The following is a 55,506-nucleotide window of genomic DNA, read 5'->3' as shown; positions in this document are numbered from 1 at the left end:
AACGCCACACCCGCCGGTATGCAGAGCCTGCCGACCAACCTGCACAACCAGGACGTCGTACCGTTCGGCACCCAGGCGGCCCTGCGCTCCTACGACATGGCGGAACTGCTCGCCCTGCTGACCGGTTCGCTCGCCCTCGGCCTGCGCCAGGCGGCCCACGTCGGCGCCCGCCGCCCCACCGCACCCCGCTGCGCGGACCTCCTCGACGCTCTCACCGAGGTGATCCCCCCGGTCGAACCGGACCGTCCGCTGGACGCGGACGTCCGCGCCGCGGCACGCCTGCTCGCCGCGCACGAGGTGCCGTGAACGGACGTGCCGGGGCCGGGGCGACGGGCGGGGGTGTGTACTCCGGGAGCCGGATGACGAACCGTGCACCGTGACCCGGGCGGCCGGATGCGGTGACCGTGCCCCCGTGGCGCTCGACGACCTCCCGCAGCAGCGCGAGTCCCAGCCCGTACCGCCCGCCGTCGCCGCTGCCGCGGTGGAACCGCTGGAACAGCTGCTCCACCGCGGCCGGGTCGAACCCGGGCCCGGTGTCCGAGACGGCCAGTACGACCAGGCCGCCGGAGCGCGACACGGTCAGCTCGATCCGGCCCCCGGCCGGGGTGTGGCGGATCGCGTTCGACAGCAGCTCGCCGACGGCGCGACGCAGCGCCGTCCGGATGCCGTCGACGAAGAGGGGCCGCGCGGGGCCGTCCACGACGACGGTGAGGCAATGGCTCCGCGCCCGGTCCCGCTCCTCGGCCACCACGGACCGGGCCAGCGCGACCAGGTCGACCGGACCGCGCTCCGACCCCCGCGTGGGCCCCGCCGCGAGACTCGCGGACAGCAGCAGGTCGTCGAGCACCTCACCGAGCCGCCCGGTCGACGCGACCATCCGTGCCAGCCCGTCGCGATGCGGCACCGGCAGATCCTGCGCGGCCGCCTGCCGGGCGAGGACCTGCGCCCGTGTGTGCACCTGGGTGACAGGCGTACGAAGTTCGTGACTGGCGTCCGTGACGAACCGACGCTGCCGGGTGAGGGCCTCCGCCAGAGGGGCCACGGCCCGGCGTCCCAGGAACACACCGGTGACGGCAGCCGCGAGCAGACCCACCACTTCGGCCACCCCCAGCGCGAACCACAGATGGCTCCGGTCGGCCAGCTGGAATCGCATGTCCAGCACCGCCTGCACCACGTCCCCGTCGGCGCGGAGCTGCGTGCGCACCAGATAGACCGTGTGGTCGCGCCGCACCGTTCGTTCCACGGCCTCGTGCGTGGCGCGCACCCGGTTGACATCGGCGCGCAGCGGGAAGCCGCCCGGGGCGTTGGACAGGGGAGCCACGCCGGGTGCGTACAGCCAGGTGCACACCGGAGGCCTGGCCGGATCGCCGTACTCCGCTCCGTACCGGAGCTCACGCCACACCTGATCGTTCTGCGCGTCCACCATCACCGTGTGCGCGACCCCGCCGACGACCGTGATCAGCAGCGTGATGATCACCCCGGTCAGCACGGCGATCCGCAGCCGCGCCCGCCGCACCGCCGCCCACTCGGCCGGCACCGACCGGTTCACAGCGCCCCCAGCCGGTAGCCGAGACCGCGCACCGTGCGCACGACCTGCCGGCCGAGCTTGCGGCGCAGGTAGTAGACGTACGTGTCGACAATGGACGAAGCGGGCGCCTCCTGGAACACCAGCCGGCGCAGGTCCGCCCGCGAGTGCACCGCCTCGGGGCGCGAGGCGAGCGCCCACAGCAGAGCGAACTCCCGCGCGGCGAGGGCGACCTGCTCGCCACTGGCCAGCTCCACCTCGCGGCGGCCGACGTGCAGGTGACCCGAGCCGATCCGGAGCACGTCGGTGGCATCGAGCGCCCGACGGCACAACGCCCGTAAGCGCGCGCTGAGTTCGTCGAGCTCGAACGGTTTGACGAGATAGTCGTCCGCCCCGGCGTCCAGCCCGTCGACGCGGTCGTGCACCGTGCCCATCGCGGTCAGCAGCAACACCGGTGTGCGCACGGCACGGGACCGTAACCGGCTCAGGAGGTCGAGGCCGTCGAGCGCCGGCAGGCGGCGGTCGAGGACAAGTACGTCGTACTGCCGGGAGAGACCGAGATGCAGCCCCCGCTGCCCGTCGGCCGCCACATCGACCGCGTACCCCTCGTCCCCCAGTACGGCGGAGAGCATGTCGGTCAACTCCCGGTCGTCCTCGACCAGCAGCAGCTTCCAAGGACCCCGCGAGTGCCTCTGCACCACAGCCCAACTCCCCTCGCCCTGCCCCGCCAACCCCAGTCAACGCCCTTGCGGGGGACGGGGTTCCCGGGGCGGATGCGGGTGGTGCTCAGGCTGCGCCGGCGCCGGTCACCCCGCGTCACCGTGGTGGAGACGCGCGGCGCGTGTGACCAGGTAGCGCTGTTCAGGGGTGCTGGTGGTGCGGGCGGCGGCGGCGCGATAGTGCTCGACGGCGGCCGGGATGTCGCCGGCGCGCTCCAGGAGGTGGGCTCGTACGGCGTGCAGCCGGTGGTGATCGGTCAGAGGGCCACCGTCGGCGTCGAGCGCGTCGAGAAGGGCGAGGCCGACGGCGGGTCCCCGGCTCATCGCGACGGCGACGGCCCGGTTGAGGGTGACCACGGGGTTGGCCGCCCCCGCCACCTGGTCGAGCAACCCGTACAGTGCGGCGATCTGCGGCCAGTCCGTGTCCTCGGCGCGCGCCGCGTCGTCATGCAGCGCCGCGATGGCCGCCTGGATCCGGTACTCCCCCGGGCGACCGCCGCCCAGTGTGCTCGCGAGCAGCGCGGCCCCCTCACCGATCAGCCGCCGGTCCCAGCGGGTGCGGTCCTGCTCCGCCAGCGGGACCAGCTCGCCGTCGGGGCCGGTGCGGGCGGGGCGGCGGGCCTCGGTGAGCAGCATGAGCGCCAGCAGCGAGGTCGCCTCACCTTCCCCGGGCAGGGCACGGTGCACGCCCCGGGTGAGCCGGATCGCCTCGGCTGCCAGGTCCGCCCGGTGCAGCACCGGGCCCCGGGTGGCCGCGTACCCCTCGTTGAACATCAGGTACAGCACCCGCAGCACCGAGCCGAGCCGCGCATCCCAGCCCTCCGTGCCCGGTTCGGGCACGTCGAAGAAGGCGCCCGAGGCCTTGAGCCGCTGCTTGGCACGGCTGATGCGCTGGGCCATGGTCGCCTCGGGTACGAGATACGCACCGGCGATCTCGGCGGTGGTCAGTCCGCCGACCGCCCTCAGGCACAGGGCGATGGCCGATGCCGGGGTGAGCGCGGGGTGGCAGCACATGAACAGCAGCGTCAACGAGTCGTCCTGCCCGGTGGCAGCCCCGGCGGCCGGTTCCCGTGCGACCGCCTCCTCCCGGCGCCGGCGCGCGAGTTCGCTCCGTACCTGGTCCGTGTACCGGCGCGTCGCGACCTGGATCAGCCAGCCGAGCGGGTTGTCGGGCACCCCGTCGGCCGACCACGAGCCGGCCGCGCCGAGAAGGGCCTCCTGCACGGCGTCCTCGCACGCCGCGAAGTCCCCGCGTCGCCGCACCAGCACGCCGAGGGCCTGTGGCGCGAGCGTGCGCAACAGGTCTTCGACGTGCTCGGATGTGCCACTCACAGCTCGCCGTGCTCGTCGGCCATGACCTGCCGCACCTCGACCGGCTGCTGGGTGGGCACTCCGCCGGGGCCGGGGACGGCGGAGATCCGGGCGGCGATCTCCAGAGCCCGTTCCTCCGACTCCACATCGAAGACGTTGAGGCCGGCGAGGACCTCCTTGGACTCGGCGAACGGCCCGTCGGTCACCACCGCCGGGGCGATTCCGTCCGCGCGGACCGTGCGGGCCAGCCGGGGATCGGCCAGCGCCATGAACTGGACCATCTCGCCGCTCTCGGTCAACTCCTCGGTCAGCAGGGCGTAGTAGTCGAAGTGCGCCGCGATGTCACCCGGCTGCCAGGTGTCCATCGGCTCCTCGAAGACTCCACCGTCGTGGTTGACCAGCAGCGCGAACTTCGGCATTGCGTACTCCTGTTGTCAGTTGTCGCGGACCCTCACGGCGTCACCCTTCCGGTGCGCCCTCACCCCACTGTCGTAGCCGGCCCCGGGTTCTCTACATCCCCGGCGCGGAATCTTCAGTGGAGCGGGCCGGTCCCCTTGGCGCCGTAGCGGGCGGCGGCCTGTCCGGTGGTCAGGGCCCAGTACCGGTCGCCGAAGGACCAGTGCCACCATTCCGTCGGGTAGTTCACCAGCCCGGCGCGGGTGAGTGCCGAGCCGAGGATCTCCCGGTTCGCGCGGGCGTCCTCACTGATGTTGAGCGCATCGGTGTAACAGGCGCCCTCGCTCTCCTCCGGGTCCGCGTTCATGCGTGTGCCGAGGTCGAGTTCCCGTCCATCGGCATCGGCCAGGGTGAGATCGACGGCCGCACCGGCACTGTGCGGGGCGATCTCGGGAGGGGAGACGTAGCGGCTCGCCGCCGCGTGGATCCGCTCGGCGCTCCACCCGGGGTGGTCGGCGCGGAGCCGGTCGGCGTACTCCTCGAAGTACCGGCGCTGGAGCGTGGGCGGCCGGTACCCCTCCACGAACAGCAGCCGCAGTCCTCGCGGCAGCGTCGCCTGCGCTTCGAGCAGCCGGCCGGCCACCCCCTCGCGCAGGTGGGCGAAGGCGTCGGCAGGGTCCTGCTTCCGCCGGTCGACGAGCAGCGAGCCCTCGGCGCGCACATCCACGAGAGGCTCGCCGCACTCCCGTACGGGTATCGCGGCGACCTTGGCATCCGACATCAGAACGATCTCAGTCATGCGTGTGATCCTCTCGCACACCTCGCACGAGGAAACTCCCGGATCAGCGGGTTTGGTGGCGTACCCGCTCCGTCGGGTCAGCACGAGCGGGGCGCGGATCGGGCCGGGACGGTGACCGAGCGCCCCCGATGGGGAATGCTGGGGCCATGAGCGAAGAGACCGAGGCGCTGGCGAAAGCCCTCATCGCACTCCGCGCGGCCGAGGGCATCTCCGAGGGAGATCTGGCGCGTCGTACGGGGTTGAGCCGGGCGACCATCAGGCTCCACGAGAGCGAGCGCGGACAACTGCCCCTTCCCTTCGCCGCCCGCCGCTTCGAGGAAGTCCTCGGCTGGGCACCGGGCAGCATCCCGACCGCGTCGCGCGAGACGAGGGATCTCGAACTTCCGCCTTACCCCGGTGCCGTCGAGGGGCGCGCCGAGAGGCCCTGATCAGGTCACCGACCGAGTCCGGCCCGGCGAAGGCCGCCGCCGTGGTCACCGCGTTCCGCGGCGTTGAATCCCGGCCCCACACCCTGCATGGTGGTCCTTGCCGTCGAGGATGGGGATGGGGGAGGGCATGTGGAGGAGTCCCGGTGGGAGCAGCGTCGTGTCTCGGTCAGCGGCAGGACCCTACGGTGGCCACGCGCCCTGCTCGCCTTCGCCCTGGTGGATCTGGTCTGGGAAATCATCAAGTCGAACCTCGACGCCGACGTTCGTGACGGCTGGCCGTGGCGGTTGACCGTACTCGACGCCTCGACGTGCGCGGCCGTGGTAGCCCTCCTCACCGGCATCGTCCTGACCCGTACCCAGCTCTCGCAGACCATGCGGCCGATCCTGAGCTGGTCGGCAGTGGCTGGGAACAGCGACCGGCTCGACGACTCCCGGCGCACCGTGTACCTGATCAATGCGGGAGGCGGCAGGTCCGTGGTCCACTCCGTCGCCTACCGGATCCGGGCATCCGCACGGTGCCCCGAGCCCGGCGTTGTTCCTCCGGGCTGGATGCCCTGGCAGACCGCCGTCGACTCGCTGGCGTCGCTGGGCCTCGACTGGAACGAGGACGTCTTCCTCCTGCACCTCGGCAAGGGGGCGGCGATCCCGATGACCAACACCGGCACAGACGGAATGGAACTGCTGGCCCTCGGCCACAAGGCGCTGGAACGGCTTGCGGCCCTGGACGTGAGAATCCAGGTGGAAGACGTGTTGGGGGACGTCTACGAGCGACAACTGCAGTGTGTACGTCCGGCGGGTACGTCATCCCGGCCGAGCCGCCGCTGACCCCCTCCCAGGCCGGGCCGGCCGGCGGCTGCCTGCGACGCCACGCACAGGCAGCCGTCGTCGTCAGTAGTGGCTGTTCATCGCGGCCCGCACCTCGGCAAGGGTGGTGTCCGCCACGGCTCTGGCCCGCTCGTTCCCCTCCCGCAGTGTCCGGCGCAGGTGTGCGCGGTCGCGGGCGTACTCGGTGCGGCGTGCCCGGATCGGGGCCAGATACTCGTTGACCGCCTCTGTGACGGTCCGTTTGAGCGCCGCGGCTCCCGCGGAGCCGATGTCGTCCGCCAGTTGCTGGGGGGTGCGGTCCTGGCAGAGAGCGGCCAGGAGGAGGAGCGAGGAGACCTCGGGGCGGCCTGCCGGGTCGAAGGTGATGTGGCGCTCGGAGTCGGTCCTGGCTCCCTTGATCAGCCGTGCCGTCTCGTCGGCGTCAGCGGCCAAACTGATGGCGTTGCCGCGGCTCTTGCTCATCTTCGTGCCGTCCGTGCCCAGGAGCAGCGGTGCGGGTGACAGCAGGGCCTCGGGCTCCGGGAACACCGCGCCACCGGCGCCGTAGCGGTCGTTGAAGCGGCGGGCGATGGTGCGGGTGAGTTGCAGATGGGGGAGCTGGTCCTGTCCGACCGGGACCAGGTTGGCCCGGCAGAAGAGGATGTCGGCGGCCTGGTGCACCGGGTAGGTGAACATCAGACCGCTGACGGAGGACTGCCGTGAGTGGGCGATCTCGTCCTTCACCGTGGGATTGCGGTTCAGTTCCGCGACGGAGACGAGGCTCAGGAAAGGCAGCAGAAGCTGGTTGAGAGCGGGGACGGCGCTGTGCGTGAAGATCGTGCTGCGCGCGGGGTCCACTCCGATGGCGAGGTAGTCCAGGACCAGTTCCTCGACATGCCCGCTCAGGTTGTCCGCCACATCGCGGTCGGTCAGGACCTGGTAGTCCGCGATGATCACGAACAGCTCCACCCCGAGGTTCTGCAGGCGAACCCGGTTGTGCAGGGTGCCGAAGTAGTGCCCCAGATGGAGGCGTCCGGTGGGACGGTCCCCGGTCAGTACGCGGTACCGCCCGGGATCTTCGAGGATCAGCTTCTCCAGCGCCGCGCTGCGCGCCTGCGCGGCGGTCGTTCCGAGTGCATCGGTTGACGGTTCGACGGCAGGGGCGTCGGGGCTCGGGCTCGTCGGCTGAAGGATGGTGTTCATGAGGTCTCCTGGTGGTCGTATCGCCGTTCGGACGACACGCCCCCCTCGATCCAGGGAACACAAAAGGGCCGTCCATCCGAACGGCCCGGTCATGCGTGAGAGGTAGCCGCTCCTACGAGGAGCGCCACCAGCCAAGACACGACGAGAGATGCATAGCGGCATTGTAGCCGACCGGGCTGTCAGCCGGCCGGACTTTCCGGCAGCGGCCATGCGGCCCCGCGGATGGTGAGCCGGCCTTCCGGCACCCGCCTCCGCAGTGAGCCCCGTCCTCCCGGGGGTGAGTGCGGTCGGCGATGGGCGTGGGCAGGGGGCGATGATGCCGGCGACCGCGTTCGGTCCGGACGCGGGATCCGCGGGGCGCGAAGGGTGTCGCAGTCGTGCTACTGGGCGGTAATCTTCGGCTCCGTCCGCGACTTGGGGGAGTGGTATGGGCACCGTCACGACGTTCGATCCGGTCACCGAGCACGAGAGGACCCGTGCCGCGCTGGCCGCCGCTGCTTCACGTCTGGTCGCGCTGCTGCGCGCCGTGCCCGACCAGGACGCAAGGTCGGGTGTCCCCGAGTGGACGGTCGGCGACGTCGGTGCGCACCTGGCGGCTGTGTACCTCGCGTACACCGCCCTCGTCTCGCCCGACGACGCGGTGGAGTGGGACGACGTCCTGCCGTCCGGCGAGGGCACCTTCGTCGAGCGGATCACCGCGATGAACAGCCGCTCCGTGACCCTGTTCGGGGGTGAGGAACGCGCGAAGGTGCCCGACTTCGTCGCCGAGCGGAGCGATACGTTCCTGCGCGTTACCGAGGGCCTTCCCCCGGACAGCCCCGTCTCCGCGCCCTGGTACGGCGAGGTGCCGTTCACCTTGGCGACGGTGACCGGTCTGCTGCTCAGCGAGACCCTCGTCCATGGTCTGGATGTCGCACGCGGTGCCCGCACCCCGTGGTCGATCGGCGACGACGAGGCCCGCCTCGTCCTCGGGCAGTCGATGCCGACGATGATGGCGGCGGCCCTGGACCCGGTGAAGTCGCGGGGCGTACACATCGCGTTCGACCTCGCGGTCAGGGGCGGGCCCCGCCTCGCGGTCGTCGTCGACGACGGAACGGTGACGGTGACCCGCGACGCCCCACCGCGCGCCTACGACTGCCGGATAGTCGCGGCGCCGGCCACCTTCCTTCTGGTCTCCTTCCGGCGTACGCCGATCTGGAAGGCGGTCGCGAGCGGCCGGATGCGGGCCGGCGGCAGCAAGCCGTGGCTGGCCATGCGGCTCGGCCAACTCGTCGCCGGGCCCTGATCCGGACCGCGCGGCGTACCGTTCGGACCAGGCGCCGATCGACCCGGCGAACGGTTCGACTCACTCCGCCGCTCCCGGCATCATGTACATCTCCGAGCGAGAGAGGGGGGGCGATCCGACGATGGCCCATACGGCCGATGGGCATGCGGATCGGGACGAGCCCGGCGTATCGAGTGGCGCGGTGTGGCTCAAAGGGCAGCTGCTGGACATCGCTTCCGCGCTGCGTCCGGACCGCGGCCCGGTCGTGGCCCGGGAGTGGACCGATTCCGTGCGGCTCAGCGGTCCCGCACCGGTCGGCTACCGCTCGCTGTTCCTCATAGGCATGAGCGGGGACGGCAGTCACGCGCCGTCGAGGTTCGGCGAGACCTTGACCGCCTTCGCCGGGGCCGGCTGGGAGGTGTGCACCGACGCCGCGGATCACTACGGGGAAAGCTGGGCGACGGCTCGCCGCGAGGACTTCGAGGCAAGGGTGTACGAAGGCAGCGGATCCGCGATCCTGACTCTGACCGGCTGGACGCCGGTCGTGTACCTCGAACAACAGCTGGGCCAGCCGCCCTTCACCCGCAGCACAGCCGACGGGGTGCTGTGCCACGACTGCCACGGCTGGGGTGTCTGTCTGATGTGTGAAGGCAGGCCCTACAGCCGCTACGAGCGGTGCTGGTGCGCGGGCAACAACGCCGGTCCCGGCAGGTGTGTGGAGTGCGCGGGGCGTGGACTGCAGACCGTCGCCACCGTGCCGTGGTACCGGCCTCAGCAGAGGCTGGACGGCGAGGACGTCCTCCCGCGCCCGAGTGCCGAAGCGGCACACGATTCCACCCTCGGCGCGTTTGCCGACGTCGCCCGACGCGCCTGCACCTGCGGGGAGGTGTGCTGCTTCTGGCGTAACGCCGTATCCAGGGAGGACGGCCATCTCCTCTCCCGGTTCGCCGGAGCCTGCCAGGGATGCGGCGAACCGCGCGCCTACGCGTTCACGCTGCCCCTGCCGTGACCACGACCCCGCCCCGGTCGTTACAGGCCAAGCTCCTCACACAGCTGCACGTACGTGTCGAGGTATTCCGGGTTGGTCCGGAACCGGTCGAGGCCGATCACCTCGAACTCCTCCCTGTCGGAGGCCGAACGCACGCCAAGGGCGGCCAGCGCCTGATTGATTGACGCATCATCAGGTGCCAGTCGTTCTTCACCGTCGAACGCGGCAGCCCACTGGTCGCCGATCCCGCCGAAGTAGTTCGTCTCGATGATCGCGAACCGCGGCCTGTCGGTCCCGGTGATCTCGCGCACGAGGTCACGCAACACCGCCTCCGTCGGAAACACGAGGGAGATGTCCTCCGGCAGATCGAGCAGCGCACGGTTTCCGCGCTTCGCTGCCCAGTACGCGGAAAAGTTGTGGTTGATGGGGAACACACTGATGCCGTCATGGACGAGTGCTGCCCGCAGGTCCACCGAGAGGGCTCGCTGCGTATCGACCGGGCCGACGACAACGAGTGCACAGACTTCATGAGACATGGCCGCATGCTATCGGGGGTACCGGTCGCTGCCCCCGGTGACTGTCGAGTGGCCCGTCAGACGGGCAGCAGCCCGGGGAACTGCCCATGTCCCATGTCCGGTGCGGTGACCGCCAGCCAGCCGTGACCGCGTACGACCGTCTCCAGGACGCCCACCAGGTCCAGGTCGACCGACAGATCTCCGCAGGCCTCACGGACGCCACCGGTGACGGCATCGGGGTCCTCGTCGTCCTCCTCCTCTTCCAGGCCGCCCTCGGCCGCGTACTGCTGCATCATCAGGCCGTCCTCGGCCGCGAACCAGATGTCGGCGCCGCCGGCGTCGTCCACGAAGAAGAGCTGGGCCCGGCCGCACGCGGCGCTGACCCGCTCCACCGTCTCGATCATGTCGTTCCAGTCGTCGTACCCGACGAGCTGCTGGAACTGGCCGAACACCAGCCGCCAGCCGTCCAGTTCCGGCGTCACGAAGGCCCGGCTGATGCCACGCTCCGGATCCTCCGGGCTCGGGCTCCGTATCTCCTCGCACATCGCGGCCGCTACACCCGCCTCGACTGTCACCGGGCGCGGATCGTGCAGGCCCAGCGCTGCGAAGACGCCCTCGTAGGTCGCCCCGGGCACGGCCAGCCACCAGGCGCTGAGCTGTGTGTCCGGCACGTTGCGGACATTGCCCGGGAGCTTCACTCCCATCAGCCGGTCCACCAGGACGCGGTCGCGGTCGTCGAGCGCGTCCAGCCCGCCGCCCTCGATCAGGAGACCGAGGGCCCCACGCCGTACCGCCCGGGGAGTGGCCGGGTCCTGGCGCAGTTCCCGCAACCTCGGCGCGAAGGTGTCCCACATGGCCCGGACGTACTCACCGGGTACGCCGTAGAAGCTGCCGCCCCGGGCAACCAGGTCCACCAGCGCCAGCAGCCCGGCGTCGGAGTCGACGCGCAGCCTGAGCAGCCCCGCGAAGCCGGAGCCCGACAGCGAGCGGTCGGGGTCGAGAGCCAGTGCCGCGTACCGTCCGGCACAACGCTCATCGAAGACACGCAACAGCCGGACCGCGAGCCAGCTGTCCAACTCTCCGCCACGTGCTGCCGCGAGAACGGCGTCGAAAGCCGGCGGACCGATACGGCACAGCACACTTCCGTACGCCTCGATACGCTGCGACGTGTGGTGGGCGCGCGCCCCTTCAAGCAACCGCGGCAGCGCACGCTCACCGTGTGCCGCCAACCTCTCGACCGCCGCGGCCACGCGCTCCGAGTCGCCGCTGTCCAACTCCTGGACGAGCTCTGCGATCCCATGTTCCATTGCCATGGACGGATCCTAACGACCTCGTGCACCGGCAGTGGTCGGACGGAAGTCGCTGCGGTGCGAACCGGGCTCCGCCTCAGTGGAGTCAGCCGTCGAAGGGTGAAGGGGGGACCTCGGGCGCGACGGCTGCGGTGGCCAGGGCAGCCGTGCCCGGGTCGATCAGGCCGCCGAGATCGCGGAGTCGGAGCGTGGCGGAGCCTATTTCACAGCCGTAGGCGAAGAGATAGTAGGGCGGGAAGTCGACGACGAGTTCGCCGCCGTACTGGAAGCCCATCTTCATGGTGTCTTGATAGCTCATGGGCGTGGCCGTGCTCTTGGGCGTCTGACCGCCGGCGAGGAGGGTTTTCGCGTCCGTGGTGCAGGACGTGCTCGTGCCCATGATCTTGGGGGCTATCAACCTGGCCAGCCTGGTGGCACCCTCGGTCCGCCGGGCTTCGGGAAGGAGGATCCGGTTCTTGTCCAGGATTGTCCAGGTGCCCGTGTCGATGTTGATCCAGTCGTCGACCAGCCCGCCGTGGGAGCCACCGACATACTCCTGACCGGTGAACTGGATCACGGCCAGTCGGCCCACCTGGTTGATCCTGGGCAGCTCGGAGAGGGTGAACGTCGCGCCCTGAGCCATGTCGGTCGTGGTCTCGTCTACAGCGGCGAGGAAATGCTTCACGTCGTCGTCGATGCGGCTCCTGAGCCGTGAGTTGAGCGCGTCGACCGACTTGTTCGCCGACCAGAAGACCGGCAGGGTCGCGTCGACCTCGTACCGCACACCTCCTTTTCCGGTCCCGCTGCGTGTGACGCGGGTGAGGCAGCTGCGCCAGCTCGCGGTGGAGAATGCGAGCCGGACCTTCGGCGACGGGGCGGTGACCTTGTCCGGTGCGGCGGCGCACCGGGAGGACGGCTTGTCGTCGGACGGGCTGGGGCTCGGTACGGCGGTGGACCGCTCCGGAGCGGCAGTGGACGCGCCGGTGCGCGGGGTGGCCGATTCCGGAGCCGTGGCATCCCGCTGTCTCGCCAGATAGCCACCCAGTCCCGCCAGAATCACGGCGACGACCAGTACCAGCGTCATCCTGCGGTTTGTGCTCATGCCGGTCGGCTTCACCCGCTTCCCGCCTACTTCGCCGTAGCGGATGCGCTGACCTGGTCCAGCCAGACCTTGCACGGCGTGCCGCATATCTGTGCCGTCGCGTCCGCGCTGTCTGTGACGCTGAAAGTGCCCTGGTAGTCCGTGTCGAGCGCTTGGTCGTAGGCCTTGGCGATTCCCCTGGTGTGGAACGGCCGGGATCCGTTGGTCACCGTCTGTGTGGTGCGCCTGCCGTCGATCACCTCGTCGAGAACGAGGTCGTAGGTGATGTCCCATGTGACGGTCTGGAAGCTGAAGCCGAAGTTCACGATCTCCCCCTTCTTGACGGAGACCGAGTGGCCGTCGAAGTAGCGGCTTCCGAACCCCTTGTCACTGGGATCGACGTTCCGGGGAACGGGAACCGCTTCGTCGAGGTTGAACCCGATCCGGATGTTGGTGTCCTCACCCTGGGACGGGTAGACGAGCAGGGTCCCGCCCGGTGCGGGGACGGCCTTGCTGCGGACCTTGATATGGATGCCCGTGATGTCGACGGTGTGATGGCGGTTGCCCTCGAGCGTCACCCGTGTGGTGGTCCCGTAGGTGTCCACCCCGTCGGACCGCTTCGACATGATCGCGGCCACCTGGTCGGCGGGGAGTGTCTGTCCGGCGCTCAGCGGCCTTCCCGGAAAGAACCACGCCCCGTTGTGGTCAAGAGTGGTGTCATCGGTCTGCACCGTGACACTCAGCGGCGGTCCACTGGCGAGCGCGTCCCTGACGTCGGGGTCACCGGCGAGGTAGTACACCACGCCGAAAGCGACGGCAGAGGCGCAAGTGATCACACCGGTCCATTTCGCCCGGTGGTAGTGGTTCGTGACCTGCACGGTGTCCACGTCCCCCGCAGCCACGGTGTTGACGCTTCCTCTGCCGGAGCGGACCTGCTGACGCACCTCCGGGCGGTTCTCACCCACCGACCGCTACTCCCTCTGCTCCGGCGGGAGCGCGACGCTTCCCCCGGCCACGATGTTCCGGCTGCGACGGCCCGACTTCACGCGCTGATCGAACGGCGCCGCCGCACGGCGTCTGGCGGCCGGCAGCGGCGCGCCCGGCCCGTCGACGCCGATGTCCTCTCGGGCCACGATGTTCTCGCTGTCCCTGCCTGCGGTGACATGCTGTCTGCCGGCCGACGCCGGGCCGTTTCCGGGATGGGACGTGCCGCCCCTGCTGCGGACCCACTCGAATGTGCTGGCCGCCAAGCCGCTGAGGAACACGGCGACCACCATGGCCACTGCCCAGCGGTCACTGTCGGCACGAGGGGTCCAGGAGAACCTGAGTGTCATCACCATCGTCGTGCTGCCCGAGAAGACGAGGACCGGGACCGCTACCCGCCATGCCACCGACCGCCAAGACCTTGCATCGAGGTCACTCATGACGTGAAGATGCCCATCCCGCAGGTAAGTTGAACGCATAGCAAGATGAGTGCGGTGCTTACCCCGGGCGGACATCCGGGGTGCGCCGTCGCCCGACGGGCAGGCATGGGAGGGCGTCCGTGGCAGCGTGCCACAGCAATGCTGCGTACGCTGCCGGCATCGAGGTGTTTTCGAGGGAGAGCTGCGGATGACTGAGAAGGCGTCTGTGCCCGGTCCGCGCCGGGACCTGCCGATGCCCCACAACCGGCTCGTCCTGGGCCGGCACCACACCCTGCCGCGCCAGGGTTTCCCGCAGCCCCTGCCGCTCGGGACCGTGAACGGGGAACATCGCCGTGCGCACCGAGTGCGGCCGCACATCGCGGAAGACGGCGCATGACGGGGGCAGCACCGCGGACGGTGGGAACGCGGAACACGCGCCTGATCGTGGTCCGCGGCAACAGCGCCTCGGGCAAGTCCTCCGTCGCGGCCGGTCTGCGGGAGCGCTTCGGGCGCAACCTCGCCGTCGTCGGCCAGGACAACCTCCGACGCATCGTGCTGCGCGAACGCGACCGGCCCGGCGGAGCCAATATCGGCCTGATCGACCTCACCGCCCGTTACGCCCTGGACAACGGCTTCCACGTCGTCGTCGAAGGCATCCTGTACGCCGACCGCTACGGACCCATGCTCCGGGACCTGGTCCGCGCCCACCGTGGTGTCTCGCGCTGCTACTACCTCGATGTGCCGTACGACGAGACGGTACGCCGGCACGCGACGAAGCCGGATACCGAGTACCTCCGGCATGTCACCCCCGGCCATCTCACCGACTGGTTCCGGGAGAAGGACCTGCTGCCCGACGCCCTGGAGACCGTCATCGACGCGGACAGCACCCTGGACGGCACGGTCGACCGCATCCTCCGCGAGAGTGGCCTGGACCGTATTCAGCCGATCGACCGCTGACGGGCTTACCCGGATGTCGCACAACGGGGGTGAGTATCGGCCACGCAGCCGGATTCGGTGGCGTAGGACGCGAGACGGTCGGCGAACGCGGCCACGAGGTCGCGGAGTTCGGCGGGGCGCTCGATGACGAACGGCCGGTCGAGCGAGGCGAGTACGGGAGGCAGCCAGTCGAGCCGCTCCGCCCGCAGCTCGACGCGCAGCCAGCGCGGGGTCCGGGCGTCCTCATCGGCCGTGGGTGCCTGCGCCTCCAGCCTTGCGACGCTTGCCGGAAGGACGGCGCGGATCTGCCCGACCGTCCCGTGGATGCGCAGGGCCACCTCATGCCGGTATTCGGCCGAGGCGAAGCCCGACAACACGTGCTCTGCGGGATCGAAATCCACGGGCGCTTCGAACGTGTCGGGCAGGGCTCGCACGTATGCGATGCGATCGAGCCGGAAGGTCCGGCTCTCGCCGACCCGGGCGTCCTCGCCCGTGACGTACCACCGGCCCCCGTGGGCGACGATCCCGTACGCGTGCAGGGTGCGTTCGCTGTGCCGCCCCTCGCGGTCGGCATAGCGGATCGAGACCGCCCGGCGGTGGCGCACCGCGTCGGCGACGGTGAGCAGGACCTCGGCGTCCGGAGTGTCGAACTGGCCGGGCTGATCCGTGAAGGCGAGGTCCTCCAGGAGTGCGTCGAGCCGGCGGGCGATGTGCTTGGGCAGGATGCGCCGGATCTTCGCCGATGCCGTCTCGCTCGCCGTGCGCTCCGTCGCCGTCAGACCTGCCCGGCGGCCGGCCACCAGGCCGAGCAGCACGGCCAGCGCCTCGTCGTTGCCGAGCATGAGAGGGGGCAAGCGGTACCCGGGCGCCAGCCGGTAGCCGCCGTAGCGGCCCCGCACCGATTCCACGGGCACATCGAGGTCGATCAGCTGCCGCACGTACCGGCGCACGGTGCGCCCTTCGACGCCGAGCCGCCCGGCGAGCTCGGCCACTGTCCGGGTGCCGCCCGACTGCAACAGCTCCAGGAGCGTCAGCACACGGCTGGTGGGAGGGGACATTCCCGCAGCCTAACGCGCATACAGGACCGATTCTGTCCAGTATTTCCCCTAGCCTGCGCCAGGTACCCCTCCGGAACAACCCAGGAGATTTCCATGGAACTCGTCTCGATCCGTATCATCACCGGCGATGTGGCGCGCCTCGTCGGCTTCTACGAGCGAGTCACGGGGGCGCGGGCGACGTGGGCGAACGAGGACTTCGCCGAGCTCAGGACGGCGCGTGCCACCCTGGCGATCGGCAGCACCCGTACCGTCCCGCTGTTCGCCCCCGGCTCTGCCCGCCCGGCGGACAATCGCAGCGTGATCATCGAATTCCTCGTCGATGACGTGGATGCCGTGTACAGGAATCTGACCGGCTTCGTCACCGACTTCGTCAACGAACCCACCACGATGCCCTGGGGCAACAAGGCCCTGCTGTTCCGCGACCCCGACGGAAACCTCGTGAACTTCTTCACCCCCGTCACCCCGGCGGCCATCGAGAAGTTCGCACGCTGACACGTCAACAGCCGTGCACGCAGGTCCCCTTGTGCCGCACCGTCCAGGTGTAGTGGGGTGGCCGCCATGAAGACGAGAAGCATGGCGGCCCTGACCGCGATCCTGGTCGTGGCCCCCTTGATCGCGGTGACGCCCGGTCCGCAGGCGGCCGCTCGCACCCGCCCCGGCGACTCGGCGCGATCCGCCGAATCGACGCTGGTCGGCGGCATCGACCTCGACACGGTCACCATCCCCGAACTGCAGGCCCGTATGTCCCGCGGGGCGCTGTCCTCGGTCCGGCTGACCCTCGCCTACCTGCGCCGCATCAGGGCCGTCGACCCTCGGATCAACGCGGTCCTGCGCACCAGCCCGACAGCTCTGGGGCAGGCGGCGGCCAGTGACCTCAGGCGCCGTCTCGGCAGGTCCCGGGGCCCGCTGGACGGCATCCCGGTCCTCCTCAAGGACAACGTGAACACCCGCGACATGCCGACCACCGCCGGTTCGCTGGCACTCGCCGGGAAGCCACCGAAGAACGACGCGGAGCTGGTCACGAAGCTCCGGGCGGGCGGCGCGGTGATCCTCGGCAAGGCCAATCTCTCCGAGTGGGCCAACTTCCGTGCGGCGAAGCCGACATCCGGCTGGTCGGCGGTGGGCGGCCAGACGCACAACCCGTACGTCCTGGACCGCAATCCCTGCGGCTCGTCCGCCGGGTCGGCCGCCGCGCTCGCCGCCTCGCTGGCGCAGGTGGCGATCGGCACCGAGACGGACGGCTCCATCGTCTGCCCCGCAGGGATGAACGCCGTCGTGGGCCTCAAGCCGAGCCTCGGCGTGATCAGCCAGTCGGGCATCGTCCCGATCTCCGCCGAGCAGGACACCGCGGGCCCCATGGCCCGTAACGTGATCGACACCGCGCTCACCCTGTCGGTCCTCAGCGGCGATGACACCGCGCACGTCGGTGCCCCGGACCTGGCGGAAGCCGCGGCCCGGCCCGGCGCACTGCGCGGCAAACGCATCGGCCTGTGGCGGCTTCCGGTGCTCGGCACCGAGGTCGACGCCCTCATGACGCGCACGGCCGAACGGCTGCGAGCCGCGGGGGCCGAGATCGTCGAGGTGGACCTCCCGTACCAGGAACGCCTGGCCGAACTCGAATTCCCGGCCCTGCTCAGCGAGTTCCACCGGGACATCGACGCCTACCTCGCCACCCGGAACGGCCCGCGCGACCTGGCCGAGCTGATCGAGTTCAACCGGACCCACCCGCAGGAGCAGACCTGCTTCGCCGGGCAGGAACTCTTCGAACAGGCCCTCGCCGCACCGTCCACCACCGATCCGGAGTACGTGGCGATGCGCACGGAGCTGACGGATCTGTCCCGCCGCTCCATCGACGAGGTCATGGCCGCGCACGGCCTGGATGCCATCGCCTCCCCGGCGAACCCGCCCGCGTGGACCACCGACTGCGGCCGCGGCGACAACGACGTGATCCCGTCGTCCACCCCCGCCGCCGTCGCCGGGTACCCCTCGCTGTCGGTGCCCGCCGGATTCGTGGGCGAGCTGCCGGTGGGGCTGCTCCTGATGGCCGGCGACGGCCGGGACACCGACCTGTTGTCCCTCGGCGCGGCGGTGGAGCACCGGCTGGACGGCAGGCACGCGCCCCGGTACCTGCCCACGGTGCCGACACCGCGGTAGCAGTCCGGGGTGGGACCGGATACAGCATGATGGCCCCGTGGAATTCGAGTCGCACCGGGGCGAGTTGGTGGCGTTCTGCTACCGGATGACGGGATCGGTGCACGACGCCGAGGATCTGGTGCAGGAGACGCTGCTGCGCGCCTGGAAGGCCCGGGACCGCTACGACCCCGCACGCGCGGCGGTACGGACCTGGCTGTACCGGATCGCCGCCAATGTGTGCCTCACCGCGCTGGAGGGCCGCGGGCGCCGTCCGCTGCCCTCCGGCCTGGGCGCACCGAGCGGCGACCCCGAGGCGCCCCTGACTCCGGCCCTGGACGTGCCCTGGCTGCACCCGTTTCCCGAGGCGCGGTTCGACGTGGAGGCCAGGGCCGACCTGAGACTGGCGTGGGTGGCCGCGGTGCAGGTGCTCCCGGCGCGGCAGCGGGCGGTACTGGTGCTGCGCGACGTCCTGCAGTTCACCGCAGCCGAGGTAGGCGAGCAGCTGGGAACCACGGTCGCGGCGGTCAACAGCGCGTTGCAGCGGGCGCGCGCCGCCCTTGCCGACATGGGCGACGCCGGTGAGGTCGGCGAGCCCGACGATCCCGAGGCGCGCGCGGTCATCGAGCGGTACATGCGGGCGTTCGAGGCGGCGGACGTGCCCGCGCTGGTGCGGCTGCTGGCCGACGACGCGGTGCTGGAGATGCCCCCGGTGCCGTTGTGGTACCGGGGCAGCCGGGACTACGGCAGGTTCCTGGAGCGGGTGTTCCGGATGCGCGGCAGTGGCTGGGGCATGCGGGAGCTCACCGCCAACGGGCAGCCCGCCCTCGCCGCCTACGCACCGGGACCCGGCGGCGGGCACCGGCTGCACACCTTGCAGGTCTTCACCGTCACCGAGGGTCGCATCGCGCGCAACGTCGTGTTCGCCGATCCGCGCGTCTTCGAGGCCTTCGAGCTGCCGGGAGAGATTTTCCTGAACGAGTGCGGCCGGGAGCGATGAGCCGGGGCGGTGCGGCCGGTACGTACCGGTGAGCACCGAACCGAAGGAGTCTCGTCATGAGCGTCATCGTCATCGAGTTCATCACCCTGGACGGCATCGTGTCCGACCCGGACGGGTCCGCCGGCACGCCGCTGGGCGGCTGGGCGTTCCGGTACGGCCCCGAGGCCGTCGCAGGGGACAAGTTCCGGCTCGGGACCACGCTGGACGAGGGGGTGCTGCTCCTCGGGCGCGCCACCTGGCAGCTGTTCTCGCGGATCTGGCCGGGGCGCGACGACCCGTTCTCGGCCCGGATGAACGCCGTCCCGAAGCTCGTCGCCTCCCGCACACTGAGCGCCGACGACACATCCGCATGGGGGAACTCCCGGCTGCTCGAAGGCGACCTGGCCGACGCCGTCGAGCGCGAGCGGCGGGACGTGGTCGTCACCGGCAGTCTGAGCGTCGTGGACCGGCTGATGGCCGCGGACCTGGTCGACGAGTACCGGCTGCTGACCTTCCCCACCGTCCTCGGCACCGGACGCCGGCTCTTCCCCGTCGACGGCCGCCACGCCGAGCTGGAATGCCTGGCCGCCGAGCGGGTCGGCGCCGCCGTCCTCACCCGCCACCGCAGGGCCGCCCGATGACGGCCCCCGTCGCGCGCGGGACGCGCCGGGGCAACGGGTCCGTCAGGCCGAGGACAGCTGCTCCGCTATCTCCTTGACCCACGCGGCGCTCTTCGCCGGGTCGTTGAGGGAGTCGGCCCACTCCTCCGGGGTCTGGCGGTGGTGGGAGGGGCCGGCTTTCAGAGCGACGAGGAGGGCCCTGGCCGAGTCCCGCATGGCGGCCGATGTCCCGCCGCTCCCGTCGATCTCCGTGCCCGCCGCCAGCCCGTAGATCTTGCGCGCCATGGCCTGGCGTTCCCCGTTCTCCACCTTCTTCCAGAACTTCAGGGCCTCCTTCAGCGCATCCGGCCGGGAAGCGGGCGCGGCCGGGGTCTCGTCCGCCGACCAGCGTTCCGGGTGGCGGGCCCCCTCGTAACGCTTCATGCCCGCGCGGCCGGCCTTGTAGGCGGTCACGCCGAGGATCAGGCCTGCTGCCCCGGCGGCCAGGCCCCAGCCGACCGGATTGCTCGCCAGTCCGGCTCCTCCCGCCGTGGCGGCCACCGCCGTCACGATGCCGCCCGCGGCCTTGGTGGACTCGCCGACGGCGGTGAACGCCTGCTTGCCCAGCTTGTTGCGCTGCTTGCCCAGCGCGTACCCATGCACGGTGTTCATCGTGTTGGCGTCCTCGGCGCGTCGGATGTCCGTCGCCGCGTCACGAGCGGCGCCCGTCGCCGCCCAGGCCGCGTCGATGGCGTCGGAAACGCGCGCCATCCGCTCCTCGCTCTCATGGTCCCAGTGGCCGTCCAGCGCGACGTACGCGTCGTCCGCGGCCGCTTCCGCGTCCAGCCGCGCCCGGTTCAGCCGGGCCATGGCCCCCTCGTCGGTGCGGTCGTGCCGTTCGAGCTTCTTCAGGGCGCGGTACTTACGAGCGGTCAGCCCGACACGCGTCGCCGCGCGGGCGCCCTTCACCGCTCCGACGACGCCGGAGCCGATTCCGCTCGCCTCGGACGCCGTCGCGGCGTGTGCCGCCATCTGCGCCTTGGTCAGTTCCTTCGCGATGCCGAGGACGTAGTTCCCCGCTCCGGCGGCGCCGATGACCGCGTCGGCCGTCTTGGAGTTGGCCTTCTTGTCCGCGGTGTGGAACGCAGCCCCGTCCTTGTGCTTCGTGGCGTCCTTCCTGGCCTTGACCGCCTCCTTGCCACTGAGCACGGCGCCCGCGGCCTCCGTGACGAGGTTCTCCGACGCGGCGGCGGTCCCCGAAGCGCCGGTGGAGTGTTTGAGGCCGTCGCTCGCCGTCGCGGAGGCCTGCTGGGCGAAGCCCGCGTTGGCGGGGACATGCACGCCCTTGACGAAGGTGTCGATGAGTTCGAGGTTCTTCTTGAGCTTGTCGAGGATCGCGGCGATCCGGTCGCGATAGCTCTTCCGCGCGGGGGGCGGGGCGGCGCCTGCCGGCTTTTCCCCCTGGGCGTTTTCGCCCGCGCGCTGCACCGCCGCGATCGCGGCCCGGTTGCCGAGGCTGGACTGGATCGCGAGGAGGGGGTGGTCCGGCGCCATGAGAGACGGGGTTCCGGTCCGGCTCCCGCCCTGGTGCTGCCGGGCCTGAGGCAGGACTCTCGCCGACGGCCGACTCGGGGTGCGGTGGACCGGGGTGCTCATGACGTACCTCTCCTGGGCCGGACCGGGCGAGTGGAGAGTAGTCAGGCCGGGCGAACAACAGGGGTACGGCAGAAGAACCCGGCGACGGCGGTCCCGGCGAAAGCCGCCCGCCGTTCCGATGGATCCAACTAGTGTGCGATGCATGGAGGAAACCGAGACCCCGGCCACCCCCGAGCTGTCCGTCCTGCGCGGCCCACGTGCCCCGTACACCGCTGGCGACCGCATCGAGGTCCTGCTGGACCGGGTCGCGGCCGAGCACCCCGACGCACCGGCCCTGCGCCACCGCGACGGCACGCTCACCCACGCCGAACTGGTGGCGGCGGCCAACCGGATGGCGGGAGCCCTCACCGCCCGGGGCATCGCACCCGGCGACGTGGTGGTCGTCCGCACCGAGCGCACCCCGGACACGGTCATCACCCTTCTCGGCCTGCTGAAGGCGGGCGCCGTCTACGCGTGCGCCCCGGTGGACTGGCCGGAAGCCCGGTGCGCCCAGCTCGTCCGGCAGACCGGCGCCGCGCACCGCCTCACCCCGCACACGATCCGGGAGCTGCGCGCGGCGAGCGCGTCCCACGCGCCCCATACCCCCGCACCGGCCGGCACCGGAACCGACGCGTTCTGCGTCTTCCTGACCTCGGGAAGCTCGGGCACACCGAAGGCGGCCCTCGCACCGCACCGGGGTGTCGCCCGCACCGCGATCGACGTACGGCGCCTCCACGACGGCCCCCTGACGTCCCTTCAGCTCTCCTCGACGGCCTGGGACGTCTTCGCGCTCGAACTGTGGGTGACGCTCATCAACGGCGGCACCTGCGTGCTCTTCGACGACACGTATCTCACCGGAGCGCACCTGCGCGAACTGGTCCGCGACGGTGTCACCGTCCTCTCCGCCGCCACCCCCGTCTTCGCCATGCTCGTGGACGACGACCCCGGATCACTCGCGGGTCTCACCCTGCTCTTCGTCGGGGGCGAGCGCCTCTCGGCGGACCACGTACGGCGCTGTCTGCGCGCCCATCCCGGCCTCCGGCTGGTCAACGCGTACGGGCCCGTCGAGAACACCATCAACACCACGCTCTGGCCGGCCCGCGCGGACAGGGCTGACGACGACGTGCCCATCGGGACCCCCGTGACGAACACCGACATCCACCTCCTGGACGAGCGGCGCCGTGTCGTGCCCGTCGGAGAGACCGGCGAGATCGCCGTCAGCGGGGACGGGTTGTCCCTCGGCTACCTGGGGTCCGACACGGAGACCGCCCGGCGCTTCGTGACGATCACCGACACGGACGGCGCTGCCGTACGGGCGTACCTCACCGGCGACCTCGCGAGGATCGGGCCGGACGGTGAGCTGCTCTTCGCGGGCCGCGTGGACCGCCAGCTGAAGGTGCGCGGGCTGCGGATCGAGCCCGAGGAGATCGAGCGCATCGTCGAAGGGGTGCCCGGAGTGGGGCGCTGTGTGGTGCTGGGGCTGCCGCACGGCGCGCCCAGCGCGACCAGGACGGCGGCGTTCTACCGGGCGCCCGACGGCACGGTGCCGCCCGCCCGGGTGCGGGAAGCGGTGGCCGAGGCGCTGCCCGCGGGGTTCGTCCCCGATCTGTGGTTCGCCGTCGACGAGTTCCCCCTCACGGCGAACGGCAAGGCCGACCAGCGGGCCCTGGCCGCACTCGTGGCGGACCGTGAGTCGCAGCGCGCCGACGGGCCACCGGACGAGGGCGATACGGGTGCGCGGGCCGGGCAGCCGGACGGTGACGGGCTCACCGAAGCCGTGCGCGCGGTCGCGTCCGGACTGCTGGGCTACCCCGTCGGCCCCGGCGACGACCTCTTCGACCGGGGCGCCACCTCACTGACCGCCATGCGCCTGGCCACCCGGCTCGGCCGGCTGCACGCCCGGGGCATCGGCCCGGCGGACATCTTCCGGGCCCGCACACCTCGCCGCATCGCCGGACTCCTCGCCGACGCCCCGGCCGCCCCGGCACCGGACGACGGGGGAGCGACGGAGGCGGACCCCGGCCCCGAGACCGGGTACGTGCCGAAGGAACTCCCTTTCATCTTCGGCAGTTTCTGGCAGGCGATGCGCGGCGGCAGCCGCCTCGACGAGGCCGTGGTGCCCGTGGTCTACCGGCTGCGCGGCAAGACCGACCCCGCCCTGCTGGCCGCCGCCCTGGACCACCTCGTCGCCCGTCACGAGGTGCTGCGCGTCCGGTTCGGCGACGACCCCGACCGGCCGTCGGTGCGTGTCCTGCCGGCGAGCGAGGCGAGGGGGCTGCTGCGTCGGCACGGTACGAGCACCGACCTGGCCACCGCGGAGCACGCGGCGACCACGGCGGCGATGCGCCCCTTCGACCTGGCGGCCAGAAGCCCGATACGGGCCGAGCTCTTCCCGGTGGCGGGCAGCGACGACGCGGTCCTCGCGATCAGCGCCCACCACATCTTCTTCGACGGCTGGTCGGCGCGGGTGTTCAGCGAAGAACTCGCCTCCGCCTACACAGTGCTGGCCGACGGCCGGATACCTTCGGCCGAGCCGCCGCCCTCGTACTTCCGTATCATCGCCGCCCACCGTGAGCAGCACCGCGAGCTGCTGCCCAAGGCGATCTGGGCCCGGCGCAGAAGGATGGCCGACGCCCCCGAACTGGCCTTCCCCCTCGGACGCGACGGTCTGCCGTGGACCGGGCCTGCCGCCGAGGTGCCCCTCGCGATCGACGCGCGGCTGCTGGCGGACGTGGGCGCGGCGGCGGCCACCGTCCACGGCACGGCCATGTCGGTCTTCTACGCCGCTTACGTCATGCTGCTGCGGTCCCTTACGGGTGCACCCGACCCGGCGGTCGCCGTCCCGGTGAGCGGCCGCTACACCGAGGACGAGAGCGGGCTCGTCGGCTGCATGGCGGGGCTGCTCCCGCTGCGGCTGCCCGCCACGGCCACGAGCCCGGCCGAGCTGGCCAAGGCGGCCGCCGCCGAACTGCGGACGGCGATGCGGCCGCCCCTGGTACCGATGGGGGCCGTGATGCCCGAGCTCCCCGCAGGACACCGGCGCCACCCCCTGCTGCAGGCGTATCTGCTTCAGGAGGAACTCCCGCCCACCACCCTGCGGTTGGGCGAGGCGGATGCCGAGCTGATCCGGATCCCCTCGGTGAACGCGGGACCCGAGCTGACCGTGGAACTCTGGCCGCATCCGGCCGTCGGCGGCGTGCTGCGCTACCGGACCGACGCGATTCCCGCAGCCGACGCGCGCGCTTCGGCCGACGCGTATGTGGCCCATGTGGCCGAGGTCGTCCGGGCCCTCAGGGCCGACGCCTGAACGGGCCGGGCGCCATCCGCCGGAAGCACCGCCGGTCTACCAGGTGACCGGCAGCGCCTCCGGGCCCAGAGCGGAGCGGCCCAGTTTCCACGGCACCTCGTGCTCCGGAACGGCCAGCGCGAGGCCGGGCAGCCGGGTGATCAGTGCCCCGATCGCAGCCCTCAGTTCGATCTGCGCCAACTGGGCGCCGAGACACCGGTGCGGGCCGTAACCGAAGGCCAGATGGCGGTTGTTGACCCGGCCGAAGTCCAGCTCCTCCGGGTTCTCGAACACCGATTCGTCATGGTTGGCCGAGTCCGCCTGCACCACCACCGCGTCACCCGCCCGCACCAGCCCGCCACCGAGCCGTACATCTTCCGTGGCGATCCTCGTGAATCCGGACAGCGTGCCGATCGGCACATAGCGGAGCAGTTCCTCGACCGCGGGCTCGAGCAGCGCGGGGTCCGCACGCAGCCGCTCCAGATGCTCCGGATGGGTCAGCAGCGTGTAGACGAAGTTGCCCAGCTCATCCGTCGTCGTCTCATGCCCCGCCAGCAGCAGTGTCACGGCGAAGCTCACCAACTCCTGCTCGCTGAGCCGGTCTTCGTCGTCCCGCGCCCGGACCAGTGTCCCCAGCAGATTGTCGGAGGGGTTCTCGCGCTCGACGGCGATCCGTTCCGCGAGGTAGTCCCAGGGCAGGCGGCCCGCCCTGCGCATCTTCGCGACCGCGTCGGCCCCGGTGGAGCGCATCGCCTCCGACCAGAGATAGAACAGCCGCCGCTCGGCGAACGGCACTCCCAGCAGCTCGCAGATCACCAGCACCGGAAGAGGCCTGGTGAGACCCGCCACAAGATCGGCCGACGGGCCCTTGGCGACCATCCGGTCGATCAGCTGACCGACGAAGGACTCCACCCTCGGCCGCAGCTCACGCATCCGCCGAGCGGTGAACGCCTTGGCCACCAGCCGCCGTTGACGGGTGTGATCGGGCGGGTCCATCGTCAGGATGCTCGACACCTGCTGCACCAGCGGAACCAGCCGGGGCACGTCCTCGCCGAGCGTGGCGGCCCTGCTGAACCTGCTGTCGGCCAGCACGGTCCTGACGTCCTCGTACCGGGTCACCAGCCATGCCTCACCGCCGTACGGCATGGTGATCCTGGCCAGTGGCCGCTCGCCGCGCAGCCGGGCGAACTCGGGATCGATGCGCACACCCCGCGGCGGGTGGAAGGGGTAGGCGACGGCGGCCTGCTCACCGGTCGTGGTCATCGGAGGGCACCTCTCGTACGGATGGCGCGGATCTGAGGCCGGGGGCCCGTCAGGGAAACGGGTGCGGAAAGGGGTTGAGATCCTCGCCCGACGACGGCGGAGCAGGATCACCGAGCCGCCGGGGCACGTCGAACAGCCGGGGCAGCCCCTCCACCCTGCGCATCCCGTGCCCGAAGGTCATCGGCAGCGTGCCCGGGACGATCACCTTGACACAGGAGAGCCCCGCACCCTCCTGCTCAGGGGTGGTCTGGTCGACGACCAGCACATCGAGCCCGGTGTCCAGATACCGTCCCACGGTCCGCAGGACGTCCTCGGTGAGGTCCGTGGGGGAGACGGGGACACTGCGCCGCACCATGGCGGGAAGCGTCACGCTCCGCCCCGATGCGAACAGGAACTCCAGCCGGGAGAAGACCGAGGCGTCCGCGTACAGCAGCGAGTGGTCACCCATCGTCCGTACGAGCCCGGAGTCCTCCGCCATCTCCGACACCCGCGCACGCTGCCCCGGGTAGGCGCGGTCGACGCTCGCCAGGATCGGGCCCAGCTCGCACAGGGCGTTGAGCACCGCCCGCTCCGGGTCGATGTGCGATCCGCCGGCACACAGTGCCCTGGCCCGGCCGGGGTCGTCCGTGCGGTCGACGGCGATCGCCCACACACAGGGAATCCCCTGCTCGACGGTGGTGTCCAGGACGGTCACGGTGCGGTCCGTCTCCTCCTCCAGGTGCGCCGCGAGCAGCCGCACCCGTGGGTCGGCCGCCGACGCGAGGTCGACGCGGGGCAGCGGCCTGCGGGCGTACCACGCCATCAGGAACGCATCGCGCTCCGCCACCTCCAGGAGCCCGTAGAGAATCGCCTCCTCCCGGCAACTCCCCAGCGCGCAGCCGTTGGAGATCTCGTACGCGAGCCTCGGCTCGTCCCGGTACAGCACATGCGCGCCGTAGTAGGCATACGTCTCCGGTACGAGGACCGGGCGGCCCCCGGCGAAGGAATGGGCCCACACCCAGCGCAGTTCGAGGTCCTCGTGGAAGGGGACGAAGGGGAAGCCGGGCTCCGCGTAGCGCTCCGCGCCGTACAGCCCGAGCGACGGGGGATGGACGGCGTCCTCGCGCAGTGCGCGGTAGGAGCCGCGCACGGTGGTGCGCCGCCCGCCGGCCTGCAGCCCGCCCCACCGCTCGACGGCCTCCAGGACCGCCGTCAGCTCGCTGGCCCGGTAGGTGTCGCTCCGGCCCCAGCCCGCCTCCTCCGCCGTGGTGCCGCGCATAGCCAGCGGGGCACGGGCGACCGGCAGCCCGCCCTCGTCACCGGTGCGGACCTCGGCGATGAGACCGGACTCCGGATCGACGAAGTGGCCCAGCAGCGAGCGGTGTTCATGGCCGGCCGACCGCAGCCGGAAGGCGCCGGGGTGTGGCTTCGGCCGGGGCTCCGGCACGATCGTGGCCCGTTCCGCCGTGTCGTCGGGCAGCACACCGCAGCGGGGGCAGAGCGGGTCGGCCAGCACCCGATGCGTGCGTACGGTGAGATCCGCGAGGGCGACCCGCAGGAACGCACCCCTGGTGCGCGGTGCGCCGCCATCGGACAGGGCGGCGATCTCCGCGGCGGCCAAGGCACCGACGGCGTCGGCGGCGAAGCCGTTCAGCGCGGAGAAGGGACGGCTCGCCAGGGCGTCCCCGTGCCGGGCACGCACCGCGGCGCGCCCGGGGTGGTTGCGGTCCCGGCGCAGTTCGGCGCAGGTCCAGCAGCCGGGGGTGCCCGGTGTGGTGAGCGGTCCGATCACGACGTGGCCCGGCTCGGTTCCGATGGGCAGCACGGGTACGGAGAGGGCGCCCGCCCGTGCGACCGGGTCCGGCTCCCAGGCGTCCGAGACGACGACCACGGCCGGCAGGTCCGCCGCGGGGGACTCCGACTTCCTCAGTGCGGCGTCCACAGCGGTGCGGAGCACGCCGTCGCCGACGACCCGGACCGAGGGCAGGGGCTCACGCATCGACCAGCACGACCTTTCCGACGCAGGGCAGGATCCGGCCGAGCGCCGGATCGTGGTCGAGCGGGACGAGCACGGGCTCCCGGCCCGAGCGCCGCAGCGCGGTGACCGCACCGGCGACGACGTCCTCGCCGCCGACAGCGCGGGCGGGGGCCTCGGCCGTACCGATCCCGGTGAGGAGTGCGACAGGCTCCTGCCCGGACTGCACGGCGACGAGCAGTTCCGCCAGCACGTCGCGGACGGCATCGGCGCGGCGCGGCCGGCACACCAACTGGTGGACGGCCCCGTCGACGACCGCGGCGACGGCCGGAGCTCCGGCGGCCGCGGTGACATCGAGGAGCCGTACGTCGAGCCCGAGCACGGCGAGAAGGCGCAGCCGGTGGGCCGCGACCCGGTCCGCGTCGCGGCCGGGCGCGGGGATCGGGACGCCGGCGAGCGGCCCCGGGGCGGTACCGGGAGCGACGCCGGTGCCCGGTGCCGCGCCCGCACCGGCGATCAGCTCCTGGCGACAGCGGGCGAGCAGTGCGTCGGTGACCATCTCCGGCCAGTCGAGGCCGACGCCCACCGGCGCGGACTCCAGGGCGGGTGCGTCGACGCGGCACGGTGCGCCGTCGCGCAGGCGCAGCCCCCAGGCCCACGGCGCGTCGAAGGACAGGGAGCGGTGCACGCCGAGCGCGAGCATGGCGGTCTTGTGCCGAGCCGTGGCGAAGTCCGCTCCCCATGCCGACACGGTGACCGTCCGGCCGGGAGAAGCGGGATTCGCGACGACGGCACGCGTCCTGCGCAGCGGCACCTGCGGAAGGTCGTCCTCGGCGAGGCTGAGGATCACCCCGAACCGCGCGTCGACGGCTGTCACGACACGGGTGGAGAACTCCTCCTCGCCGCACCGGGGCTCCTTGCGCAACACCCGTACCGCGTCCTCGAACTCGGCCGGGGAGCGGGGCCGGCGGGCACCGGTCGGGGGCGGCGTGGGAAGGACGGTGTGCCGGGTCAGTTCCAGGGTGTCCAGGTCGAAGGAGGCGAGCCGCGTGTCGCCGTGCGCCTCCCCGGACGCCCCGGCCTCCACGAGCCGGAAGAGGCGGAAGGCGAGGTGGTTGGCTAGGACACGGCAGGCGGCGTCCGTCGCGGCGGGCTCCGACGCCGTCTGGAAGCCCCGTTGTTCGGCGGGAAGCATGCGTTGCCACACCGCACCCCAGTCGACGCCGTCGCGCGGGGCGATCAGCGCGCACGACCCGCCGATCAGTACCTGGACGAGGGGGATGCCGCGCGCGGCGCACTCCGCGGCGGTGCGGCGGGCCCCGGACAGCTCCCCGTGGCCGAAGAGGTGCAGGGCGAAGCCGGTGCCCTCCGGTACCCCGGCGCCCGGCGCGGCGACGGTCACCTCGCTGACGTCGCTGTGGGCCAGGGCCCGCGCACAGGCGTCGGCCACCGTGCCCGCGCCGATGACCAGTGCGGTGCCCCCGCTGAACCGTGCACCGTCCCGCGCGGGGCGATGCGCGTCGTGCACCAGACCCCGCTCGCCCAGTACGCCGATCAGCTCCGTGACCACCGTGCGGTGCCCGGCCGGCAGCGAGGCGGTCAGCTCCTCGACCGTGCGGCGTCCGTCCAGCTGCGGCGCGAGCCGCTCCACGAGGGCGGCGACATGTGCCCCCTTCAGCGTCAGCTCGCCCGCGGTGCCCATCAGGGCCACCCCGCCGGGCACCGGTGCGAAGAGGACGTCGTCCCCGATCCTGGGCCTCATCCGGTCTCCTCGTGCGCGGTGCGGGGGCGGCTGCCCAGCGCGAACTCCCCGACACTCGTCTCCGCCAGGGCATCGAGCCCCGTCGCGGCGGCGAACGCGTCCGAGTCCCCGACACCCAGGGCACACGGGGCGAGTCCCATGGCCGTCGCCGCGAGATACATGTTCTGGTAGTGGACGCCGACGTGCTTGAGCGTCAGCGCGTACGCCATCGCGCGGTACTTCCACGCCAGCCGCCCGAACCTGCTGGCCAGCACCAGGAGCACCTGCGGGGTGGCGCCTCCCGTCATCCCGGCGGCCGAGGCGTCCAGCAGCCGGCGCACATCGCCGGTCCTCGCGGGCACCCGGCTGAGCCGGTGGCCGTACGGGTCGTAGTGGTAGAGCCCGCTCTCCAGCCCGCGCACCCGGTGCACCAGCGGATACAGCTCCAGCTCATGGGCCGCGCCGCCGCCCGGGTGCGGCCGGTCGGAGACATCGAGGCCCTGGTCCGTACCGGTGGCGCGCACCCGCGCGGTCCGGAAAAGGAACTCGCCCAGCTGCTCGACGGTGAGCGGTTGCGCGTCGTCGTAGGCGCGCAGCGAGCGCCGGTCCTCCATGACGGCGGCCAGCGGCGGGTCCTGGGCACGCAGCCGCCGCGGATCGGGGCGCGCCAGCTCGATGTCGCCCGACGTCCACACGGGGTGCGCGCCCGGGGGAGCGGGGAAGGTGCCGCGCGCCCAGTAGGTGCCGCCGAAGTCCTCGCCCATCCGGTGATCGCGCCGCAGCCTGCTGCCGTGGTGGAAGGCCAGCTCGTGCGGGCTCCACTGGGCGCCGCCCAGCGTGCCCGTCTCGGCGGCTGAGGCGAGGAAGCCGCCGTCGGCCAGGGCGTCGAGCAGCAGCTCCACCAGCCCGGCGGGGAGACCGGGACGGGACCCGGCCGTGACGACCGTCTCGACGAGCCGGCTGTCGTACAGCCGCAGGACGCACGAGGCGACGGGCGACTCGACCAGGAACGCGTCACCGTCCCGGCGGACCGCTGCGAAGCGGGAGAGCGTACGCGGCTCGGCCGGCGGGGCGGGCTTCCTCGGCGGCCACAGGTGCCGGGTGGTGAACAGCGGGGTGCCGTCACCGCCGACGACCGTGCTGATCAGCCAGCCGCCCGCGCGCAGCCGCGCCAGCAGCTCCGCCGCCTCCTCGGCCGGACAAAGCGGGAGTAGGTCCTCGGGGGCGGTGTCCATCGACAAGGCCCGCAGCGCCGCCCGCTGTCCGTCCGAGAGACGGCCGACCGGCCCGACGTGCGGCCAGGCGGTGAGCGCGGTGACGCCGGTTGTCGAGCGCACCGCGCTCACTCCGTCGCGCAGCCGCACGATCCTGCGGACACGGGCGCCGCTCATGAGAACACCGGCTCGCCCGGGGCGGGCAGCGGGACATCGGTGGCCGGCACCCCGTACAGGTCCTCCGCGGTGTTGGCAGCGAGATGGCACAGCAGAAACCGCTCGACGGGGGAGAGCCCGAGCCGGGTCAGGTGCAGATACGTGTAGTTGAGGGTCAGCCGGTACTGGTCGAACCAGAGCCGGTCGACCTCGACGCCCTCCGGCCGCCGGTGGTTGTGGAACGTACTCCTACGGGCCAGCTCCGCGACCTCCGGGTCGTCCAGCGACGTCCGGCCCGCCCACGGGGGATCCATGGAGAGGTCACCCGCCGCGATCAGAGCCCGGCCGCGCCGCAGCACGGGGTCCGCGGCAGCCAGCCAGCGGGGCACGAGACCGGACCCGCCGGCGCCCGGAGCCTTCTCGGCGGCCTCCACCGACCGCAGCACCGCCCGCACCCGCGTGGCCAGCAGGCCTGAGTGTGCCGCATAGTGCCGGTCCCACGCCTCCCGCAGTCCCTCGGCCTCCGGCCACCAGGACAGGAACGCCTCCGCGTGGGACCGGAACGAAACGAACCCCTGGCGCAACTCCACACCGGAGAGCCCGTGCGCCGAAGCGATCATGGTGTCGAAGGCGAGCCCCGCCAACTGCGCGCCACCTCGCAGCCGTTCGATCATCTCGAAGGCGAAGGGCGTCGTCTCGTTGTAGAAGTCCGCGAGCAGGTCCGCCGCCTGCGGCCCGCCGTGGACATGCAGCCTGCGATCGTACGGTGCCTCATGGACGGTGTTGTCGGGGAGCAGCGGGGAGAGCGGACCCGCTTCGTGCTCCAGCCCGGCAAGACGCTCGTGCTGCGCGAGCATCGCCGCCGTGTCCACCACGGCCGTCGAGGGATGCGCGGCCAGATGGCCCCGCACCAGCTCGTCGAGCGCGGGCAGCACCAGCGAGTCGAACACCTCCGGCGCGGCGTCCACGTGGAGACGTACGTGCGGTCCGCGCAGCCAGTGGAGCAGATAGTGGACCCCGTTCACCCGAGGCGCTATCCGCTCCACGAACGGCCGCACGGCGTCCAGGAGCAGCGCGTTCCTGTCCTGCTCGTAGTAGTGGACGTGAAAACTGCGCCACATCATGCCCCCTCGGGTGCGGCCGGCTCCGTGATCGCGCGGGCGGCCAGATAGCGGAGCGATCCTTCGGCGTCGATCCGTACACCGATGCGGTTGGCGAAGAGGTGCGCGCACAGATCGGCGACGCTCTCGGCGGGCGGCGTTGCGCCACCCTCCTCGTCATGGTGCGTCCGCAGCAGGTCCACGACCCGCGACACCGAAGAGGCCCACTGCCGGAGGGTGCTCCCGGCAGGCAGCTTCCGCCACCCCTGTGCCGCCGTGCGCATGCGGGCGGCCAGGGTGAGCACCTGCGCGCGTTGACGCTCGTACAGCGCCCGCGCGTCGTCGGCCGACGGCGGCGCCTTGGCGAGCTGCCGCCACGCCAGTCCCAGCACGTCGTCGGACGCGAGGAACCAGGCCAGCATCAGATAGCAGAGCACGGCGGTCTCACGCCTGTTCTGGCCCGTCTCGGTCCGCAGCACGGCCAGGGCCAGCGCGCTGGACTCGACGAAGTGTTCCTCCACCGCCTCGATCGCCTTGCCACTGCCGTACCGGCCGTACTCCCGCGCGTACGGGATGAACCGCACGGAGTTGTTGGGGTACATGAGCTGCGTGGGAACCACGCCCTCCCAGGCGCCGATCTCCCGCGCGGAGCGCAGATACGCCTCCTGGCTGAGCACATCGGGCGCGGGGTACCGGCCGAAGTGGGCGCGGACCCTGTCTTCGATCAGGCGGGCCGTCTCTGCGGCCACCGACGGATCCCGGGGCAGCACGCGCAGCCGGATGTGCGGGCCGCCGTCCCAGTAGCGCAGGAAGAAGGAGTGGTCGGCGAGCGCGCGCACCCGCAGTTCGTCGACGAGCGGGCCCACGAGATCCACCAGCACCGTGCTGAGATCACCCTGGTGGAAGAGATGGGCACTCAGCCATCCGCCCTCGCCTGTCCATGATTCCTCGCTCATCGCCCGTCCTCCGACGACAGTTCGACGACGCACTCGGTCACCCTGGCCGCCTCGCCCCAGACAGCGGTGGCCGCATCGGGGTCGGGCAGCGCCTCCTCGAAGGTGACCCGGCCGGTGAACCCCTTCGTCATATGGCGGAACACGGCCAGCATCGACATGCTGGCGAGATCGAGGAACATCGGCTTGCGGGACTTGGCGAAGACACTGCTCACCCAGTCGCCGTCGCTCGACCGGAGCCGTACGAAGCAGCGCCGGGGTATGCCGTGCGAGCGCAGCCAGCGGGCCAGGCGCAGCAGGTGTTCCGCGTCCGGTTCGCCGGGTCGCTGCACCGGCACCAGACCGGCCGGTGCCGACCACTCCGCCCGCTGCACCACGAGCCGCCCCACCTCGACGCGCGGAAGCAGCTCCACCTCGGGGGACTCGGCGGCGGAGGCGGGCTTGAGCAGCGAAAGGCTCGGGTGCAGCAGATACGACTGGCCGAAGGCCGCGAGCATCAGCCGCGCCGCGGGCGGCAGCAGCGGATCGGCCATCATGCCGAGGTGCGCGGGCCGGACCGGCAGGTCACGGCTGCCGGAGACGAGTTCGAGCAGCCCGCTGGACGGGTCGGTGCGCACGACCAGGTCACCGAGCGGAATGCGCTCGGCCGCCGGGCGGGTGCTGGTGGTGTACGGATAGTCGATCTCGTACGGGGCGACGGGGTCCCGCAGATTGACCGAGACACCGAAGGTCCCGGACAGCTCGGCGAGTAACGTTCCCTGTCCGGGCCCGCCGTCGTCCGGCCGCGCCCCGGGCAGGTCGCCGCCCGCCTGGGACAGCAACCGGGACCACCGGCCCCGCCCCTTCCCGAACCCGCCGCTGACGGTATTGACGACGGCGCGCAACGGCCCGCCCTCCTCGCTCTCGTCGAGGAGCTGGAGGTAACAGCCGACCGACCCAGGGGTGCGCACCCACGCCGGCCGGTCCTCGGTCAGCTCGACGAGGAGCTTGGGGTCGGTCCGGATCACCGTGCCGTGACGTTCCCCCGAGAGCACAGTCGCCACCGACTTCCGGCGCAGCCGGTGCAGCAGAGCGAGTTCGGGCACCGGGCTGCGCTCCAGCGCATCGGCCGGTACGGGGGTGCTGAGCTGGAGGTACGGACGCAGGGGCCGCAGCCAGTCGGGGCACTCGTCGTCGGGCAGGGCCAGGTCTGCCTGGACCGCCGCGTGGAGTGCGAGGAAGGACACGGTCGCCGCCGCGCCGAACCGGTGCTCCGCGTACCGGGCCAGGGCCAGCCGTACCGGCAGCATCCGGTCGTGCAGCCCGAGCCAGCGGCGCAGCACGTCCAGATCGTCGAGTACGGGCCGCCACGCGGCCTTCGACGCGGTCAGCCGCCCGTGCGGCACCACGGCATTCTCGTGGAAGGCGATCTTCCCGAGGGTCGAGGAATCCGGCCAGTCGAGCCCGAGACCGGCGCCGATCTCCGCGAGGAGCCCGGCGATGCGGGACTGCTGCGCGCGGTAGTCCGTGATGTCGTCCGGCGAGGTCCCCCGCTCGAACTCCGTACGCAGCAGCTCAAGTCGACTCAGGAGAGGCGTATCGGGCCGGACGCGGCCGAGGTGGGCGATCAGGTCGCCGAGCGGGGTCCGGGAGTGATCGGCGACCGGGGACTCGTACTCCAGCACTCCGAGCCGCACCAGGTGCCCGCAGAAGGCCGCCACGTCCTCGGGCCGCCTGCCCGCGCGCTCCGCCAGCGTCTCCCTGAGCTCCGCGGACGCGCACCCGTCGCCGACGATCCGCAGACACGCCGCGACCTGCGGCGTCGCCGGGATCGTCACCAGCGACTCCGCGGGCCTGCGGCCGAGGAACGTATAGCGCCCTTCGCTCTCCTGGAGGCTGGGGTTGCGGCGAACCCTCAGCCCCATCCCGGCCGGGTCACGCTCCAGCAGCGCCCGCAGGACCTGCTCGACGACCAGCCGGTCCAGTTCGAGCACACACCCCAGGTCGCCCCGTCCGTCCGAGGCGAGCGCGGTGGGGGAGTGGCCCTCGTGCCACTGGCCCGCCGCCGTGGCGGTGAAGGTGCTGTACGGACTGGTCTTCGTGGCGGCGCGGGACACGAACTTCGTCAGTCCGATCGAGGTACGCCGCCTGAGCACTGGAAGCCGGTCGCGCTCGGCGCGCAGCAGCTCGTCGAGGAGCGCGGGGCTGGCCTGGGACAGCGCGTGCCGGAACGCGGGGAGCGCGGCGACGCGTTGCAGGATCCTGCCTTCGTCCGCGCCGTCCGCCTCCATCGCCGACGCGAGCGCGCTCACCGTGCTTTCGTGCAGCCGTCTACGGTCGAGCCATTGCAGAACCCGTAAGGAAACCGTGGAGGGAAGGACTTCCGAAATCTCGTCGGACCATTCGCCCTTTGCCGGGAACCGGCCGCGGTGAATGCATCGCCGCAGAGCCACCAGGCGTGGTTTGAGGGTGGGTTCGGAAAGCTCACCGATCGCGGAGAAGAGCAGGTCGCTCAATTCTTCGGCATCCGCCGAGAGGGCTTCTTCCAGCGCCAGGACCTCCTCGACCAGGCGCCGGGCCCGCCCCGGGGTCAGCTGGTCGACGACGGACACGGGAAGTCCGCCCACTCGCGCGAAGAACAGTGTTCCGACAGCGTACGAAGTCACGCCACACCCTTGCCCGTAGCCCGCGTTCAGTCCCTGACGTGGATCGATGAAGCCGTGGGTGCCGGGACCGCGAGGTCCCGGCACCCACCCGCCGGCTACGGCAGGGACGAACAGGAGCTGCCGCAGCTGGGCGCCGAAGCACCGTTCTCCGCCAGGCCGTGACCGCTGGTGAGGGACTCGACCGTGAGGCCGCTGTCCGCCAGCTCGAACACGTCCGCCGGAATGTCGTCGAGGTTGAATTCGAGGTCGCCGAGGTCTTCCATGGGAACTCCTTTCGGGAAACGAGCATGAATTCCGCCGACTTTTCGGCGGCAATTCGGAACGCTACCCGGCGAGGTGAGGGGAAGACACAGTTCCGCAGGGATCAAGATGGCAGGAACATGCCACCGTGAATGGGGAACCGCCGACTCGGCAGGCCTGCCGCGCCGGACATACCCGGGCACGGTCGCCGAGCTTCCTGTCCGGATGGGACGGGCGACCGGTGACCACCCGGTTCCGCAACGTCAATCGGCGCCCTGACCGGCCAGGGGCGGGCGGAAGCAGGCGATCACCATCTTGCCGTCGTTGCAGGGGTGGGCCTCCCAGCGGTCGGCCAGGGCATCGACGAGGAACATGCCCCGGCCGCCCGGCCTTTCGGAACTCGGCGGCTGCGGTGTGGGCAGCGTGGTCGAGGAGTCGTGGACGGCCACGTGCAGACAGCACTCGTCCCAGGTCATCACCAACTGCGCGCTGCTGCCGGCGTGGACGTGGGCGTTGGTGACCAGCTCCGAGACGGTCAGCAGCACATCATCGACCACGTCCGGGGCGCCCGCGGCCCACGGAAGCGTCTCCAGGTGGCCGCGCGCCCATTCCCGCGCGGCCTTCACCTCACTGTCCAGAGGCAACGACCGCGCCCAGCCCACGGCGCGCAGCGATTCCCCCATGACGGTTCCCTTCATCGATCCGGCACCTATGTCCCGCGTCTACCCCCGACGGGAGCACTGACGCGGCACAAAGTCCTGCCGGCACCGAACGCCGCCGTGCGGCACCCGTCGAGACCGGCCGGCCGCCCCGCAACCGGCGTTGCTCCCGGCTCCGGCGGCCGGCGGCCCCACGGCGTCCGGGCTACAGGCCGCGGCAGATCTCGCGAGCCCGGTCCAGATCCTTCTTCGCCGTCGCGTCGAACTCGAAGAGCTGGGAGTGGCGGTCCTGGGACCGGCGGATGGTCTGTGCGAGTTCCTTGTACGCCGCGTCGCCCGCTGCCGCCGACGCGGACAGCGCCCCGGCGGCCGCGTACCGGTTGATGGCGACCTCACCGGCGGAGCCCTTCGCTATGTACTTCGCCGGGTCGAACCCGTCGAGCGCCTCACATGCCGCATGCGCGTCCGCTGCCGGGGTCCCGCCGCCAGGAGAAGCATCGGAGTCGCCGCTCACCGCCCATGCGGCGCCCATCCCCGCGGCGCCGAGCACGAGCCCGGCGACGAGGCAGAGCACCGCGGTCCTCGTACGGGTGCCGTGCTCCTCGCGGGACGTCGGGACAGGCGCTGAAGTGGGAGATTGCTGTGGCTGCATCCGCCCAACGTAGTGCCATTCCGCACGCGTGCGACGTCCGGCCGGGTTACTGGTGCAGTCCGGTTACAGGACCGCCATGTCCCACGCCACCGAGATGCACCAGGATTCCAGGCATCGACACACTCACCCGGATCAGTCGTCATGTTCACCTGGTCCATCGGGAACGTACGGGGGATTCCATGCGCCGTTCCATTGCGGCTGTCGCCGCAGTCGTCACGCTCCCCGCCACTCTTGTGGCATGCGGAGGTTCGGACGGAGCCGGCGACAAGGCCGGGCTCGCGCCGCCCACGAAGGGCACCGGCTCCAGCAGCACCGCCCAGCCCGCCGGCGAGCAGTCGTCCGGCGCCACCGCTGACAGCACCCCGGCGCCGGCCGGCAAGCTCGGCGACACCCTCAAGCTGGTGGGAATGCCGGGCAGCCTGAACGGCACGGGCACCATCGAGGCCGACTTCACGCTGCAGAAGTTCGAGAACCACGCCAAGTCGGCGATCGGCGTACTCGAACCCGCCGCCGGAAAACGCCTTGTGGCCGCCGAGTTCACCATCCTCGAAACCGGCACCGGCACCTACCAGGGCACCGGGTACGCGGAGGCGATGGTCTACGACGCGAACGGGCAGGGGTATCAGGGCAAGCCCGGAACACCCACCGTCGGCGAGTCGCTCGGCGGCCTCCAACTGATCGTCAAGCCCGGTCAGCGGGTCTCCGGCTGGATCGTCTTCGAGGTGCCGGAGGACGTGAAGATCACATCCGTCACGTACCTGATGGAAAAGGTCGGGCCGGACCCCGAGCGCACGGGCAGGTGGACCCTCGACTAGGCCGTCCTCTCAGACCTCACTGACCTCCCCGGCCGGCCGTCCCCGAGGGTCCGAGCGCTGTCAGGTGCCCGCCGTGCGCGCTCCCAGTACCGGCAGCAGCCGCAGCTTCTCGTCGTCCGCCGAACCCGGGGTGGCGGTGTAGACCAGCAACGTCTGGTTCTGCTCCGGGTCCAGCAGAACCTGGCACTGGAGGGTGAGAACGCCCAGCTCGGGGTGGCGTACCAGCTTGGGGTCCACGCGCGGTACGTCGATCTCATGGGCGCTCCACAGACCGGCGAACTCCGTGCTGCGCTCCAGCAGGAGGTCGCGCAGGTGCTCGGCGCGGCCGCCCGCACCCTGCCGTGAGTAGGCGGCGCGCAGACCCGAGGCGAAGAAGCGGCTGTGCAGCGGGTGGTCCTGCTCCGGGTACAGCAGCCTCGCGGCGGGATCGGTGAACCAGCGGTAGGTGAGGCTGCGTTCAGGTCCGGTGAACTGCGTCTGGTCGCCGAGGAGCGCGGTGGCCGCCGGTGTCTGGGCGAGGGTCTCCGCCACATCGCTGACGACCTGCGCCGGGGTGTCGTCCAGCCGCCCGAGGATGCGCATCAGACCGGGCGTGATGTGGTCGGAACGCAGGTTGCCAGGGCGGGAGGGCGTGTTGTGTCCGGCGATACGGAACAGGTGGTCGCGCTCGGCGAGGGAGAGGCGCAGACCGCGGGCGATGGCGGCGAGCATCGGCTCCGAGGGCTGCGGCCCGCGCTGCTGCTCCAGTCGGCTGTAGTAGTCGGTCGACATACCGCTCAGCGCCGCCGCCTCCTCCCGGCGCAGGCCGCGGGTGCGGCGGCGCGGTCCGCGGGGCAGTCCCACGTCCTCCGGCTGCAGGGCTTCGCGCCGGGTGCGCAGGAAGTCCGCCAGTTGTGCTCGGTCCACGGTTCCAGTCTCCCTCGTGTCTCCGGTGCCCGAGGTCCGGGGCGTGGTGGAGGTGTACGGGCCGGCCCGGTGGGCCGGGCCCTTCAGAGCAGCATGCCGCCCGAAGCCTCGATGCGCTGCCCGGTGATCCAGGACGTGCCCTCGGTGAGCAGCGCCGCAGCGGCGGCGCCGATGTCGTCGGGCTCGCCGGGGCGGCCCATGGCGGTGACGCCGCTGAGCATGGAGCGCATGCCCTCGTCGTCGCGGACCCCGCCACCGCCGAAGTCGGTGCCGGTGGCACCCGGTGCGAGGGCGTTGACCGCGATGCCACGCGGCCCCAGCTCCTTGGCGAGGTAGCGGGTGAGGATCTCCACGGCCCCCTTGGCCGCGGCGTACGCGGCGGTCGGCGCCGCGATGAAGCGGGTCAGGCCGGTGGAGACGTTGAGGATGCGGCCACCGTCCGCGATCAGGGGCAGCAGGGCCTGGGTGAGGAAGAAGACGCCCTTGACATGGACGTCCATCAGCCCGTCGAACTGTTCCTCGCTGGTCTCCTCGAACGGCGCGTGCACTCCGTGTCCGGCGTTGTTGACGAGGATGTCGAGGTCGTCGCGGCCCCACTCCCGGGCCAGGGCCTGACGCACCTGTGCGATGAAGGCCGGGATCTGGGCGGTGTCCCCGGTGTCCAGCCGGAGGGCGATCGCCCTGCGGCCCAGCTTTCCGGCCGCCTCGACGACGGCCTCGGCCTCGTCGGCGTGCGAGCGGTAGGTGAGGATCAGGTCGGTACCGGCCTCGGCGAGGTGCAGGGCGGTGCTGCGGCCGAGGCCCCGGTTGGCGCCGGTGATAAGAGCGATGCGGGTCATGGTGGCTCCATTCGAGTCGAGGGCGGGCGGACCGGCCGGTCCGTCGCCGCCTGCCACTCAACAGTCGCGCGGCCCGGAGGCCGGATGAAGGCCGCGGTTGTCCAGGGATCGCGGATCCCCCCTTCAGCACCCGGCGCGCCGACCGGAATGCCAGGCGGCCCGGGGTGCACATCGGCCGGCGTACACCCCGCCACATAAGCTCATGCGGGGAAGACCTCGCATGGGGGTGGGTGAATCTACTTCGAGGAGCCGAAGGTGACCGGAACCGGCGCGTGGTGGCTTGCGGGCGCGCTGATCATGGCCTGCCTGCTGCTCGCCGGCCCCAGCGCGTCGAACAGCGCGTACACGGCCGGGCCGCTGCCGGCCGGTGCCCCCAAGGAGATCGTGCCGAACCGGGTCATGACCTGGAACATCTGCAATCCCTGCAGGGGAAACGGGCGGAACGGCGGCAGAGCGGCGGAGATCGCCACGTACGCGCCGCAGGTCATCGGCCTGCAAGAGGCGTGCGTGGGTGATGTCGAGAGGATCCGGGACTATCTGCGGTACCGGTACGGGCTGGTCTACCACGTCGAGTACGGATCGGTGCTGCCGAGTTGGAGCCGTTGCGGGGGAGTGCCGTGGAGCCCGGGAGGCTTCGGGCAGGCAATCCTCTCCGCCGCCCCGATGACCGACCGTGTGCGTGTGGAGTACCCCGACGGCGGTTCCGAGGACCGCGGGTACATGGCCGTCACGACGCTCGTGGACGGCCGGCGCGTCCGGGTGTTCAACACGCACCTGGCCGAGCGGAGTCAGGAATCGGTCCGCGCGGAGCAGACAGGCGTACTGGCGAAGGCGGTCGCCCGGTACGACCGCACGATCGTTCTCGGCGACTTCAACGCAGTGCCGGATGCCTCCGAACTCACCGTGATGTGGGGCCTGGCCAGGGACGCGGACCCCGATTGCGGTCCCTCCGGAGCCGGTACGTGCGAGCCGACCACCGACTGGCGCAGCAAGTTCGACTACATCTTCCTTCGTGGCTTCGATCCGCTGGCGCAACGGGTGCGTCTCACCCCGTACTCGGACCACGATCTGGTGCAGGCCGATCTGAGGTGGGCGTAACAGGCACGGCGCTGGCGGTCCACACCGATCCCGGCCACGTCCCTCGACAGCCGTCGAAGGCGGCGGGGCACCGAGAGCAGACCGGGTGTGCGTTCCCGCTGCGTTCAGCGCGGAGGACCGTCGTCGGCACACTGTCAGACCTCGGTGCTAGAGATGGCTGCCATGGGAAATCCAGCAGACGTACCGATCAGCGCCGCGACACACTTCCAGGCCGGCTGCCGCCTCCTGGAGGACGACGCGCCGGGTGGCTGGGGAGCAGCCTCCACCCGGTTCGAACGGGCCGCGGCCGGATCGGACTCCGAGATGCTCTGGCGCATTGCCGACGCCTGCCAGTGGGTGCCGTCCCTCGCTGCCCATTGGATGAGCCGCGCAGTGGTCTCCGAGAGCGAGGCCGGCGGGATCGAGGTGGACCCTGGCACACTGTGCATCTTCGGCGGGGAGAACGGGGATGTGCTCGGCCAGGCCTTCCGGCTTGCCGTGCAGTCGGACAACCACGACAAGGCCGTCGAGGCACTCACCGCTGCCGCCGAGAACCGGCTGTGGGCGGTCATGGAGGACGGCCAAGAGATTCCCGACGAGGACCTGGTCGCCGACAGCGACCTCTACAGCCCGAATTACGTGGGCCTCGACTCATCCGTGCCGCTGGTCTGGATGGACTGCAAGGGGCTGGTCATGCCCTACATGGCCCGCACCGTTCTGCGCATCGTGCGACAAGAACTGCAGAATGTGGGCCTGTACCGGGCGCGGCTGTTCACCCCCCAGCCGAACTCGTCGCCCGACGGCGGGCCGGTCTGACGCTGCCGCGGCATACGTGAGCGCGACCACCGCGTGCAGGCCGCTGCCGGAACGCACCCCCTGCCGGGACGGTCACGCGGATCAGTCCCGATCGGTCCGCGGCCTCAGCCCGTCCACCACCAGGCGGAAGAGGTGGTCCCGGCGCTCGGTGAGTGTCGGGGCCTGGTCCGCGATCCAGCTGAGGGCGTTGGCCAGTGCGAACAGGTCGATGGGTGCCACGTCCGGCCGGATCCGCCCCGATTCCTGAGCCGCCTCCAAGAGGCGCCCACCGGCCTGACGCATCGCCAGGCAGTCTGCGTGCAGCGGTGATTCCGGATCGTTGAGGGTCGCCATCAGGGTGGCCGGCAGCCCTTGGTAGGCGCCCGCGCCGAGGGTGAACTCGTACAGCCACTCGGTCAGCGCGCGCTCCGGCGGGGCGGTCGTCGCCAGCACGTCGGCCCGTTCTGCGAGGTTCGTGAAGCGCTGGTGCAGCAGCGCCTCCAGCAGGGCGTCCCGGTTCGGGAAGTGCCGGTAGAGCGTGCCGAGGCCGACCCCGGCGCGCCGGGCGATGTCCCGAAGGGAGGCCAGGGTCCCCTGTTCGGCGACGGCCTCCGCGGCCACTTCCAGGACGCGGTCGCGGTTGCGCCGCGCGTCGGTGCGCGGTGCGCGTGGTGTGCCGGGGTGCGACTCGATGGGCATGAAGGGATCCCTGTCGTTGACAACCGGAGCAGTGCTCCGGTTATCTGTTCCGGAACAGTGCTCCGGATTCTATCCGGAGTGTTTCGCACCGGCATTTGGGGAGGGGCCCATGGGTACGGGAACGATGCGTGCTGTCCGTCTGCACGCCTTCGGCGGTCCGGAGGAACTGGTCTACGAGGAGACTGCCCGGCCCGAGCCGGGGTCGGGCGAGGTGCTGGTGCGCGTCCACGCGGCGGGTGTCAACCCACCGGACCGGTACGCGCGGTGCGGCTTCAAGAACTTCCCGGCCGAGCTCCGGCCGAACTGGACGCCACCGCTCATCCTCGGCAGCGACATCTCCGGCGCGGTCACGGCTCTCGGCCCGGGTGTCACCGAGTGGCAGCCCGGCGATGAGGTCTTCGGCCTGGTCAACTTCCCCGGCCGTGGATCCGGCTACGCCGAGTACGTGGTCGCACCCGCTGCCCATCTGGCCGCCAAGCCGGCAGTGCTCAGCCATACGGAGGCCGCCGCCGTGCCGATGGCCGGGCTCACGGCCTACCAGTACGTCTTCACCCACCTGCGCGGCCGTACCGGGACCACCGTCCTGGTCAATGGAGCTGCGGGCGGAGTCGGGCACTTCACGGTGCAACTGGTCCGGGTGGCCGGCGCGAAGGAGGTGATAGCCGTCGCATCCGGGCGACACGAGGAGTTCCTGCTGGGCCTGGGCGTGGACCGGTTCGTTGACTACACCCGGACCCCTGCCGGGGAAGTCGTCCGCGACGTGGACCTCCTGATCGACACGGTCGGCGGCCCCGATGCGCACCGCCTGCTGCCCACCGTGCGGCGGGGCGGCCGGATCGCGCCCGTCTTCCTGGGGGACTACCAGCGCGAGCGCGCGGCCGAACTCGGCATCGTCTTCAACGAAACCATGTGGCAGGTGCGTTCAAGCGGTGCGGATCTCGCCGAACTGTCCGCTCTCATCGACGCCGGGCATGTGCGTGTCGCCATCGACAGCGTTTTCCCCCTGCGTGACGCGGCCGGGGCCCACACCCGTGCGGACAGGGGCCACCTCCAAGGCAAGATCGTCTTGAACGTGGAGAGCCGGGGCGCGTAGGTGCTGGCTGCCGGGACCGGATGCCACCTCCCCTCGGCAGGTGGCATCCGGCCGGCCCGGCGCAGGAACCGGCTACGCGGTCCGGGTCAGCAGCCCGGCGTCGATGACCTCGGCGATATGGGCGGCGCCGCGGCTGTTCTGGTGGATGTGGTCGGTCGTGAGCAGGAGACCTCGCCGCTGCGAGATCGTGTCGAGGCTGTGCCGCAGCACTGCGCGCCGGGCGAGGACGCCGAGGGCCGCTGCGGGAGTCACCTCCCGGTACGGAATCGGCGGCGGATCCGCTTGGCGCAGTTCCTCGGTCTGGCGTTCGTGGAGCGGCAGACAGGTCACCCGGTGGGTGGCGGCGATCTCGGCGATCATCCGGCTGTACGCCTGTGATGCCTGCGCCGCCGCTCCGTCGAGCCGTTGGCCGAGCACCGGTAGCGACAGCAGGCCGATCGTCGCGTCGGTCTCGGCGCGCAGCCGTGCGACGACCGTTCCCAGGCACTGCTGGAACCAGCCCGCCGACGGGCGGGCGGGGAGGTTTTTGCGCTTCATGGCCTGCTCGACGGGGTAGCCGGCAAGGCTCGCTCGGGCGTCGTTGGTCCCGATCAACACGGTGATCACATCGGGCGGGTTCGCGACGACGGCATCGAGCCGTTGCAAGAGGTTGTAGGCGAAGTCGCCGTTGGCGCCGAAACGGACCGGCTGCATGTCACCGGCAGGGTGGCGTTGTTCGATGAGTTCCAGATAGTCGACGCTGAACTGTGCGCGGGTGAGGCTGTCGCCGAGGCACGCGATGCGTGTCGTCACGGTGCTTCCTCCGGGCTGGGCGTGCCGGCATGTCCGGTGGGGTGGGTATCGGTCCGGGGGCGGTGGCCGGTGCCGCGGGCCGGGGTGACGGCCAGGATGGACGTCGGCCCCTCCATGTCGACCGCGTGCCATACCCCGGCCGGGTTGATGGTGGCCTCACCGGGCCCGAGCAGAACGCGCTCGGGCAGCCCGTCGACGTCGCGGGTGACCGCCACGGACCCGCTGAGGCAGACGACCAGTTCGTCACCTGCGGGGTGGTTCTCCCAGTGGTCGCCGGGTCCCTCGCCGTCGAAGATCATCACCATGCGGCCCTCGACGCCGTCTGCCGCGACGGCGGCGCTGTAGGCCCGGAGCACATCCGGGTCCCAGGCGAATCCTTCGACGGGTTTCGCTCTCGATCCCAGTCCGAGGTGTACGGGGGTGGCGCGCAGGTCCATGGAGTTGTGTGGGTCGTTGACGAGTCTCATGCCGACGATCGTCCACGCCGGCGTTCGGGCGGTCTTGAAGAAATGGGAAGGGAGGCCGGCGCGACGGGCGGACGGTCGTCGGCTACCCGGCTCCGAGGAGGACTTCGCCGCGGCGCCAGGCCGTCGGCGGCCGGCCGGTGAACTCGCGCCAGTCCCGCACGAGATGGGCCTGGTCGGCATAGCCCGAGACGGCTGCCACATCGCTCCACGGGAGCGGGTTCCGCGCCGCAGCCAGTTCGTGCGCGTGCTCGAAGCGCAGGACTCGGGCGAGGGTCTTCGGCGGCAGGCCCACCTCACCGAGGAACCGCTCGGTGAGGTACCGGCGGCTCAAGCCGAGTTCGGCGGCGACCGCACCGACCTGGAGGCAACCCCGTGCGGCGACGAGGCGGCGCCATGCCTCGGCCACCGCGGGGCGCACCTCACGCGCCTGGTCGCCCCGGCCGACAGCCCGCAGGAGCAGTTCGTCCAGCGCGGCGAACCGCGCCGCCCATGTCGTCGCAGACCGGAGCCGGTCCACCAGCTCGACGGCAAGCGCTCCGAGAAGGTCGTCGAGCGGGACCAGCCGGTGGGCGAGCTCGGCGGCGGGCATACCGTAGATGGCTCGGGCCCCGAGCGGTGTGAGTGATACCTGAACACCTTGCTGGCGTCCGTCGTGGTGAAGGGCGACGGACCGGCACATCAGACCGCCGGCCACGCTGCCGAATCGGGTGACCGGTGACCCGTCGTCAACGCCAGCCGCCACCTCCAGAGGACCTGACAGGCTGATCACCGCCGTGAGCGCGCGGCTCGGCGGGCCGCGGTGGACCCCCGCCGGGAACCCGCGGAGGTCGAAGCCGACATACGAGTCGACGTACTCCCGCAAGGCGGGCGCCGGACGCGCACCGGTCCCGGTGGCCTTGTGGTGCTCCATTTTCGTCAGTGTACGAGCCGCCCGGCCGGGAGGATCGTCCTCCCGGGGGCTGAACGCCATTTTCACGAGAGGCTTCTGAGGGCTCGTCAGATGCGTGCGCCGGGCCGTGCCCGAGAACGCCGGCCACGACGGAGTGCGGGGACCGCTCAACGGGTGCGTTCGTAGTGGCGGCGCGCCTTCTCTCGGTTGCCGCAGACGGCCATCGAGCACCAGCGGGCACGGTTGGCGCGGCTGCGGTCGATCAGGAACAGCCTGCACTCGTCGTTGGCGCAGGGGCGCAGCCGGCCGGGCAGTTGCTTCTCGGTGGCCGCCCAGGCGAGAACCACCTCGACGGCCAGCCGGGCGTGCGGGGGAGTCCTGACCATCCACCCCAGGCCGTCGGAGGTGATCTCCGGAACCTGGTGGACCCCTTCGAGCAGCGGGCTCAGCGCGGTGGGCGGGCTTTCTCCGCGTACAACGTCCCGCAGGATGTCCCGCGTCTGGCGCAGCAGCGCCAGCTCCGCGAGGCTGCCTTCGCCGCCGTGTTCCCGCGCCCACCGCCTGCCTCGGGCCGGGTCGCGGAGTGCGTCCTGTTCCTCGCCGTTGACCAGTGGCCTGCTGTTGAGCAGGTCCAGCAAGGTGTCCATCGGCCACCGCCCTCCTTCTAACCTGATCCAGATGTTTGACAGGTTAGCTCGCTCCGTGCTTGCATGGCGACGAACTAACCGGATAGATGACGTTAAGGGGTTAGGTATGAGCTCGGTGCACCACCGGACCGCAACCGTCGACGGTCACGAGATCTTCTACCGCGAGGCCGGCCCCGCCGACGCCCCCGCGATCGTCCTGCTGCACGGATTTCCGACCAGCTCGTTCATGTTCCGCGAACTCATCCCGCTTCTGGCCGACGACTACCACGTCATCGCGCCGGACCACCTCGGCTTCGGCCACTCCGATGCCCCCCTCGCCACAGAGTTCACCTACACCTTCGACGCCCTCGCCGAACTCACCTCCCAGCTGCTCGACCAACTGGGCCTGGACCGCTACGCCCTCTACGTGCAGGACTACGGTGCCCCCATCGGATGGCGTCTCGCACTCAAGCACCCCGAACGGATCTCCGCCCTCGTCACACAGAACGGAAACGGCTACGAGGACGGCTTCATCGAATCGTTCTGGACCGACGTCTGGGCCTACGGGGCGAACCCCGGACCCGCCACCGAACCCGCCGTCCGCGTCGCGCTGGGCATCGACGCCATTCGCTGGCAGTACGTGCACGGCGTACCCGACCCCAGCCTGGTCAGCCCGGACACCTGGGAGCACGACTTCGCCCTCGTCTCCCGCCGGGGCAACGACGAGGTCCAGCTGGCGCTGTTCCGCGACTACCGGAACAACCGCCCCCTCTACCCGCTGCTGCACGAATTCCTGCGCACCAGCGAGGTCCCGGTGCTCGCCGTGTGGGGCCGCAACGACGAGATCTTCGGCCCGGCGGGCGCGCGTGCCTTCGCCCGCGACGCCAAGGACGCGGAGGTGCACCTGGTCAACGGCGGCCACTTCCTGCTGGAAAGCCACCTGGACGTCGTGGCGGGCTACCTCCGCGGCTTCCTCGGGCGGGTGCTGCGATAGCCGGAGCCCTGGCCGGAGGGCCCGTACGGCCGGCCTCCAGACCCGCCCTCCGCCGTCGACACGAGCGGTGTCCCCATGACGAGCTGTCCTGCCCTAGGCGGCCCGTCGGCCTGTCCGCAGCGCCCGGCCGTTGGCCAGGCCCTCCGGGTCCAGCGACAGGGACACGGCGGCCGTCGCGCCGACATCCGCGAGGCTCTCCGAGTCGGGCAGCAGCTCCACGCCGTCCGCGCCGGGCCGGTGGATGAGCACGGGGACGTACTCGCGGGTGTGGAAGGCGTGCCCGGCCGTCGGGTCGTTGCCGTGGTCGCCGGTCACGATGAGGCGGTCGCCCGGCGCGTCGAGCAGAGCGACGAGCGCGGCCAGGCCGGCGTCGGCCTGCTCCAGGAGACGTCCGTAGCGCTCGGTGTCCTGCTGGTGCCCGGCCAGGTCCGTCTCCTGGATGTTGGACACCACCAGGCCGTCGCCGCAGGCGCGTACCGCTTCGAGGGTGTGCGTGAGGACGTCGGCGGTGTCCACGGCCGGGTGCCGGACCGCCGGCTCGCAGGCCAGGATGTCGGCGGCCTTCCCCACCAGGGTGACCGGGATGCCCGCGCGGGCGGCCAGGTCGGGGAGCTGGCGGGTGTGGTCGATCCGGGCGCCCAGGTGCTGCACTTCGAGGCCGCCGTTGCGGTAGAAGCCGGTGGCGGGCGTGTCGAGGCCGACCGTGCCCTCCTCGCCGGCCCGCACGAAGCGCTCCAGCGGTCCGTCCGCGTGCCCGCCCACCGCGATGACCCGCGCCACGGGAGCGACGGCGCGCACCGTGCGGGCCACGGCGAGGATGCCGCCCGGCCCGTCGAACGGCAGGTCCTCCAGCCGCCCGGAGGCGTTCCAGTTGATGCCCGGGTCGGCCTCCAGGTTGTCGTGGACCAGCACCGAGCCGTCGACGACCAGGAGCGGCCTGCCGTCCAGCCGGCCGACCCGGTGCCCGGCCGCTTCGAGTGCGGCGCTCACCTCGTCGATGTGGTCGGCGAGCCGGGCGACGGTCACCCGGCTGAAGTCGGCCCCCATCATGGTCTGGTGGCCGGCGAAGGTGTCGGCGCCCGGATAGCCGAGGGCGGCCCGGCCCGCGGCGACGGGCAGATGGGTGCGCCGGGCGAGATCGGGGTGCGGGTGTACGAGGCCGAGGCCGAGCGAACCCAGCACGGGCAGCCGCACCGGGCGGCCGAACGCCTCCCGGCAGTGGTCCAGCACATGTCCGCAGGTGTCGGCGGTCAGATCGCCGGGGCGCGTGGTGCCCGCGTCGGGCATGGCGCCGATGCCGAATCCGTCGATCACGACGATGACGGTCTTGGCCATGGGGTGCCTCCTCAGCTCAGGGACCGGCCCTGGGCGTCGTACAGACCGTTGAGACGGGGCGTGCCGGATGAGATTCCGGAGACGACGGCGACGGTCGAGCGGGTGACGAAGATCTGGGTGCGGAAGGCGAGCAGCGCGGTGTCGCCGATGCGGACGTCCTGTCCGGGGGCGGGCGCGTCGAGCAGCCGGTAGTAGTCGATGTTCTCGGCGGGCGCGTCCAGCACGTTCAGACGCGCCCCGGTGCGTGGCAGCAGGGCGCTCCTGATGTGGGAGCGGGCGTAGAACCCGCCGCCGAAGACGGCGGGGCGGCCGTCGTCCAGGGTGTGGGCGACCTCGGTGACGTACACGTAGGCGGGGGTCTCGGGCTGCGCCGGGTCGAGGGCGTGCAGCGGGGTCGTGCCGGTCAGGGCGTGGCCCGGCTCTCCGTGGGTGGCGCCGAGGCCGGCGAGCAGTGGCAGGGAGGCCATCGAGGTGGCGCTGGGGGCGCTCAGCTTGAGGTCCGTGTGGCCGCGGCCGGCGAGCGTCTCGCGGGCCTTGAGGGCGAGGGCGAAGTTGGGTGTGGCGTACGGGGCCCCGGTCGCCGGATCGCACAGGACGCACGGGAAGGCGGTGACCCCCGCGATCCGGATGCCGGGAAGCCGTTCGGCGGTGTCGGCGAAGGCGTCGAGCCGGTTGAGCGGGACGCCGCCCTCCTGGCCGGGGTAGGTGCTTCCCTCGGCGCCTTCGAGACGGATCAGGATGTCCTGGACGAAGCCCAGCCGCCTTGCGGTGTCGGAGACCGCGCGGGCGTTGTCCAGGTCGTAGACGGTGACGGTCTCGGGACGCCCCGCCAGCATCTCGGGCAGGGCGCGGCGCGGGATCTGTACGAGGTGGCCGAGGTTGCCGGCACGGGCTCCGGAGGCGTGCAGGGTGCGCGCCTCGGGCGGGTCGATGGCGGCGTAGCGGGGGATGTGCCGGGCGACGGCCCGGATCAGTTCAGGGTTGCGGCCGAGCTGTTTGACGACGAACCAGAGAGAGAGGCCCAGCCGTTCGGCCTCGGCGGCCAGGAGCGCGGCGTTCGCCTCGACGGCGTCCAGGTCCATCACATAGGTGTCCGGCGGGATCGCGCCCTCGTCGTGGAGCGCGGCCGCGGCCTCGACGAGCCCGGGATTGCGGGTCAGTACGGTGTCGAGAAACACGGTCAGTGGTCCTTCGGGTCGTTCAGCGCGGCCAGTGAGCGGCGCAGGATCTCGATGACGAGGTCCGCGCCCGCCCGCATCGGGTTGATGCGCACGGTCCAGTCGGCCAGTTCCGGGGAGTCGTCCAGGGCGGAGCTGGACATCCGGTAGAAGAGCGGCGTGATCTCGTAGCGGGAGTTGGAACCGACGGGGTACGGGGCCGCGCCGAAGCGCGCGGCGACGGCGGGCAGCTCCCTGGCCACGGGCCGGTCGAGCCGGACCAGCAGGCACCGGTCCTGCGCGTTGGCGAGCCGGACCTCGGCGACCCCGGGCACCTCGCCCGCGGTCAGCCGCTCGGCGACCTCGGCGCCCACCTGGGACTGCACGGACCACATGAGCGGTACGTGGGTGAGTGCGCGCAGAGCGTCGAGTGCCTGGTGCCCCTGGACCTGGCCGCCGCCGGAGTAGTTGTCGCGGCGGATGTGCTCGATCAGGTCGCCGGCGCCGACGACGATGCCGACGCCCTCCGGGCCATGCAGCTTGAACAGGGAGAAGCAGGAGGCGTCGGCGCCCAGTTCGACCCCGGCCGCCGGGGTGCGCATCACGGCGTAGTTGTCGTCGACGACGGTGCGGACCCCGGCGGCCCGGCAGGCGGCGAGGACCGCGCCGGGGTCGTAGGAGTCGGCGAGCCGCTGCCGGGTGTGCTGGACGTAGGCCCAGCGGAACCGGCCGGATTCCAGGACCGCGCGCAGCTCGTCGGGATCGTTGAAGTCGGCCTCGACGGTCCGGACCCCGAGGCCGCGCAGCGTGACCTCGGTGGTGCGGTAGACGGGTGCCCGGTGGATGAGGAGGGGGTCGCCCGGCCGGACGGCGGCGGTGAGGGCGGCCCGGATCGCGCCGGTGCCCGCGCCCTGGACGAAGGCGGCGCCCTCGGCACCGAAGAAGTCGGCGAGGACGGACTCGACGCGGGCGGTGGTGGCGGGGCGTCCGAGGCCGGGCACGACCCCTGCGTCGGAGGCGAACAGCTGCGGGCCCTCGAAGTGGCGGGCGGTGGCCTCGATGAGCCGGAACTGGCGGGCGACGGCATCGGCCGGGGCCACGGTCGGCAGCGGGAACGTCCGGGGGAGTACGGGGTGCATGTCAGCTCTCTTCCACGTTCGCGCCGCTGAGGAAGCGCAGCGGATTGCGGCGGGTCAGCAGGTCGATCAGGTCGTCGTCCACGCCTGCCGCTCTGAGCTTGGGCAGGAAGCTCCCGAAGAGGTGGCCGTAGCCCTGGCCCCCCTCGGAGGTGAGGTAGCCATGGCGGGAGATGTCGCAGCTGAGCAGGGCCCGGTCGGCGTGTCCTGCCTCCAGGAGGGCGAGCAGGAGTCGCAGCCGGGTGTCGTCGCTCTGGTAGCCGTCCTTGCCGACGGTGTCGAAGGCGACGTACGCGCCGCTCGCGGCGAGCTCCCGGTGCACCGCGGGGTCGTCCAGCAGGTCCTGATGGCCGATCGAGATCCGGTGCGGGGCCAGCCCTTCGCCGGTGAGCAGTTCCAGCTGGGCGAGGCCGCCGCGGCCGAGCTGCGCATGGGTGGCGACGGAGAGGCCGGTGGCGAGGGCGGCCCGTGCCGCGGCGCGGAGCACCTTGCTCTCCGGCGGCGTCGGGAGGTCCCCGTGGCTGCCGATCTCGCCGAGGACGCCGGGGCGGATGCCCGTGGCGCCGATGCCGTGCTCGATCTCGTGGACGAGCGTGGCGGTGAGGTCCCCGACGCTGCCGCGGTCGATCTCGGGGGTGTGGAACGGCTCGTAGTACCAGCCGGTCGCGGCGACGACGGCGATCTGGGCGTCCCGTGAGATCCGGGCCAGGGTGCGCACGTCGCGGCCCATGCCGCGGCAGGTCAGCTCGATGACGAGGGCGAGTCCGTACTCCTCGCGGAGTGCGGCCAGCTCGGCCGTGACGGCGGCGGTGTGCCGGCCGGCGGCGAGCACGGCAGCGCCGTCGCCCCGGTGGTCGAGGTCGAGGACGAGGTGTTCGTGGGCCAGGGCGGGGCCGCGTACCGCGTCGGGGGCGATGTCTCCGAGGACGGTACGCAGTGCGGGGGCGGGGCTGTTCATCGTGGGGGGTCCTTCTCGGGTCGGCCTGCGTGATCCGGGGGAGTAGGGCTATCCCTTGATCGGTGTGAACAGGTCCATCCAGTACAGGAGGTTGAGGAGGATGCCGCCGACGATCACCGCGGCCGGTGCCGCGGCCATCCGGACGACCGGCCGGCCCATCGCCTCGTTCAGCAGGTAGAGCCCGCCGACGACGAGGATGCCCAGGCCACCGCCCATGGCGTTGGCCGCCATCAGCGAGCCGAAGAGGATCGCCAGCTGGAGCGTTTCGCTGATCGCACTGCGCAGGTGCTCGGAGGAGTCGCGGACGCTGGGCAGCCGGCCGAGGAGCTTGCCGATGTAGGACAAGGCCAGCACCTCGGCCGCGAAGACCAGGGCGCCGACGATCGCGGCGAGGAACGGGTTCGGCATCAGGTACCCGATGGGGTACACGAGGGTGAAGCCCGCGATGCCGTACGCGCCGGAGGCCAGCGCGGTGGTCGCGATCAGCGGGATGAACCCGAAGACGCGGTAGAAGTCGACCTGCGCCGCCTCGGAGTACTGCCCCTTCGCGATCAGGAAGCTGGTTGCCTCGCCGCCGCCGAATATGTGCATCTGTGCGAGCACACAGACCCCCGCGCCCAGGACCATGAACAGGGGCAGATACCTGCGCAGCCGGGCCGCACTTGCGCTGAAGAGGGAGGCCATCGGGTCGTCACCCTCGATGACGGGCTCGCTCACGCCCGCGGCCCTGTCCGCCTTGCGCTGGGCGAGGTCCTTGGCGACGGCGAGACCGATGAGCATCAGCACACCGACGGCCATCGCCAGCGCGCCGGCGAACATGTTGGGCCACAGCTTCATGGTCATGACGACCAGGGCGAACTCCAGCAGCCCCGCGATGCCGCCCCACTTGCGGCCGAACTGCTTGGTGATGGCCAGCACCGGGAACAGCGTGAAGAGGAAGAGGATCGGAGTCGACATCTGCTGCATGGCGGTGATGAAGTCGACCGGGAGGTCATGCGCCACGTTGTTGGCGCCGTTGAGGCCGAAGACGACGACCGCGCCCCAGGCGCCGCCGAGGATCGGTGCGAGCCACTTCTTCGGCGACAGCATGCCGAGGATGTCGGTGGGCAGGAAGAGGAGCCACGGGTTCAGTACCCCGGTGGACAGGGCCATCGGGGCGCCGAGCCCGAAGATGAACCCGGCCGAGAGGCCGAACGAGACCGCCGTCGTCGCGCTGCGCGTGGTGCGCCCCTGGATGAAGTCCAGGAGGAACGGGCGAACGCCGTCGTTGAAGACGGCCAGCGCCATGTGAGAGATGTACGCGGTCAGCGCACAGAGGGCTATGACGGTCAGTTGCTGGGCCAGCGAGAAGTCGAGGCTCGTACCGGCTGCGAGTGTCGAACTCACGGGGTCACTCCTTCGTGCCCGGGATGATCAGAGCGGGGTGGCTGGGGTCAGCCGCGGGCGGCGATGGCGCGCGCCATGAGGGGGGCGATGGTGTCGATCTGGTCCATCGAGAAGCCGAAGACCTTCTTGCCCTCGTCCAGCAGGGCGGTGATCTGCTCCTCGGTGGGGACGCTGCGGCCGAAGGTGTGGCAGACGGCGCTGCCCATCAGGCCGACGAGGACGCCGAGCGAGGCACCGGCGCCCGTGTGACAGGTGCCCAGGTAGTAGTCGGCCTGGGAGACGCGCAGCTTCATCGCGGCGTCCATGTCACTGGAGGCGGTGACCTCCAGCCCCTCGATGCCGAGCTGCGTGATGGTCTGGGTGACCTCGGTCTTGCCGACGCCGCCGGCGAGGATCTTCGTCATGTCCTGCTTCTTTCCAGAGGGTGGGGACGGGGTGGTTCAGGAGGAGGCATGAGCAGGGGGCGGGGCGGGATGGGCGGATCGCCGAGACGGCGCGGAACCGCAGTCGGGGCGGCCGGTGCGCTGGCATGCGTACTCGCGCCGGCGCTGACGGGGTGCGGCGTGGTGACCACGAAGGAGGACCGCCAGTACGCCGAGAAGCTGGCCGACAGGTACTACCCGGGCGTTCTCCGCGTGATCGAGGCCCACACCCTGGTCCCGCACGCGAGCGGTTCGGAGATCACCTTCGCTATGACCGACGACCCCGACGCCGTGGTCCGGATGCGGGTGGACGCCGACGCGGGCACCTGCAACACCCATGACTGCCGAGAGGTGATGGACGAGGCGGTGCGGCGCGGGCGGCGGGAGGCGGCGGCGCTGCGGGTCCTCGTCGACACGTTCCGGCGCTGCGGCCACGAGGTGCTGGCCGTCGACCCGCAGACCGGGGCGCCCTGGATCGCCGCATCCCCCACCAATGCCACGGTGTCCGCCCTGCTCCAGGAGATCGGAACGTGCGCGCGGCAGTGGAAGGAGGGGACCGACGTCAAGGGAGCATCGGTCAACCTGGTCTCCCCGTCCGTCGCCGAGAAGCGGCCGGCGGGAAAGAAGTCCCGGCCGACGGCCATGCGCCTGAGCGCGACCCCGCTCCTCGCGGCCCTGAGCGGGCACGCCTACTACTCCGCCGGCTACGGGGCGAAGGACGGGCGCGTGGACCCGTCCTCGGGGAGCGCCCGCATCGTCCGCCCGTTCGACGAGCGGCAGAAGTTCGCCGCGGCCGTCCACAGCGCGGTCGGGGAACGGCTGCGGGCGGACCACCCCCGCGTCCAGGTGAGCGACTACGAGTGGGTGTGGCGCCTGGAGCCCGGGACCGTCGACCGGGTCACCGGGTACGTCCTGTACTGCGAGGAGCCCGACGGGGACAAGACGTGCCTGGGCGACCGGGCCGTGCTGGTGACCACCGACCTGGACGGCAGACCGCAGGGAGCACTGCGTGAGATCGGCAAGGTCCGCGAGGGCCGCGGGCCGCTTCGGCTGCCCCCGATGTGAACCGGCGCGTCAGGAGCGGGCGGGACGGTAGGAGTACGCGCCCCAGAGCGCGCGCAGCGCGCCGCTGTCCCGCCAGGGCCCGGAGGCGACCGCACCGTCCGGCGCCCCCCACACCCTGATCTCGCCGCCGCCCGGCTCCCAGCCCGGGTGGCCAGTGGCCGCGAACCCGGCCCAGGCCGCGGTCATCCGGTCCGCGAGAGCCCGGTCACCGGCTGTCGGGGCCGCACCGCCGATGAGGAACCGGATGCTCTCGTCGTCCACGTTGCCGAAGGCGAACGGCACGTCGGCGCAGTGCCAGGGGCGCGCTCCCCCGCTCCTGCGGTCGAACCGGGACAGGAAGGAGCGGCCGCCCGCCGCCGTATGGGCCTCGGCGAGGCGGCTGCTGTACTCGCCGAACATCAGGTCCCCGTACACGGCGAGATGGATGTCGTACGCCCCGGCGCCGGGCATGAGCGCGCGGTACCCCTCGATGAGCCCGGCCGGCAGGTCGAAGTCGGCCGCGAAGCGGTGCAGCCGCTCGTCCGTGGGGATGTCCGTACTGCTGCCGACGGCGTCCATCAGCCAGTACTCCTCGGTCGTGTTACAGGCCAGCAGGCCGGCGTCCCGGGCCGCTCCCGCGGCGATCAGGTGCAGCGGGTCGTCGCGCAGGAGGTGCCCGTCGGCGACGGGTCCGTAGATGACCGGGTCCCAGTGCAACTGGCCGGAACCGGGATCCTTGCGGTACTCCTCCACGACCGCGGCGGAGGCCCGGAGCAGTGTCTGCGGGGACGCCCCGGCCAGGGCGGCGCGGGTCGCGGGCGTTCCCGCGGCGGCGGCCACCCGCTCCGTGACCCGCTCGGCGAGTTCCTGGGCGAAGACCGGACCGACCGCGCTGTGTGCGATCACCCGCCGGAACAGGCCACGGGCGCCCTCCATCACCATCAGGCAGACCGCCGAGGTGGCTCCGGCCGACTGTCCGGCGACGGTGACGTTGTCCGGTGCTCCCCCGAACGCCGCGATGTTGTCGCGGACCCATTCCAGGGCGGCGATCTGGTCGAGGAGGCCGCGGTTGGGCGGGCAGGCGTCGTCCGGACCACCGGCGGGGACATGGCCGAAGCCCTCGAAGCCGACGCGGTAGTTCAGGGTGACCA

General features: G+C 71.6%; 54 protein-coding genes (2 of these 54 running past the window's edge). 17 read left to right on the top strand and 37 right to left on the bottom strand.

Features of this window, described 5'->3' with window-relative positions; genetic code table 11:
- On the top strand, positions 1-306 hold the end of the coding sequence (locus EAO73_RS16550) for an aromatic amino acid ammonia-lyase (RefSeq protein WP_147972320.1). The gene continues 1,212 nt to the left of window position 1, outside the view; the window shows 306 of its 1,518 coding nt (coding positions 1,213-1,518); its start codon lies beyond the left edge, outside the window; the stop codon is at positions 304-306.
- Here EAO73_RS16550 and EAO73_RS16545 read toward each other — a convergent pair.
- The 5 genes from EAO73_RS16545 to EAO73_RS16525 all read right to left on the bottom strand — a co-directional run bounded on the left by EAO73_RS16545 (position 212) and on the right by EAO73_RS16525 (position 4,750).
- Complete coding sequence (locus EAO73_RS16545) at positions 212-1,549, bottom strand: sensor histidine kinase (RefSeq protein WP_147972319.1); 1,338 nt, start codon at positions 1,547-1,549, stop codon at positions 212-214. The genes EAO73_RS16550 and EAO73_RS16545 overlap by 95 nt on opposite strands.
- Positions 1,546-2,226: a response regulator transcription factor gene (locus EAO73_RS16540; RefSeq protein WP_224756341.1), complete on the bottom strand. Its 681-nt coding sequence runs from the start codon at positions 2,224-2,226 to the stop codon at positions 1,546-1,548. Before EAO73_RS16540 ends, EAO73_RS16545 begins: the two co-directional genes overlap by 4 nt.
- Positions 2,227-2,331: 105 nt before the next feature.
- Entirely contained in the window at positions 2,332-3,576 is a 1,245-nt protein-coding gene (locus EAO73_RS16535; protein WP_147972318.1) for an RNA polymerase sigma factor, read from the bottom strand.
- Positions 3,573-3,974, bottom strand: a complete 402-nt coding sequence (locus EAO73_RS16530) for a YciI family protein (RefSeq protein ID WP_147972317.1) — start codon at positions 3,972-3,974, stop codon at positions 3,573-3,575. Before EAO73_RS16530 ends, EAO73_RS16535 begins: the two co-directional genes overlap by 4 nt.
- 113 nt (positions 3,975-4,087) lie before the next feature.
- Complete coding sequence (locus tag EAO73_RS16525; RefSeq protein ID WP_147972316.1) at positions 4,088-4,750, bottom strand: M15 family metallopeptidase; 663 nt, start codon at positions 4,748-4,750, stop codon at positions 4,088-4,090.
- Positions 4,751-4,896: 146 nt separating this feature from the next.
- Here EAO73_RS16525 and EAO73_RS16520 point away from each other — a divergent pair, with 146 nt between their 5' ends.
- Positions 4,897-5,178 carry a helix-turn-helix domain-containing protein gene (locus EAO73_RS16520; RefSeq protein ID WP_191134103.1) on the top strand — a complete coding sequence of 94 codons (282 nt, stop codon included), beginning with the start codon at positions 4,897-4,899 and terminating at the stop codon, positions 5,176-5,178.
- A gap of 87 nt (positions 5,179-5,265) precedes the next feature.
- A complete protein-coding gene (locus EAO73_RS16515; RefSeq protein WP_147972314.1) occupies positions 5,266-6,003 on the top strand; it encodes a hypothetical protein in 738 nt (245 codons plus the stop codon).
- A gap of 63 nt (positions 6,004-6,066) precedes the next feature.
- Here EAO73_RS16515 and trpS read toward each other — a convergent pair whose 3' ends face one another.
- Positions 6,067-7,185 (bottom strand): tryptophan--tRNA ligase, encoded by a 1,119-nt coding sequence (gene trpS, locus EAO73_RS16510; RefSeq protein ID WP_147972313.1) that lies wholly within the window; start codon positions 7,183-7,185, stop codon positions 6,067-6,069.
- 427 nt (positions 7,186-7,612) lie between these two features.
- On the opposite strand from trpS, the gene EAO73_RS16505 reads away from it, so the two are divergent.
- A complete protein-coding gene (locus EAO73_RS16505) occupies positions 7,613-8,470 on the top strand; it encodes a maleylpyruvate isomerase N-terminal domain-containing protein (protein WP_147972312.1) in 858 nt (285 codons plus the stop codon).
- A gap of 82 nt (positions 8,471-8,552) precedes the next feature.
- Positions 8,553-9,458 carry a hypothetical protein gene (locus tag EAO73_RS16500; RefSeq protein ID WP_147972311.1) on the top strand — a complete coding sequence of 302 codons (906 nt, stop codon included), beginning with the start codon at positions 8,553-8,555 and terminating at the stop codon, positions 9,456-9,458.
- A 20-nt stretch (positions 9,459-9,478) separates the two neighbouring features.
- Here the strand turns inward: EAO73_RS16500 and EAO73_RS16495 are convergent, their stop codons facing one another.
- From EAO73_RS16495 to EAO73_RS16475, 5 genes are all read right to left on the bottom strand, one after another.
- Entirely contained in the window at positions 9,479-9,973 is a 495-nt protein-coding gene (locus tag EAO73_RS16495; RefSeq protein WP_147972310.1) for a hypothetical protein, read from the bottom strand.
- 56 nt (positions 9,974-10,029) lie between these two features.
- Positions 10,030-11,265: a hypothetical protein gene (locus EAO73_RS16490; RefSeq protein ID WP_147972309.1), complete on the bottom strand. Its 1,236-nt coding sequence runs from the start codon at positions 11,263-11,265 to the stop codon at positions 10,030-10,032.
- A gap of 82 nt (positions 11,266-11,347) precedes the next feature.
- Positions 11,348-12,325, bottom strand: coding sequence for a hypothetical protein (locus EAO73_RS16485; RefSeq protein WP_147972308.1), 978 nt, complete (start codon positions 12,323-12,325; stop codon positions 11,348-11,350).
- A gap of 44 nt (positions 12,326-12,369) precedes the next feature.
- Entirely contained in the window at positions 12,370-13,287 is a 918-nt protein-coding gene (locus tag EAO73_RS16480) for a hypothetical protein (RefSeq protein WP_147972307.1), read from the bottom strand.
- A gap of 6 nt (positions 13,288-13,293) precedes the next feature.
- Positions 13,294-13,746, bottom strand: coding sequence for a hypothetical protein (locus EAO73_RS16475; RefSeq protein ID WP_147972306.1), 453 nt, complete (start codon positions 13,744-13,746; stop codon positions 13,294-13,296).
- Positions 13,747-14,118: 372 nt separating this feature from the next.
- Here EAO73_RS16475 and EAO73_RS16470 point away from each other — a divergent pair, with 372 nt between their 5' ends.
- Positions 14,119-14,682 carry an AAA family ATPase gene (locus tag EAO73_RS16470; protein ID WP_147972305.1) on the top strand — a complete coding sequence of 188 codons (564 nt, stop codon included), beginning with the start codon at positions 14,119-14,121 and terminating at the stop codon, positions 14,680-14,682.
- 5 nt (positions 14,683-14,687) lie between these two features.
- Here EAO73_RS16470 and EAO73_RS16465 read toward each other — a convergent pair whose 3' ends face one another.
- Positions 14,688-15,719, bottom strand: a complete 1,032-nt coding sequence (locus tag EAO73_RS16465; RefSeq protein ID WP_147972304.1) for a helix-turn-helix transcriptional regulator — start codon at positions 15,717-15,719, stop codon at positions 14,688-14,690.
- A 93-nt stretch (positions 15,720-15,812) separates the two neighbouring features.
- Between EAO73_RS16465 and EAO73_RS16460 the strand changes: the two genes are divergently transcribed.
- The 4 genes from EAO73_RS16460 (at position 15,813) to EAO73_RS16445 (ending at position 19,469) form a co-directional block, all read left to right on the top strand.
- A complete protein-coding gene (locus tag EAO73_RS16460) occupies positions 15,813-16,211 on the top strand; it encodes a VOC family protein (protein WP_147972303.1) in 399 nt (132 codons plus the stop codon).
- 66 nt (positions 16,212-16,277) lie between these two features.
- Complete coding sequence (locus tag EAO73_RS16455) at positions 16,278-17,873, top strand: amidase family protein (RefSeq protein ID WP_147972302.1); 1,596 nt, start codon at positions 16,278-16,280, stop codon at positions 17,871-17,873.
- A 37-nt stretch (positions 17,874-17,910) separates the two neighbouring features.
- A complete protein-coding gene (locus tag EAO73_RS16450; RefSeq protein ID WP_147972301.1) occupies positions 17,911-18,849 on the top strand; it encodes an RNA polymerase subunit sigma-70 in 939 nt (312 codons plus the stop codon).
- A gap of 56 nt (positions 18,850-18,905) precedes the next feature.
- Positions 18,906-19,469, top strand: a complete 564-nt coding sequence (locus EAO73_RS16445) for a dihydrofolate reductase family protein (RefSeq protein ID WP_147972300.1) — start codon at positions 18,906-18,908, stop codon at positions 19,467-19,469.
- 42 nt (positions 19,470-19,511) lie between these two features.
- Here the strand turns inward: EAO73_RS16445 and EAO73_RS16440 are convergent, their stop codons facing one another.
- Positions 19,512-21,083, bottom strand: coding sequence for a hypothetical protein (locus EAO73_RS16440; RefSeq protein ID WP_147972299.1), 1,572 nt, complete (start codon positions 21,081-21,083; stop codon positions 19,512-19,514).
- Between the two features lie 142 nt (positions 21,084-21,225).
- On the opposite strand from EAO73_RS16440, the gene EAO73_RS16435 reads away from it, so the two are divergent.
- A complete protein-coding gene (locus EAO73_RS16435; protein ID WP_147972298.1) occupies positions 21,226-24,369 on the top strand; it encodes an AMP-binding protein in 3,144 nt (1,047 codons plus the stop codon).
- Between the two features lie 36 nt (positions 24,370-24,405).
- Here EAO73_RS16435 and EAO73_RS16430 read toward each other — a convergent pair whose 3' ends face one another.
- From EAO73_RS16430 to EAO73_RS16385, 10 genes are all read right to left on the bottom strand, one after another.
- On the bottom strand, positions 24,406-25,611 hold the full coding sequence (locus EAO73_RS16430) for a cytochrome P450 (protein ID WP_147972297.1): 1,206 nt from the start codon (positions 25,609-25,611) through the stop codon (positions 24,406-24,408).
- 49 nt (positions 25,612-25,660) lie between these two features.
- A complete protein-coding gene (locus EAO73_RS16425; RefSeq protein ID WP_147972296.1) occupies positions 25,661-27,589 on the bottom strand; it encodes a TOMM precursor leader peptide-binding protein in 1,929 nt (642 codons plus the stop codon).
- Complete coding sequence (locus EAO73_RS16420; RefSeq protein WP_147972295.1) at positions 27,582-29,327, bottom strand: hypothetical protein; 1,746 nt, start codon at positions 29,325-29,327, stop codon at positions 27,582-27,584. Before EAO73_RS16420 ends, EAO73_RS16425 begins: the two co-directional genes overlap by 8 nt.
- The gene (locus EAO73_RS16415; protein WP_147972294.1) at positions 29,324-30,697 is read right to left on the bottom strand and encodes a SagB family peptide dehydrogenase; all 1,374 of its coding nucleotides are present in this window, start codon (positions 30,695-30,697) and stop codon (positions 29,324-29,326) included. Before EAO73_RS16415 ends, EAO73_RS16420 begins: the two co-directional genes overlap by 4 nt.
- Complete coding sequence (locus tag EAO73_RS16410; RefSeq protein ID WP_147972293.1) at positions 30,694-31,800, bottom strand: thiopeptide maturation pyridine synthase; 1,107 nt, start codon at positions 31,798-31,800, stop codon at positions 30,694-30,696. Before EAO73_RS16410 ends, EAO73_RS16415 begins: the two co-directional genes overlap by 4 nt.
- Positions 31,797-32,732 (bottom strand): thiopeptide-type bacteriocin biosynthesis protein, encoded by a 936-nt coding sequence (locus tag EAO73_RS16405; RefSeq protein WP_147972292.1) that lies wholly within the window; start codon positions 32,730-32,732, stop codon positions 31,797-31,799. Before EAO73_RS16405 ends, EAO73_RS16410 begins: the two co-directional genes overlap by 4 nt.
- Entirely contained in the window at positions 32,729-35,374 is a 2,646-nt protein-coding gene (locus EAO73_RS16400; protein WP_147972291.1) for a lantibiotic dehydratase, read from the bottom strand. Before EAO73_RS16400 ends, EAO73_RS16405 begins: the two co-directional genes overlap by 4 nt.
- Before the next feature lie 95 nt (positions 35,375-35,469).
- Positions 35,470-35,637 carry a thiomuracin/GE37468 family thiazolyl RiPP peptide gene (locus tag EAO73_RS16395; protein WP_147972290.1) on the bottom strand — a complete coding sequence of 56 codons (168 nt, stop codon included), beginning with the start codon at positions 35,635-35,637 and terminating at the stop codon, positions 35,470-35,472.
- Positions 35,638-35,877: 240 nt separating this feature from the next.
- Entirely contained in the window at positions 35,878-36,297 is a 420-nt protein-coding gene (locus tag EAO73_RS16390) for an ATP-binding protein (protein WP_147972352.1), read from the bottom strand.
- A 181-nt stretch (positions 36,298-36,478) separates the two neighbouring features.
- Complete coding sequence (locus EAO73_RS16385) at positions 36,479-36,925, bottom strand: hypothetical protein (RefSeq protein ID WP_147972289.1); 447 nt, start codon at positions 36,923-36,925, stop codon at positions 36,479-36,481.
- Positions 36,926-37,104: 179 nt separating this feature from the next.
- Here EAO73_RS16385 and EAO73_RS16380 point away from each other — a divergent pair, with 179 nt between their 5' ends.
- Positions 37,105-37,740, top strand: a complete 636-nt coding sequence (locus EAO73_RS16380) for a DUF4352 domain-containing protein (protein WP_147972288.1) — start codon at positions 37,105-37,107, stop codon at positions 37,738-37,740.
- A 60-nt stretch (positions 37,741-37,800) separates the two neighbouring features.
- On the opposite strand, the gene EAO73_RS16375 is transcribed toward EAO73_RS16380, so the two are convergent.
- Both EAO73_RS16375 and EAO73_RS16370 read right to left on the bottom strand, forming a co-directional pair.
- Positions 37,801-38,646, bottom strand: a complete 846-nt coding sequence (locus EAO73_RS16375) for a helix-turn-helix transcriptional regulator (protein WP_147972287.1) — start codon at positions 38,644-38,646, stop codon at positions 37,801-37,803.
- A gap of 83 nt (positions 38,647-38,729) precedes the next feature.
- Positions 38,730-39,485, bottom strand: coding sequence for an SDR family NAD(P)-dependent oxidoreductase (locus tag EAO73_RS16370; protein ID WP_147972286.1), 756 nt, complete (start codon positions 39,483-39,485; stop codon positions 38,730-38,732).
- A 255-nt stretch (positions 39,486-39,740) separates the two neighbouring features.
- Between EAO73_RS16370 and EAO73_RS16365 the strand changes: the two genes are divergently transcribed.
- The gene (locus EAO73_RS16365; RefSeq protein WP_147972285.1) at positions 39,741-40,583 is read left to right on the top strand and encodes an endonuclease/exonuclease/phosphatase family protein; all 843 of its coding nucleotides are present in this window, start codon (positions 39,741-39,743) and stop codon (positions 40,581-40,583) included.
- Positions 40,584-40,745: 162 nt separating this feature from the next.
- On the top strand, positions 40,746-41,378 hold the full coding sequence (locus EAO73_RS16360; protein ID WP_147972284.1) for a hypothetical protein: 633 nt from the start codon (positions 40,746-40,748) through the stop codon (positions 41,376-41,378).
- An 81-nt stretch (positions 41,379-41,459) separates the two neighbouring features.
- Here EAO73_RS16360 and EAO73_RS16355 read toward each other — a convergent pair whose 3' ends face one another.
- Positions 41,460-42,056: a TetR/AcrR family transcriptional regulator gene (locus tag EAO73_RS16355; RefSeq protein WP_147972283.1), complete on the bottom strand. Its 597-nt coding sequence runs from the start codon at positions 42,054-42,056 to the stop codon at positions 41,460-41,462.
- Positions 42,057-42,165: 109 nt separating this feature from the next.
- Between EAO73_RS16355 and EAO73_RS16350 the strand changes: the two genes are divergently transcribed.
- Positions 42,166-43,149 (top strand): NADP-dependent oxidoreductase, encoded by a 984-nt coding sequence (locus tag EAO73_RS16350; RefSeq protein WP_147972282.1) that lies wholly within the window; start codon positions 42,166-42,168, stop codon positions 43,147-43,149.
- A gap of 72 nt (positions 43,150-43,221) precedes the next feature.
- On the opposite strand, the gene EAO73_RS16345 is transcribed toward EAO73_RS16350, so the two are convergent.
- The 4 genes from EAO73_RS16345 to EAO73_RS16330 form a co-directional block, all read right to left on the bottom strand.
- Positions 43,222-43,941 carry an SGNH/GDSL hydrolase family protein gene (locus EAO73_RS16345; protein ID WP_147972281.1) on the bottom strand — a complete coding sequence of 240 codons (720 nt, stop codon included), beginning with the start codon at positions 43,939-43,941 and terminating at the stop codon, positions 43,222-43,224.
- Positions 43,938-44,408 carry a cupin domain-containing protein gene (locus tag EAO73_RS16340; RefSeq protein WP_147972280.1) on the bottom strand — a complete coding sequence of 157 codons (471 nt, stop codon included), beginning with the start codon at positions 44,406-44,408 and terminating at the stop codon, positions 43,938-43,940. Before EAO73_RS16340 ends, EAO73_RS16345 begins: the two co-directional genes overlap by 4 nt.
- A gap of 82 nt (positions 44,409-44,490) precedes the next feature.
- Positions 44,491-45,318, bottom strand: a complete 828-nt coding sequence (locus EAO73_RS16335) for a helix-turn-helix domain-containing protein (RefSeq protein WP_147972279.1) — start codon at positions 45,316-45,318, stop codon at positions 44,491-44,493.
- A 146-nt stretch (positions 45,319-45,464) separates the two neighbouring features.
- Positions 45,465-45,944 (bottom strand): CGNR zinc finger domain-containing protein, encoded by a 480-nt coding sequence (locus EAO73_RS16330; RefSeq protein WP_147972278.1) that lies wholly within the window; start codon positions 45,942-45,944, stop codon positions 45,465-45,467.
- 106 nt (positions 45,945-46,050) lie between these two features.
- On the opposite strand from EAO73_RS16330, the gene EAO73_RS16325 reads away from it, so the two are divergent.
- Positions 46,051-46,917 (top strand): alpha/beta fold hydrolase, encoded by an 867-nt coding sequence (locus tag EAO73_RS16325; RefSeq protein ID WP_147972277.1) that lies wholly within the window; start codon positions 46,051-46,053, stop codon positions 46,915-46,917.
- Between the two features lie 93 nt (positions 46,918-47,010).
- Here EAO73_RS16325 and EAO73_RS16320 read toward each other — a convergent pair whose 3' ends face one another.
- From EAO73_RS16320 to EAO73_RS16295, 6 genes are read right to left on the bottom strand one after another with little or no spacing between them, the layout of a single operon-like run.
- Positions 47,011-48,252, bottom strand: coding sequence for a phosphopentomutase (locus EAO73_RS16320; RefSeq protein ID WP_147972276.1), 1,242 nt, complete (start codon positions 48,250-48,252; stop codon positions 47,011-47,013).
- An 11-nt stretch (positions 48,253-48,263) separates the two neighbouring features.
- Complete coding sequence (locus EAO73_RS16315) at positions 48,264-49,430, bottom strand: alanine racemase (protein WP_147972275.1); 1,167 nt, start codon at positions 49,428-49,430, stop codon at positions 48,264-48,266.
- A gap of 2 nt (positions 49,431-49,432) precedes the next feature.
- Positions 49,433-50,548: an aminotransferase class V-fold PLP-dependent enzyme gene (locus tag EAO73_RS16310; RefSeq protein ID WP_147972274.1), complete on the bottom strand. Its 1,116-nt coding sequence runs from the start codon at positions 50,546-50,548 to the stop codon at positions 49,433-49,435.
- Between the two features lies 1 nt (position 50,549).
- Positions 50,550-51,503, bottom strand: a complete 954-nt coding sequence (locus EAO73_RS16305) for a phosphotriesterase (RefSeq protein ID WP_147972273.1) — start codon at positions 51,501-51,503, stop codon at positions 50,550-50,552.
- Positions 51,504-51,551: 48 nt separating this feature from the next.
- Positions 51,552-52,889 (bottom strand): YhfT family protein, encoded by a 1,338-nt coding sequence (locus EAO73_RS16300; RefSeq protein ID WP_147972272.1) that lies wholly within the window; start codon positions 52,887-52,889, stop codon positions 51,552-51,554.
- 47 nt (positions 52,890-52,936) lie between these two features.
- Positions 52,937-53,293 (bottom strand): DUF2620 domain-containing protein, encoded by a 357-nt coding sequence (locus tag EAO73_RS16295; protein ID WP_147972271.1) that lies wholly within the window; start codon positions 53,291-53,293, stop codon positions 52,937-52,939.
- A 48-nt stretch (positions 53,294-53,341) separates the two neighbouring features.
- Here EAO73_RS16295 and EAO73_RS16290 point away from each other — a divergent pair, with 48 nt between their 5' ends.
- Entirely contained in the window at positions 53,342-54,376 is a 1,035-nt protein-coding gene (locus EAO73_RS16290) for an SCO7460 family lipoprotein (protein ID WP_412074604.1), read from the top strand.
- A 9-nt stretch (positions 54,377-54,385) separates the two neighbouring features.
- Here the strand turns inward: EAO73_RS16290 and EAO73_RS16285 are convergent, their stop codons facing one another.
- Positions 54,386-55,506, bottom strand: the 3' portion of a protein-coding gene (locus EAO73_RS16285; RefSeq protein ID WP_191134105.1) for a carboxylesterase/lipase family protein. Its footprint extends 364 nt past the window's final position; 1,121 of the gene's 1,485 nt are visible here — the last part of the coding sequence; the start codon falls outside the window, past its right edge; it ends in the stop codon at positions 54,386-54,388.

It is taken from the genome of Streptomyces sp. col6 (assembly GCF_008042035.1).
In the GTDB taxonomy this organism is placed as follows: domain Bacteria; phylum Actinomycetota; class Actinomycetes; order Streptomycetales; family Streptomycetaceae; genus Streptomyces.
This window is presented reverse-complemented; position numbering and strand designations above follow the sequence as displayed.

Excerpts from the sequence above, each read along its gene's own strand:
- EAO73_RS16530 (WP_147972317.1), bottom strand. The coding sequence starts at position 3,974 with ATGCCGAAGTTCGCGCTGCTGGTCAACCACGACGGTGGAGTCTTCGAG.
- EAO73_RS16525 (WP_147972316.1), bottom strand. The coding sequence starts at position 4,750 with ATGACTGAGATCGTTCTGATGTCGGATGCCAAGGTCGCCGCGATACCC.
- EAO73_RS16520 (WP_191134103.1), top strand. The coding sequence starts at position 4,897 with ATGAGCGAAGAGACCGAGGCGCTGGCGAAAGCCCTCATCGCACTCCGC.
- EAO73_RS16515 (WP_147972314.1), top strand. The coding sequence starts at position 5,266 with ATGGTGGTCCTTGCCGTCGAGGATGGGGATGGGGGAGGGCATGTGGAG.
- trpS (WP_147972313.1), bottom strand. The coding sequence starts at position 7,185 with ATGAACACCATCCTTCAGCCGACGAGCCCGAGCCCCGACGCCCCTGCC.
- EAO73_RS16505 (WP_147972312.1), top strand. The coding sequence starts at position 7,613 with ATGGGCACCGTCACGACGTTCGATCCGGTCACCGAGCACGAGAGGACC.
- EAO73_RS16500 (WP_147972311.1), top strand. The coding sequence starts at position 8,553 with ATGTACATCTCCGAGCGAGAGAGGGGGGGCGATCCGACGATGGCCCAT.
- EAO73_RS16495 (WP_147972310.1), bottom strand. The coding sequence starts at position 9,973 with ATGTCTCATGAAGTCTGTGCACTCGTTGTCGTCGGCCCGGTCGATACG.
- EAO73_RS16490 (WP_147972309.1), bottom strand. The coding sequence starts at position 11,265 with ATGGCAATGGAACATGGGATCGCAGAGCTCGTCCAGGAGTTGGACAGC.
- EAO73_RS16485 (WP_147972308.1), bottom strand. The coding sequence starts at position 12,325 with ATGACGCTGGTACTGGTCGTCGCCGTGATTCTGGCGGGACTGGGTGGC.
- EAO73_RS16475 (WP_147972306.1), bottom strand. The coding sequence starts at position 13,746 with ATGAGTGACCTCGATGCAAGGTCTTGGCGGTCGGTGGCATGGCGGGTA.
- EAO73_RS16470 (WP_147972305.1), top strand. The coding sequence starts at position 14,119 with ATGACGGGGGCAGCACCGCGGACGGTGGGAACGCGGAACACGCGCCTG.
- EAO73_RS16465 (WP_147972304.1), bottom strand. The coding sequence starts at position 15,719 with ATGTCCCCTCCCACCAGCCGTGTGCTGACGCTCCTGGAGCTGTTGCAG.
- EAO73_RS16460 (WP_147972303.1), top strand. The coding sequence starts at position 15,813 with ATGGAACTCGTCTCGATCCGTATCATCACCGGCGATGTGGCGCGCCTC.
- EAO73_RS16455 (WP_147972302.1), top strand. The coding sequence starts at position 16,278 with ATGAAGACGAGAAGCATGGCGGCCCTGACCGCGATCCTGGTCGTGGCC.
- EAO73_RS16445 (WP_147972300.1), top strand. The coding sequence starts at position 18,906 with ATGAGCGTCATCGTCATCGAGTTCATCACCCTGGACGGCATCGTGTCC.
- EAO73_RS16440 (WP_147972299.1), bottom strand. The coding sequence starts at position 21,083 with ATGAGCACCCCGGTCCACCGCACCCCGAGTCGGCCGTCGGCGAGAGTC.
- EAO73_RS16435 (WP_147972298.1), top strand. The coding sequence starts at position 21,226 with ATGGAGGAAACCGAGACCCCGGCCACCCCCGAGCTGTCCGTCCTGCGC.
- EAO73_RS16430 (WP_147972297.1), bottom strand. The coding sequence starts at position 25,611 with ATGACCACGACCGGTGAGCAGGCCGCCGTCGCCTACCCCTTCCACCCG.
- EAO73_RS16425 (WP_147972296.1), bottom strand. The coding sequence starts at position 27,589 with ATGCGTGAGCCCCTGCCCTCGGTCCGGGTCGTCGGCGACGGCGTGCTC.
- EAO73_RS16420 (WP_147972295.1), bottom strand. The coding sequence starts at position 29,327 with ATGAGGCCCAGGATCGGGGACGACGTCCTCTTCGCACCGGTGCCCGGC.
- EAO73_RS16415 (WP_147972294.1), bottom strand. The coding sequence starts at position 30,697 with ATGAGCGGCGCCCGTGTCCGCAGGATCGTGCGGCTGCGCGACGGAGTG.
- EAO73_RS16410 (WP_147972293.1), bottom strand. The coding sequence starts at position 31,800 with ATGATGTGGCGCAGTTTTCACGTCCACTACTACGAGCAGGACAGGAAC.
- EAO73_RS16405 (WP_147972292.1), bottom strand. The coding sequence starts at position 32,732 with ATGAGCGAGGAATCATGGACAGGCGAGGGCGGATGGCTGAGTGCCCAT.
- EAO73_RS16395 (WP_147972290.1), bottom strand. The coding sequence starts at position 35,637 with ATGGAAGACCTCGGCGACCTCGAATTCAACCTCGACGACATTCCGGCG.
- EAO73_RS16390 (WP_147972352.1), bottom strand. The coding sequence starts at position 36,297 with ATGGGGGAATCGCTGCGCGCCGTGGGCTGGGCGCGGTCGTTGCCTCTG.
- EAO73_RS16385 (WP_147972289.1), bottom strand. The coding sequence starts at position 36,925 with ATGCAGCCACAGCAATCTCCCACTTCAGCGCCTGTCCCGACGTCCCGC.
- EAO73_RS16380 (WP_147972288.1), top strand. The coding sequence starts at position 37,105 with ATGCGCCGTTCCATTGCGGCTGTCGCCGCAGTCGTCACGCTCCCCGCC.
- EAO73_RS16370 (WP_147972286.1), bottom strand. The coding sequence starts at position 39,485 with ATGACCCGCATCGCTCTTATCACCGGCGCCAACCGGGGCCTCGGCCGC.
- EAO73_RS16360 (WP_147972284.1), top strand. The coding sequence starts at position 40,746 with ATGGGAAATCCAGCAGACGTACCGATCAGCGCCGCGACACACTTCCAG.
- EAO73_RS16355 (WP_147972283.1), bottom strand. The coding sequence starts at position 42,056 with ATGCCCATCGAGTCGCACCCCGGCACACCACGCGCACCGCGCACCGAC.
- EAO73_RS16350 (WP_147972282.1), top strand. The coding sequence starts at position 42,166 with ATGGGTACGGGAACGATGCGTGCTGTCCGTCTGCACGCCTTCGGCGGT.
- EAO73_RS16340 (WP_147972280.1), bottom strand. The coding sequence starts at position 44,408 with ATGAGACTCGTCAACGACCCACACAACTCCATGGACCTGCGCGCCACC.
- EAO73_RS16335 (WP_147972279.1), bottom strand. The coding sequence starts at position 45,318 with ATGGAGCACCACAAGGCCACCGGGACCGGTGCGCGTCCGGCGCCCGCC.
- EAO73_RS16330 (WP_147972278.1), bottom strand. The coding sequence starts at position 45,944 with ATGGACACCTTGCTGGACCTGCTCAACAGCAGGCCACTGGTCAACGGC.
- EAO73_RS16325 (WP_147972277.1), top strand. The coding sequence starts at position 46,051 with ATGAGCTCGGTGCACCACCGGACCGCAACCGTCGACGGTCACGAGATC.
- EAO73_RS16320 (WP_147972276.1), bottom strand. The coding sequence starts at position 48,252 with ATGGCCAAGACCGTCATCGTCGTGATCGACGGATTCGGCATCGGCGCC.
- EAO73_RS16310 (WP_147972274.1), bottom strand. The coding sequence starts at position 50,548 with ATGCACCCCGTACTCCCCCGGACGTTCCCGCTGCCGACCGTGGCCCCG.
- EAO73_RS16305 (WP_147972273.1), bottom strand. The coding sequence starts at position 51,503 with ATGAACAGCCCCGCCCCCGCACTGCGTACCGTCCTCGGAGACATCGCC.
- EAO73_RS16295 (WP_147972271.1), bottom strand. The coding sequence starts at position 53,293 with ATGACGAAGATCCTCGCCGGCGGCGTCGGCAAGACCGAGGTCACCCAG.
- EAO73_RS16290 (WP_412074604.1), top strand. The coding sequence starts at position 53,342 with ATGAGCAGGGGGCGGGGCGGGATGGGCGGATCGCCGAGACGGCGCGGA.